The following is a 57,671-nucleotide window of genomic DNA, read 5'->3' on the forward strand; positions in this document are numbered from 1 at the left end:
GGGCGCCGCTGCAGATCGGCCAGTTCGAATCGGACAACCGGATGGACGAACACCTGGGCAACATCCTGCTCGAAGGCGGTGGCGGCGGACAGATGATGGAATCGTACGAACTGGCCATGTACTTCATGGCCCGGCGTACCACGATCGACTGCTACGACCGGCGCGGCAAGCGCGGCTACCTGTTCATCATCGGCGACGAGATGGCGTACCCGAAGGTCAAGGCCCGCGAGGTCCGCGACGTGATCGGCGACCGCCTCGGCGAGGACATCCCGCTACGCGGCATCGTCGACGAGGTACGCCGCCGGTGGGACACCTACTACCTGCTGCCGGCCGGCAGTCACTACGCCGGCAACCGCCGCATCCTGGACTTCTGGCGCGACCTGCTCGGACAGCAGGCGGTCGAGCTGGAAGACCTGGCCGCGGTCTGCGAGACCATCGCCACCACGGTGGCACTCGGCGAGCAGGCCTGCGACCTCGACACCGTACTGGCCGACCTGCACGATGTCGGTGCCGGCGACGCCGCCGGCACCGTATCGCGGGCGCTCGCCCGCATCGGCGCCGACCGGACCCCGGCGGTACGCGGCACCCTGCCGGGCGGATCGGGCCACAGCGACCAGGTGACCCGGCTGTGAACCCGGTGGCCAGCAGCTTCGACGGCAGCCACGCGGACGCACCGACGGGCGGGTCGACCGGCGGACCGGTCGGCGACCCGCCCGGGCGGCACGTCGCCGTGGTCGACCTCGGCTACGGCGACGCCGGCAAGGGCACAGTGGTCGACTGGTTCTGCGCGACCCGACCGGTCGAGGCGGTGATCCGCTTCAACGGGGGCGGGCAGGCGGCGCACAACGTCGTACTGCCCGACGGCCGGGCGCACACCTTCGCCCAGTTCGGTGCCGGCACCTTCCACGGTGTCCGCACCCACCTGTCGCGGTTCGTGGTCGTGGACCCGCTGGCCCTGGCCGGTGAGGCGACGCACCTGGCCACGCTCGGCGTACCCGACGCCCTCGACCTGGTCACCGTCGACCGCGAAGCGCTGCTGGCCACCCCGTACCACCGGGCCGCGAACCAGGCCCGGGAGATCGCCCGCGGTGCCGACCGGCACGGCTCCTGCGGGATGGGGGTGGGCGAGAGCATGTCGTACGCTCTCGCCCACCCCGACACGGCACCCCTGGTCGGTGACTGTCTAGACCCGGGGCTGCTGCGGCACCGGTTGACGCTGCTGCGCGACCGGCTCGCCGCCGAGCTCGGGCCGCTGGACGCCCCGCCGGTGGCCGACACCGTCACCGCGTTCACCGCCTTCGCGCAGCGGGTGTCGATCGTCGACGGGTCGTGGACGACGCGACTGCTGCACACCGGTCCGGTCGTCTTCGAAGGCGCCCAGGGGGTGCTGCTCGACGAGTGGCACGGCTTCCACCCGTACACCACCTGGAGCAACACCACGTTCGGCAACGTCGACACCCTGCTCACCGAGGCCGGCATTCCGGGCACGGCGACCCGGCTCGGGGTGCTGCGGACGCTCACCCCCCGACACGGGCCCGGCCCGCTGGTCACCGAGGACCCGGCGCTGCGCCCGCCGGAGCGGCACAACGGCACCAACACCTGGCAGGGCCGGTTCCGGTTCGGCCACTTCGACGCCGTCGCCCACCGGTACGCGCTCGACGTCACCGGCGGCGTCGACGCCCTGGCCCTGACCCACCTGGACCTGGTCGGCGGGCACCGGCTACGGCTGTGCGGAGGCTACGACTGGACCGACCGGCTGCCGGTCGGACCGCCCGGCGACCTCGACCGGCAGGCGGCGCTGACCGTCCGGCTGCTGGCCAGCCGACCCCGGTACGCCGCCGACCCGGAACCGGAGCCGGCAGCCTGGGTCGACGCGGTACGCGACGCGCTCGGCGTACCGGTGTGGCTGACCTCGCACGGCCCGACCGCCGCCGACAAGGTCGCTCGGCTCACTGCGGCGGCAGGAAGGTGACCTCGGTAGGCCCGACGCCACTGATCACCACCGGCGTCGCGCTGTCGAAGTCGGTGCCGCCATGCCAGCTGGTGGTGCCGCCGCACAGGCACTGGATCTTGACCTGCTGCCCCAGAACGACCCGGATCCGCACCTTGGAGCCGGAGCCGAGCGATCCGACCCCGACGGATTCGCCGGTGGCCACGTTGCGCAGCACCACCCGGTTGTCCGAGCCCGCCGGCGGATCAGTAAAATTGATGATGGCGGATACACCACGCTTGACAGTGAAGTCGATCGGCGAGCTGCTCGGTACGGTGGCCTGGATCAGATCAGCCCGCAGTCGGTTACCGCCACCCCCGCTCCACTGGTCTGCATGGCCGGGGATCCGGAACAGCAGCGGCCACTCGTACGGGCCGAGCCAGTTGATCTTGAAGCTGCCGTCGTAGTAGATCGGGCTAGACATGGGCGGCAGCCGATACTCGGGCTCCAGGGCGGCGATCCCGACAGTGCCACCCTGTCCCGGAGGCGGGACCGGATCCGGAGCCGGGAGCTTCCCCCGAATCGATCCGCTTCGGTCGATGAAGATCGTCGGCGCCGTCTTGGTCTCACCCGGCACCGACACGGTAATCTGCCGAGCCGACTGTTGCGTCCCGGTGCCGCCGGACGGCCCCACCCACTGCGACCCGTACCCGGTGTAGCCAGGCGCACGCGCGAAGAGGTTGTACGAGCCCGGTACCGGCGCCGTCACAGTGACCCGTCCCAGCCCGGTCGACGACCTGCAGAGCTCCTGCAAGTTGAAGGTGCCGCGCGCGGGGACGGCGAAGAGGCAAACGCCCTTCATCGGCAGTCCGGTGTCGCGGGCGTACACCCAGGTCTTGATGTATGCCTCGGCGGACTGTGCGGCGGCTGCGCCCGCCGGCAGCCCACCAATCATCGCGACGACCAGGGCCGCGATCACGACCACCGCACCTGCCAGCCGGAACCTGGCTATCACCTGATCGTGCCGGCCGTACGCCTGCCCCTGCGCTCCTCTGCCGCTGTCGGCCATGTCGTCGCTCCCTGGTTTACAGATGCCAACGGCTTACCACGCGTTGGTCAGATCACCGTGGACGCTGGCATCCGACAGCCGCCGCGTCGCCGCATGTTCATCGCCCGATCCGCTACGGCAGAGACAATCGGATCCAGTCCCAGTACTTGACGACGACCGGGGTCGCCGTATCGAAGTCGGTACCGCCGTACCAGCGGGTCTCCCCGTCGCACTGATACTCGACCTTGATCTGCTGCCCACCAGTCAACAGAAACGTCGAGCCGGAGCCGCCCATCACGTCGCGAGTTGCCACATTGCGGAAGAACACCCGAAGTTGCGAGCAGGGTGGTGCGCCTTGCGCCGGGTGAACAAAGGTCCGCGCCTCTTGGCCTGCGGACGGGTAGAACTCGAACCGCTCGGCGGATCCCGCCGGGACCGTCTCGGCGAGCAGCCGGTTGCCGATCCACCCGCTCCACTGCATCGATCCGCGCTCGAGACGGAACAGCAGCGGCCACTCGTAAGGGCCGACCCAGTCGATCTCAAAGGTGCCATCCGGACGGACCTGCGTCTCACGAGGATCGTTTTGAATATCCGGATTGGATGCAGCGATGGAGACCCAGGTTGAACCGCGGTAGGAGAACACCCACCCACTGATCGTGGCACGAGGATCTAGCAGCACCCGGCTCACCCGTTTCGTCTCGCCTTCGGCGAGGGTGACCCGGCGGGCCTCCTGCTGCCGGCCGGTGCCGCCGGCCGGACCGACCCACTGGGCTCCGTACGGGCTGTCCAACTTCGGCAGGGCGAACAGGTTGTACTGCCCCGGCTCCGGCACCTCGACGGTCACTCGACCATCGCCACCGCTGCGGGCCGGGCAAACCTTCGGCAGGCTGAACGTGGGGACCGGCATGGCCAGCACACAGACGCCCTTGACCGGCTCCCCGGTGGCCCGGTCGAACACCCGGGTGGTGATGCCGCTGCCGGTGTCGGTGACCGGCGCGGCCGCCGCACCACTGGTCGTCCCCACCGCCAGCGCCACCCCGACCACGGCCGCGTACGTCCACCGGCGGTGAAAGGACAGCGGGCCTGTCCGAGTGTTCGACCTTCGTCGCCGACCGTCAGGCATGTCTGACCACCGACCCCTCGCCACAACAACATGTCATGACGTGACTACCATGCGCATTCATGATCGTCGGGGACGCGGGCATCCGATCAGCGACCGTGTCGGCGCAGTCGCACGACGATCCACAGGTGGACGCCGGCCCAGGCCGTCACCGTCAACATGCCGGTCCAGCGGATCACCGGGTACGGGTACCGCTGAGCCCCGTCGACCAGGTTTGTGATCCGCCGCTGCGTCGGCACGGCATCCGCCACGATGAGCTCGTGGGGTCCGCCGGTCGGCAGGAACGCCTGCATGGCCAGCCAGCCGAGGTAGCCCAACAAGAGCACGCCGACCGCCATCCAGCCCAGAAGCCGGGGATCGGCGAGCACTTCGCCGGGCCCGATCAGCAGCAACACCCCCACCAACGCGGCGACCACGCCTACAACCGCCAGCAGCAGCGCCCACCATGCGGTCCGATGATGTACGGCGGCCAGGTCGAGCAGCTCCATGTTGGTCGGTGCCGTCGGTGCCGTGTCACGCAGTGACCGGTACGCTGCGACCCTGGCCAGCGCCGCAGCCGGCGTCAGCAGCGCACCACTGACGGCCAACCAGACCGACACCCTGGTCCGGCTCCTCATCCTCCACACTGGTCGACCCTAGCGGACCAGTTTCCAGTCAGTTGTGGATCGGAGTCGTAGGACATCGCGGAGCGCCGTACGATCATCGAGCCATCTGGCCGACCTGCACGGGGGTTCGCATGACCAGTCCATTGCCCGCAGCCTGGTCCCACCAGTCACGGCGGCGACGCGGCACCGGGTTGTTCACAGCCGGGCTCGCTACCGCCATCGCTCTGGTCGCCGTCGGCGTGCCCGGTGACGCCGCACAGGCCGGACCGAAGGCGCCGACGCCGATCACGATCACCTTCCCGGGCGGACCGACCGCCGACAACGGGTCCACGGTCAGCGTGGTCTTCGACGCTAACGGCAATCCGAACGTCACCGGTTTCCGCTACAGCGTCACCGGTGCCGCGAAGCTCACCATGTCCGCCTCCGCTGACGCCCCCGGCGGGACCGCGACGGTCGCCCTGTTCGCCGACCATCTCGGGGCCCTTCGCGTCCACGTCGGCGACCAGGACAATCTCGGTTCGGCGTACAGCAGTTCCCCGATCTATCACGCCGAGGTACAGGTCGTCGGCGACCCGTCGCTGTCCGGCACGCTCAGCCTCGTCGACCACGGCCCACGGGCCGGCGTCACCGTCACCCTGGAGCCGGGCGGCCTGACCGCGCTCACCGACGCCGACGGCTACTACCGTTTCGACCACCTGACGCCGGGGGCGTACACGCTGCATACGAGGTACGAGCAGGGCTGCGATTTGGCGCTCGACGGCCTTCCTGTCACGATCCCGGTCCAGTTCGACCAGGATCTCTGGCTGCCGCCAGTGCAGGACGGGGCAGGGTACCGGTGCTTCACCAGCTACTACCACGACTATGAGCCGGGCACGACCGTGCGGGAGCTGTTCGGAGACGACGCCGTCCAGGAGATCGGGTTCCCGTTCGACTTCCCCTTCTACGGCCAGACCTACAGCAGCGTCTGGGTCGACAGCAACGGCTACCTGAGCTTCACCGACCAGGGAGGCTCGCACCAAGCTGCGCCGGCCGACTTCCCGTCCGCCAACGGCCCGCACCTGGTGGTCGCACCGTACTGGGACGATCTGATCATCGACCCGGCAGCCAGCGTCCGGACGACCGTGATCAGTGCCCCCGGGTACGCCGGTGCGCTCGTCGTCGACTGGCACAACGTCGCCCAGGCCGCCGACCCGACCACCCGGTTCAGCTTCAGCGTCACCTTGTACGCCAGCGACGGATACATCAACGTCGCCTACGCTGGTCTGACCCCGGCGCTCGGATCCAGCGACACCGTCACCGTCGGGATCGCCGGCCCCGGCGGCGGTCTCGGGATCCGGTACGACATCGCCACAGAGCCGCTGCTCGACGCCCGATCCATCACCTTCCACAACTACGGCCTGTAGACGCAGGCGGCGGCCCACAGTCGTCCGGCGACACGGATCCGAGAGCTCCTCCGGGCGCTGCGAACCGACGCAGCTGCCTGTTCACTGGTACGGGTCGGTCCCGTTGACGGTACGCGGCCTCCCCCACCCCGGGCCGGGTCAGCGACTGCTTGTAGATCGCGATCGCCGCCATCCGGCCATCACGTCCACCGCCGACGATCGTGGCGAGGATGCCGACCACCGGCGACTCGTCACTGTCGTGGCCGTAGCGGATGTCGGAGACCCGCACCCGCATCGAACGGTCGCCGAATACCCAGTCGGCCTTGCCCGGATCCCAACGGTCCAGGACGACCAGCGACCGCAGGAACGGCCGGCACAGCGCTGCGCTGCAACGTGCAGTTTCGGGGTACGCCGACGCTTTCGGCCCCGAGCCCAGCCGGCGAGCCAGGCGACTTTCGTACCCGGCGCGGCCAGGGCACCGCAGCCTGCTCGAACAACACCTTCATCGGCTCGGGCCCGAGTCGCTGCCGGGCACGGCTGGTCGCGGACTTGGTCGGGACCTGCCAGTCGTCCCAGGAACCGAGTTTTCGGGGAGCCGGAGCGTGAACAGCAGGCGTGTCGATGCATCGGCTCTGCCGCCGAGGTGTCGCATCCGGGTTCCTGGGTAGGTCCGAACGGGTCCGGTGATCAGCTCGACGACGCCCAAAGGGAATCCCGCCGTGCCAACCGCGTTCCGTCTCCGTACACAACCCAGACCCGCCCCGGCCGGCCGGGGCCAACTCCGCTGGTACGGACCCGGCCTGCTGTGGATGGTGTCCTCGGTGGGCTCCGGATCGGTCCTGTTCACGCCCCGCGTCGGTGCCCGGTACGGCTACGAACTGCTGTGGCTGGCGCTGATCGTGACCCTCCTGATGTGGATCATGATCCGGGAGGCCGGCCGGTTCAGCGTCGCCACCGGCCGCACCCTGCTCGACGGCTTCCGCGACGTACCGGGGCCAGCCAACTGGGCGATCTGGGTGATCTTCGTACCGCAGGTCGTCGCCGGAGTGGTCACCATCGCCGGCATCGCCGCCTTGGTCGGCAGCGCGCTGATGGTCGGACTCCCCGGCAGCCAGGCCATGTACGCGACCGTGGTGATCCTGGGCTCCGGCGCGCTGGTGCTGGCCGGCCGCTACCAGGGCGTTGAGCGGATCACGTCGGTGATGGCCCTGGTACTGGTCGGCGCCGCCATCACCGCGGCGGCCAGCACCGTCAGCGGCGACATCACGACCGGCCTGGTCCCTGGCGTACCGGACGACCTCGACCTGTACTTCGTCCTGCCCTGGGTCGGGTTCATCCTGGCCGGTGCGGTCGGCATCATGTGGTTCTCCTACTGGGTCGCCGCGCGCGGCTTCGGCGGCGCGGTCGACCAGTCCCCGTCCGCCAGCGACGAGGCCGCAGAGGAGAAGCTTGCCGACCGCGAGGAGCAGGTCGACCGGGTACGCGTCTGGACCCGGATGATGAGTCGCACCGCCGCGCTCGGCGTGGTCGGCGGCGGACTGGTGATCGTGTCGTTTCTGGTGCTCGGCGCCGAACTGCTCGCCCCGCAGGGGCGGGTACCCGACGGCGTCGACGTCGCCCGGGACCTGACCACCCTGCTCAGCGAGCTGTGGGGGACCTTCGGCGAGGTGCTGCTGCTGACCTGCGTGGTGGTCGCGCTGTGGGGCACGATCTTCGCCAACCAGGACGGCTGGGCGCGGACCTACGCCGACGCCACCCGGCTCATCACCGGCCGGGTGCGCCGCCACCCACGCCGGGTCTATCTGGCCTACGTCGCGGTGAGCATGACTCTCGCTCCGCTGGTGCTGTTCCTCCTGGTCCGCGACCCGGTGCAGATCCTCTCGGTCGGCGGGATCATCGCCGCCGCGCACACCCCGGTGGTGGTCGGCCTCACCCTGTACGTCAACCGTCGACTACCGACGGAGGTACGGCCATCGCTGGCCAGCCAGGTGGCCCTCGGCTGTGCCGGAGGATTCTTCGGTGTCTTCGCCATCGTCTACCTGCTGAGCCTGGTCGGCGTGCGGATCGGATAACGTCCAGCCGGCTGACGCATGATCGGATGCGCCACACCTGATCGATCTCCGGCGGGTCGGGTCGATGAAGCGCAGTGGATCAACCGCCTACCGGTGCCAGTGGACGAAACGCACCGGCTCCGCCAGCACCGCCCGCGCCGACGGCACGTCGGCCAGCCGGGCCGCCAGGGTTGCTTCGGCCAGCCGGCGCGGCAGCGCGACACTGAACTTCAACCCGTGCAGGGCCTTCTCGTCGATCTCTGGCAGACAGATGCGATCCGCGGCGTCGCTCGTCGCCGTCAGCCAGCCGGGCCGGTCGACACCGGCGCGCAACCGGATGCTGGTGTCGTCCGGCCGCTGCGTCGGGTCCGCCAAGTCCCCGATGGTCGCGGTCAAGGTGGCGTTGGCCCGGAATCCGGCCCAGGTCCACCAGCGAAGCTCATCGTGTCCGTCGATGGCGACGACGGTGCCACCCGGGTGCACCAGCCCGGCCGTACCCTCGCGAGCCTCGGCGAGCCGTGAGGTCGCCCGCCGGCTCAGCTGGACCGGCGGCTGCGCGCCGAGCAGCACGTCCCGCATCGCCCGCACCAGCCGGTACGACAGCCCCTGCGGGGTGCCACCGGCCAGCCACAGCGCCCGGCCGCCTCGCTCGGCCGGCTCGCTCGGCCGGCTCCACGAAGCAGCGACACCGACGCCAGTCGATGTGGGTCACCCGCCAGCTACTCCCCCCGAGCAGCAGCAGCCGTGGCCCGATCACCTTCTCGGTCAGCAGGTACGGATCGGTACGCCCGATCTCGGTACGCCCCAGCAGCACGGTGAACTGCGGCGGTGCGGTGAACACCGCCATCATGTCCATGAAATGCCGCCGGCCGAACCGCAGATCGGCCTGCGGTCCGATGTGCAGCATGCCGTCGTCGTCCAGGTAGCCCTCGTCGACGAGATGCCGCAGGATCACCTCCGCGCTGCCGTCGAAGGGTGCCAGCCCGTTCCACTCCTGCGCCCACTGCCGGTCCCCGATACGGTGACGCTGCAGGCAGAGCGCCATGATCTGCTGGGCGACGATGTGCCGGGGTTCCGGCGGCGGCACGATCGCCTCGACCCAGCCCTGACCCCACAGGTGCAGCAGCCCGGCGGCGTGCACCAGGCTCGGCGTGTCCAGCGCGAGGAACAGGCAGTTGCGGATGCCACCCGCCCGTCGTCCGGTACGGCCGATGCGCTGTAGGAACGCGGCGACGGTCCGGGGCGCGTTGATCTGGATCACCCGGTCGAGGTCGCCGACGTCGATGCCGAGTTCGAGGGTGCTGGTGGAGACGATGACGCAGTCGCGCCCTTCGGCGAAGGCATGCTCAGCGCGGCGCCGGTCGTCCAGGGCGAGTGAGGCATGCGACAGGTACGTCGTGACGCCGGGGCGTACCACCTCACCGCCCAGGTGCTGATCAAGCTCCACGAGGACGGCATGTCCTGGTCGATCATGGACCGGGCCGGCCGAGCCGTGCAGACCTGCGGTGATCCACTGCTGGAAGCCGAGCATGCCCGGATCACCGCGATCGTGCTACGCCGTACCCGGCACCGCGACCACGCACAGAAGGTCATACTCACCGGCGCCGCGACGCTCGACGCCGCGACCGGGCTGCGACAGCCCGCTGACGTCACCGCGTACGGGCGGCTCCTCGCCACCGCCGCCTACACGGCCGCCCTGGCCGACCAGCGGGACACCGCGCTGGCCATGCTCACCGAGGCGGACGAGGCCGCCCGGCGGGCCGGCCTGGGGTCGACCTTCGGCAGCGTCGACGTCGCCTTGTACCGGATCGGGATCGCCCGCGCGCTGGGTGACTTCGGCACCGCAGTCGAGCATGCCCGCGTCGTCGCGCCTGAGCAGTTGAGCAGTGTGGAACGCCGGGCCCGCTACTGGCAGGACACCGCGTTGGCGTTGCATGGCCGGGGAGCGCAGGCCGCCGCGTACCGGGCGTTGCTCGCCGCCGAACAGACCGCACCGCAGGAAGTCCGCTACCGCCCGTGGGCCCAGAAGTTGACCGCCGACCTGCTGTCCAACGACTGCCGGCAGTCCCTTGCGGACCTGCGCGCCTTCGCCGCCCGCATCGGCATCGTCGACTGACTGACCCGATGCCGCGAGTTGGCCGGTCCGCCGATTGCACGCAGGCGACGCGACGGCACGATAGACGGATGCGTGTTGGTGACCCGGATTTCGACCGAGCTGTCGACCTCAGCATCGAGATACTTCGGGATCTTGCCCGGCAGGCGAGGCGCTTCGAGGATGCGCTGATCACCTACCGTCAACTCAGCGAGCGGCTCGCCGCTGACGGTCTTGTGGTGCCCTACCACCAGGGGCCTCTGCCACACATCCTTGAGCACGCGTCGCGCCGCGAGCACGCCGAGGGCCGTGGGCTGATCTCCGCGCTGGTCGTGCAGCAGGGCTTCGACGGCCGGCCGTCAATGCCGTCCGGCGGCTTCTTCAACATGGCGCGGCGCGCGCCCTTCAAACGCTCCGGCAGCAATGAGGCGATCTGGATGTCCGAGGTCCAGAGCGTGATCGACGAGTGCGCCGGCGGCAGCTGAGGCAGCCAGCCCGACGCATGATCCGATACGCCCTAGCAAACTGTTCTCCGGCGTTTCGCGTCGATGAAGCGCCTTGGATCAACAAGCGTGAGGCGGTGGATCACCGTCGACGAGCAGGGTCACGCCGTTCTCCTGGCAGATGTCTCGCCACACCCCGTCCACCGGTGCCGAGGTCAGCAGGATAGGCGTGACCACCAGGCCGAGCAGGGCCAGCCGGTGGCGGTAGTCGAGCACCTGGCCGAGACCGAGTCGCAGTTGATCCTCCGGGCTGGCGCCAACGAGGCTCTTGGCCTCCGCGATGTACTGCCGACCGTCAGCGTCGCGCCAGGCCAGGTCCACCGGCACCCCCGCCAGCCCGGTGCCCACCGGGGTGCCGCTGGCGGCCAGGATGTCGATCAGCCAGCGGCTGAGCAAGTCGTGCTCGTCGCACCCGGCCACGTACGCCGCCTTGTCGAAGGCCCGGGTGTCGGTCAGCGCCGCCGGGTCCACGGCCGGAGACCGGTACGGCCGGTCGAACCCCGCCCCCGCCCCCGGCACCAGCTGCGGCGTCAGGGAGTCGAAGTGCACCTGCGCGGCGGACCAGGCACGCGCCAGCCGCTCTGGCCGGTGATGCCGCTGGAAGGAGAAGCCGCCAGCGGCGAGACACCGGACGTTGACGAGCCGCGCCGCGGCGAGCACCGGCGGCTGCCGCAACGCCCACAACGCGTCGTCGACGCTGTCACAGACGCACCCGACCTTCTGGCCACGGAGAGTGGCATACGAGTCGTCCTCTCGGACGAACACCCGATTCTCCCAGGACTCCTGGTCGATGACTCCCAGCTCGACAGCAGATTCGACCGCGCTACTCGCCAAGTGGAAGAAGACGTTGTCGCCGTCCTCATCCAGCCGCAGCATCTCCAGCATTCCGAGGGTTACCCGCAGCAGCGACCGCCCCCGTACCCGCCGTTGGTTCAGGAACCACAGCCTGCCGTCGGTCTCGATTGGCTTCGGCACGGTCATCCGGATGTACCAGCCGGCGAGTGCCCATGAGGCACGAGCCGGCCCGTCAAGATCGGCACCGAGTGGATCCACGCTCGGTGCCGCCAACTCCCCAGCCGCTGACAGCGCCGGGTCGGCGAAGACCCAGTGCGCCATCTCCTCGGGACTGGTGTAGCTCCACAGTCCGGCTTTGGCATGCCGGGCCAGGTCCTTCTCCACGTTGGCGACATCCTCAGCTGTCCACCATGACCCAGCGGCCACGAACACCACCCCACAATCGACTCCGATTGTCACCAAGCAAGCACACTAGGTGACTTCAGGGGTGCGATTGGTCGACACGCACGGCAACACGCCTGTTCAGAGCAGCGCGACTCCGATGAGGGTCAGGTCGTCGAGACCGTCCAACGGTTCACCGACCAGTGGCTCGACCCCGGCGCCGACGATGTCGCCGTTCTCGCCGTCGCGGCGCAGCCAGAGGCGGCCGACCGACGCCGCGCCGGCCCGCCGGGCGAACACGATCCGCCCCTCGTAGAGGTCCAGCTGGCCGGGTGCCACCGGTTCGAACACCTCACCGGGTACGTCGTCGATCAGGAACCTGCGGTCGGCGTCGACCGCGGCCGAATGCTCGGCGAGGGTGACCCGCAGCGCCCCGACCGGGGTCTGGTCGGCGCGGCCGAGCAGCCGACCCAGCACGTCGGCGGCGACACCGCGACGCAGGTGCTCGTGGTAGCGGTCGTTGCGGAACACCCGCAGGCACCGGTAGCAGCTGGTTTCCACCCCGCACTCGCAGTCCCGGACCCGCCGCAGCGCCGCGTCGAGCACGTCACGTACCCGCAGGGCGATGCGCTGGACGTGCCCGGCACCGCCCGGCACTGTGTCGTACAGCATGATCACGCTGCGGTTGGCTTCGGTCCGGTAGACCGTGGCGTCGATGTCGTCGCGGGAGATCTCCAAGGCCAGCACCGCCCCTTCGACGACCGCGTACGCCAGCGACCGCCAACCGTTGTCGTCGATACCGCCCAGCGCGGCGCCCTCGACACCCAGGTCGAGCACGTCGGTCTGGTACTTGTGGGCCAGCGACAGCAGTTCCAACCGCCCCCGGCAGTCCCGGCCGGTGAGCGGGCTGGAATGCGAGCTCTGCCGCTGCTTCTTGCTCGTGTTGGACTGGCCGAACCCGCACCTGGCGCAGATGAGGTAGCCGGCGCCGCCGGCCCCGTCGCTGATGGCGATCAGTTCGCCGCGTGAGCCGGCCCGTACTGTCAGGGAACCGCCGGGCAGGTCGACCTTGTCCTCGAAGATCTCGGCGCCGGTGGACACGACGTGGGTGGCACCGTGCCAGGTACGCCGGGGCGCGGTGCTCGGCCGCCGACCCCCGGACCGGTCGGCGACGAACCCGAACACCGGCACCGTGTACTGCCGGGGGACGCCAGTGGCCGGTGCCCCGCAGGCCGGGCACTGCGCGTCGAGCTGCTCGATCGAGTCGCGGTAGTGGCCGCAGCCGGCGCAGACGGCGTAGTGGCGCCGTTCCAGGTCCCGGCCGGGCAGCCGGTACACCCCGGCCGACTGCCAGGTCTGTCCACCGGCGACCACCTCGGCGCCGGGGGCGTATTCGTAGATCGCCGACGAAAGGTCCCGGGACAGCTCCAGTTGGCGGGACATCTGGTCGTCGGCGAAGGTGAGCCGCAGTTCGACGGTGTCGACAGGGAAGCCGTACTTGGGCAGGACGTTGCGGTTGGCGAGCAGGCCGAGCAGTTCCCGGCCGGTGATGGTCTTCATGACCCGGCCGAACCGGGCCGCGCTGTCGTCCTTGCGGGCGGCGAACGCCTCGGCCCGTTTCTGCTCGTAGATGTCGACGTCGTTCTTCAGCTCGGCGCGGACCGATTCCAGCAGGCCGACCAGGTGGGTCACCCAGTCGCCGGAGTCGACGCCGATCTCGTCGCGGATATCGGCCGGCAGCACCCGGTGCAGCGATTCGACGATCTCCGCCGGCACCGGGTCGAGGAAGCCAGCGACCAGCGTCACCGGCGCGACGCCGTCGTCGCCGGCGAGCAGGAACTCCCCCGCTTTCCGCCAGATGGTGCCGTAGGTGCGGAAGTGGTGCCGGAAGAACGCGGCCAGGGCCACCGAGTGGGCGTGCCGGCGGTCGATCCGTACGTTGGTCAGCGGCACGTACGGCGCCCGGACCTCGCCGGCGATCATCCGGTCCGGTTCGGCGAACCGGGACAGGTCATGTGACCGCCGCTGCGCGTAGGTCAGGACCAGGGCCGCCGAGTCGGTGCGCCGACCGGCCCGCCCGGCCCGCTGCACGTAGTTGGCGGTGGTGGGCGGCATGTTGCGCAACATGACGGCTTGCAGCTCACCGACGTCGACGCCGAGCTCGAACGTGGTCGAGCAGGACAACGCGTTGACCTCGCCCCGGACGAACTGCTGCTGGATCAGCGCGGCCTGTTCGCTGGTCCACTGGGCGGTGTGTTCGAGCACCCGCATCGGCACTGGGTTCATCTCCCGGTACACCGACCGGTAGTGGTCGTGGTCGACGTCGGCCGGCGGCGGCACCCAGCGGGCCAGTTCGCCGACGCACTTCATGGTGGGGCAGACCCCTTGGACGGCGTACGGGGTGATCCGCCGGCAGGTGCCGCACTGCCAGACCGGGTGGTCGTCGCCTGGGACCGTGCAGGTGACGAGTTCGGGGTCGAGCTGGTAGACCTGCCCGATGCCGGGTTCGAGGCTGTCGCGCAGCAGTTCCCTCATCGGCCCGGCGGTCAGCAGCCGCCAGATGCCGTCGAGAAGCTGGTGGGGGTCGGCGGTGACACCGAGGCGGGCGAGGACCCGCCGCAGGTAGTCGACCCGCCGGTTGGTGCCGCTGGTCGGCAGCCAGCTCAGCACCTTGCGACGGGCGTCGGAGCCGGTGCCGCGCAGGTAGATCGGCCCGACGCGGGGTGCGAACGCCTCGTCGCGCGGGTCGACCCCGTCGGGGGCGGCGACGGCTCCCTGCAGCCGTACGGAGCGCAGCAGCTCGTCGAGCAGCGCCCACACTTCCGTCTTGGTGAGACCGAGGCTGATCAGCGGTTGAGGTGCCTGCCAGGCGGGGTCGCGGGACATGCCCCAGGCGAGCAGGCCGCGCCCTTCGAGTGAGTTGCGTTCGTCGACGCCGACGATCTCGGTCTGCGCCCAGAGGGCGACCTGCCGGCGGCGCGCCTGGGCGGAGTCGCGGCGTTGGAAAATGCCGTAGCGGTCGGCGGCGCGGGCCGTGTCGTGCACGACGTCGTCGAGCCGGATCTCGGCGTCGCCCCGGCCGGCGGCGGCGAGTGCACCTTCGCGCAGCAGGCGGCGGCGCTGCACCCGCTGGTAGGAGTCTTCCAGGTACGGGGCGAAGTAGGCCGCCGACTGGCGGCTGTCGCTGAACAGCAGCACTTTGCGGCCGCCGCCGGGCCGGGCCTGCTGCGTCGGGTCAGTGGCCTGCGGCAGTCGCTGGTACAGGGCGGTGGCGAGCACTGAGGCGGAGGCCTCGTTGCCGCTGGCGAACAACCGGATGAGCCCGTCGCCGCGTCCGCCGCAGCCAACGCAGGCGGTGAGCGCTTCGGCGTTCTGCCGCACGAACCGCACCGCCCGCATCAGGCTATCAGGGCACTGTGGACAGCTGCCGGCCGGTCCGACCTGGAACACTCCGCAGCGGGCGCAGAGCGCACCGGTTTCGCTGCTTCTGGCGACGCTGTTGGCCTGCAGGGTTTCCTCGTCCTCGTCGGTGGTTACGTCGTCGACGAGGGCCAGCCAGGTCTGTTGTTCGTCGCGGGAGCGGCGGGACCGGAAGACGGCGGTGGTGCCGACCCGTTCGACGGTGCCGGCGAGGTGTTCGGTGCCGCACCGGCGGCAGGTGCCGATCTCGAAGGCGGCGTCGCCGCAGTGGGTGCAGCGTTCGCGCCGGGTCAGGCTCACGTGCGGGCCGTTCGTGCCGAGGCAGGCGAAGGCACCTTCGGTGGCGCGGGCGAACAGGTGGTAGCGGGCGGACAGCACCGGGGTGCCGGTGCTGTCGTGTACGGCGTTGGCGAGTGCAACGAGGTCGGTGACGGCTGCCTGGCCGGAGTCGTCGGGGAACAGCGCCTTGGCGACCTCACGCAGCGGCATCGGCCCGTGGGAGAGGAGCCGCTTGAGGCGCCGTACCCGCTGCTCCTGCTCCAGCACCGCGGCGGCCGCATCATCGGCCGACCCGGCCGCCACCGCCGGAACGCCGTCGCGGCGGGCGTGCTCCAGCAGGGCCGCGGCCGGCGACGGGGCGTCGCGTAGTTGCCGGTACGCGGCGGCGGGCAGCGGACCCCATTCCGGCCCGGCCGGCACCTCCACCCGTTCGGCGGTGATGACGTCCTGCGACGCGGCGTCGGCCGGGTCGTGCTGGAACGGCACCGGGAACAGGGAGCTGGCGAAGTCGGCGACCGCCGCCAGGTCGCCGCCGACGGTGGCGCTGGTGGCGATGCACTGCAGCAACCGGCCTCGGCCGACCCGGTCGACGAGCCGACGCAGCAGCATCGCCAGCTCGGCACCGCGCGCCCCGTCGTAGACGTGGGCTTCGTCGACGACGATGAACTGCCAGTTGCCGGCGTGGTCGCCTTCGAACAGGTCCATATCCAGTGGCCGCAGCAGCAGGTATTCCAGCATGGCGTAGTTGGTCAGCAGCAGATGCGGCGGCGTGGCCTGCATCTGTTCGCGGCTGAGCAGTTCGTTGGGCAGCCGCTGCTCACCGGGGTGCTGGTGGGCGAAGACCTCGGCGGCTTCGCGCAGACTGTGCCTGGTCTCGCCGGTGTAACGGCCGAAGGTGATGTCGGGGGCTCCGGCGAGCAGGGTGCGCAGCCGCTTCATCTGGTCGTTGGCGAGGGCGTTCATCGGGTAGAGCAGCAACGCCCGGACACCGGGGCCGAGGGTGCCGGCGGCCCGCTGCGTCATCAGCCGGTCCAGGATCGGCAGCAGGAAACTCTCGGTCTTGCCCGACCCGGTGCCGGTGGCGACGACGACGTTGCGGCCGGCCCGTACCTTACCGATCGCCCGTTCCTGGTGCACATACAGCGGCCGGTCCAGGGCCAGGCCGGCACCGAGCGCGGCGATCCCCGGGTGCAGCGCCCCGGCGTCGATGAGCCGACGCGGGGTGCTCCCGGTGCGGTACGGCGGGGTGGCTTCCAGCAGCGGCCCTTTGGTGATCTCCTGGCTGATCGCGTCGGCGATCGCGGTGTCCAGTGCGGCGGCGAGCCGGGGATCTCTCGGCTCGACCAGGCTGCGCAGGTACCGCTGATAGATGGCGACGATGTCGTCGCTGGTGGCCAGGGGATCCAGGATCATTCGGCGTCTCCGGTGAGGGTGAGTTCGGCGAGGAAGATGTCGATGGTGGTCAGGTCGGGGGCGTGCCGGGCGAGGGTCGCGTGGTGCGGGGTGGTCCGGGTCAGCAGGGCCGCCGGCAGCCGGTCGCGGGCGATCAGTCGGGCGGTGAAGGCGAACGCCAGCGACAGCGCCGGCAGGTCCGGCCAGCCGGGGCCGCACTGCCGGGCTCCGACCGCCGCGTCGACGGCCGGGCCGCCGACGGCGGCCAGTGCGGGCCGCAGGGTGCGCAGCAGGTCGGCGCCGGCGGCGGCGACCCGGGCCATGCCGGGCCGGTCCCGTACGTCGAACAGCCGGCGGGCGGCGGCGACCCGTTCGTCGGCGTCGAGGAGTCCACCGGGGACGATCCGCATCGCCTGCCAGAGCTCGTCGAGCTGCTCGGCCGGCAGCCGGGCCAACTGCTGGGCGGCCGGGTCGAACCGGCCGACCGCCCGGTGCGGGTCGGGCTGACCGGCCAGGAGCGCATCGAGGGAGTCGCCGCAGGCCGTCGCTGCCCGTTCGTGCAGGTCGTCGCCGGCTGCGGTGACCCCGATCCGGTACGCGGTGGCCAGCAGCGCCGCCAGCGGGCTGGTCTGCCACAGCCGCGCCTCGTCGGCGGTGCCGAGGTAGGCCAGCGGTGGCAGCGCCACCAGCCCGGAGTGCACCAGCGGGGCCACCAGTTCGGACGCGGGTGACCGGGTACGGGTCAACGCGGTCAGCGCGGCGACCGGGTATCGGCGCAACACGGCGACGGCCTCACGCACGGCTACGGTGACGCCGTGGCGGCGCAGGCCCTCGGCACGCCGGTACAGCGGGATGATCAGCGGCGCGACGTCGGGGCGGTCCGGCACGTCGGCCAACCCGGCCAGGTGGCGCGACAGCGCCGTGTCCGGGGTGTCCGGCAGCGGCGGATCCCAGTCGCCGTTGACGGTGAAGACATTGTCCAGGCCGGGCCAGACCGGCCAGGGTTCGGGCAGCCACGGGTCGTCGACGCGCAGCAGCACCGCCAGCGGCCCGGCCCGGGTCAGGTCGGCGGGCAGCGGCTCGCTGGCCAGGTCGGCTCCGATCGCGGTGACGTGCGGTGGCCGCCACGGGGCCAGCACCTGGTAGACGCCGGCGGCCAGCCCGTTGACCGGGCTGGCGTCACCGAGGACCAGCTGGTCGTCTTTGAGGTGGACGGTGCCGGCGAGTTGTCGGGGCAGGCACCGGGCGACGGGGAACTGTTGGCCGCCCAGGCGGACCGCGAGCTGGGCGGAGCCGCAGACCCGGACGGTGTCGGCGATCGCGGCGAGCGGGAACCGGGCCAGCGGCTGGCCGTAGGTGGCCCGGGAGGCGAGCGTCTGCCGGTGCTGGCCGGCGCTGGACACGACGAGGTCGGCGTCGACCGCCGCCGGCAACCGGACCAGCAGTTCGCCGTCGCCGACGGTTTCGGTGTCCAGGCGCAGCGGCTGCAGCGACCACGGCGTGGTGCGGCCGGCACTGACCCACTGGGCGGACATGTGCGCCGGGGTCACCCGTACCGTCGTGGTGTGTCCGACGGCGGTGAGCTGCACGTCGGCGCTGGTCTGGGTCGGGTCGAGCCGGGTCAGCTGCGGGTCGACCCGCAGCGCCGGGCTGGCCGCGCCGATCCGTACGGACGCCGGTGCCAGCCCGTCGGGCTGCAGCTCGCGCCACACCGGGTGGACGGCGACGGCCAGCCCTTCGGCGAGGTCGAGGGTGCGCGACAGGCCCCGGCCGAGCGGGCCCCGGACGGTGATCTCGTAGGCACCGACGAGTGGCCGGGGCAGCTGCCGCCACGGGTCGGTGACGGTGTCGTCGGTGATCCGCACACTGGTGACGGCGAGCAGTTCGGCGGTGCCGGGCCGGCGAACGCGGATCGACCATTCGGTGGCCACGCCCGCCTCGGTTGGCAGGAACAGCGCCGGGGCGGTGCCGTACACGAGGGTGCTGGCGACACTGACCACGTCGGACAGCGGCGGGGTGAGGCGCAGCTGGGCCCGCCGGGCGCTGCCGACCCGCCGGGCCGGTCCGTCGGCGAGCCGCAGTTCGGCGACCTGTCCGAGGTCGACCCGACGCAGGGTCCAGCCGAGCCAGCCGTACGGCACCGGCAGGTCCTGGTCGTCGTCGGCCGCCGGGCCGACGGGGCCGGCGTTGGGCGCGGCGGCGGCCCGGTCAATGTGCAGGGTGACGGGCTGGCCGGTGCCGTCGCGGGCCGCGTGCAGGATCCAGACCGGCTCCGGCGGCAGGCTGGAGGTCAGTGGCACCCGTCGACCTTCGTCGGTGAAGATCAGCATCGGTTCGCCGGGGTCGATCAGGTCGAGTTCGAACTCCCGCTCGATCGCGGCGAGCTCGACGGTGACCTGCCGCACCGGTCGGGAGATCGACGCGACGGCCGGTGGCGCGGTGTCGACGTCACCGGCGAGCCGGGAGCGGCTGACGATCGTCTGAACGTCCCCGCCGACCCGGACCCGCCACTCGACCCGGCCGCCGGGTGCGTCGGGCACCGCCGGCAGCCGCACCAGCAGGCCCCGGCCGTACGGCTCCAGCTCCACGTACGGTCGAGGTGCCGCCGCGCTGCCACTGCCCCCGACGGCGGTGGCGGTGCGGGTCGCGGTGCCGGCCCAGTCGAGCTGCCCGCCGTCGACGTAGCCGCGGGCCTGGTCGATCAGGTGCGGCGGCAGGCCGAGCCCGTCGGCATTGGACGCCGCAGCGCGGAACCGGTCCAGCAGGTCGAAGCAGCGGTCGACGAGGTCTTCGGCGTATTCGCCGCCGTGGCGCAACAGCCGCCGTACCGGCATGTCGAGGGTGTTGAGTCGTGATTCCCGGCCCGGGGTCAGCGCCCAGGCGAAGAAGTCCGTGACGGTGGTGCCGGGTTCCCGGGACTGCCGTTGCAGCAGCAGGTTCAGCAGATCGCCCAGACAGTAGGCGGGAATCCCGGCGTGCATGAGGATTTCACCGACGTTGATCTGTGGCAGGCCGGGGAATCGGGCCAGGTCGAACCGGTCCAGGTTGACCCGGAACGCCGCGCCCCAGGCGGTCTGGTCGACCTGGCCGTGGGTCTCCTCACGCACGGCACGCCAGTAGTTGCCCTGCTCGTAGCGGGCCGCACCGATGCCACTGAGGCCGACCAACAGGCAGGCCGGGTAGCGGTAGTACAGGTATTGACGCTGCTCGTACTCGCTGCCGGCGCCGTACAGGTTTCCCAGCCTATTGACCGCTCGGCGGGCTTCCAGCTCGGGCACCGCGATCTCGGCGACCAGCGACACCGCGCGCAGCGCGGGCCCCCACTCACGCTCCCGATCATGGAGATAGTCGGATGCCCGCACGACGGTCCCCCTGACGAATAGACGATCTGGGCCGTATCGCGACTATGCAGATGTATCAGCAGCAACTCAAGGAAACAGGTCCATCCGGTACCTGACCGTGTCCGTTCGGTCAGCGCCGCCGCGCTGACAATCCCATCACATCCGGCGACGTGGCCGGCGCGGCCGGCACCGATTACGGAGTCAGCGCAGCACCGGCCGCTGCCGGCTTTCATCACTGGTACGGATCGGTCCCGTTGATGGCACGCGGTGCTTCCCGCACGCCAGGCTGGGTCAGCGACCGCTAGTAGACGGCGATCGCCACCATCCGGCCGTCGCGTCCACCGCCGACGATCGTGGCAAGGATGCCGATCACCGGCGACTCGTCACTGTCGTGGCCGTAGCGGATGTCGGACACCCGGACCCGCATCGAGCAGTCGTCGTACACCCAGTCGGCTTTGCCCAGGTGCAGCGTCTCGCCGACCCGCAGCGGCTCGTCAGACATGTCGTCGTCCTCTCCGTGCGGGTAGCCGTCCAGCATCAGCCCGGACAGCTGCAACACCGCCCGGACCCGACGCGCCTTCACCGGATCCCACCGGTCGAGGATGACCAGTGCCCGCAGGAACGGCCGGCACGGTGCGGCGACGTCACACTCGCGGCAGTCGCCAATCCGCGACGGCAGATGCGTGGCGATGTCGAGCCGCGCCTGCTGGACGGCGTGCGCCAACACCGTGTCGGCCGGGTCGGCAGCGTCCGACTCCCCCGGGGTCCGTTGCGGCAGCGGCGGCCGGTTCGGCGTCGGATCGACCCGCGGCGGCGTCCCGATCGACGTGTAGCGGGTCAGCCGGGGAGTCCCGCCGATCCCGTCGTTCCTGTGCACCACCAAGATCCTCCTTGGATAGACGAATCGCCGAGACATCCACCCTGGGCTCTGGTCCACTGGTGACGGAATATGACTGGTGACCCCGTGCACGGCGGGAGGTCAGTGTGCCAACGCATTGGCCACCACGAGGGAAACTGAGGGATGTGAAAGCTTGTGAGCGGCAGCGAGTATCTGATATCGGAGCTACGGCGAGTGCGCGAGACGATGGAGCTCACCCAGGATTCATGGGGCGAGCGCATCCACTTCTCCGCGAAGCACGTCGGCTCGATCGAACGCGGCGAACGCCCTGCCCTGCCCAACTACCTGGGCATGGTCGACAAGGTGTTCGGCACCACGTTCATGAAGTTCTACCGCGAGTTCGTCATCGGTGAACACGCACCCGTCTGGTTCAAGCCGTTCATCGAGCACGAGCAGCGGGCCAGCCTACTCCGAGCCTTTCAACCGTTGGTCGTGCCCGGACTGTTGCAAACCGAGGCATACGCGCGAGCGGTACTCACGACATACGGCATTCATGGCGAGAAGTTGGAAACAGCGATCTCGACTCGAATCGAACGACAAGAGATCTTGAGCCGCGAGTCGAACCCCTGCCATCTGGTCGCGGTGATCGACGAGGCGTTGCTGCACCGTGGCGTCGGCGGACCGGAGGTCATGCACCACCAACTCACCGCGCTCGCTGAGGCAGCCGAACGCCCCAACATCCAGATTCACCTGATCCCGCTGTCAACCGGTGCCTACCCCGGCGGCGACGGCGGATTCGTCCTCGCCACCGTGGAAGGCCGGACGGTCGGCTACGTGGAAGGCCACCGACGCGGCAAGGTGGTCGAAGCGCCAGACGACACCGCAGAACTTGAATGGACATGACCGGCGCCCGCTGGCACAAGAGCAGGCACAGCGACACTCAGGACTGCGTCGAGGTGGCGGAGAACCTTCCGGGTCGGGTGTACGTCCGGGACACCAAGGACCGTGACGGCGGCACCCTGACCTTCGCTCCCGCCGCCTGGCAATCCTTCATTGAGGTGACCGCCAAACACTGAGCCACCGGCCAGCATGCAGTTGACCGGCCGCTGACCCACCGCAGCCCCCCTGTCCGGCCCTCGTCACGGGCCGGACAAGGGGCTGATGCGTGCCGCCAGCGGGTCTCAGGTGTTCATCAACAGCAGCATCGTCGCCATGCCTGCGCTCATCACCGAGTAGCTCAGTAGATGCAGCCGGTGGCCGGACGTCGGCCTCGCGGCACGGTACAGCCACCACAGCGCCCCGGTCCCGCTCAGGACCACGAAGACGACGTTCACCGTGTCCGCCCACGCCGGGGTCGGCGTGGGTACCGCGCCGGCGGCGGCTACGCCGTGCGAATGCCCGGAGCCGCCGCCGATCGCCATCTCCGACATGAGGATCGGCATCGCCGCGAGCATCCAGATCATCGCCACGTTCTGCGTGACGTGACCCAGCACGTCGACCCGCTCCGACGTGCTCCGCACCCGCAGGTACGCGGGCAGCAACGCGAACGCGAGGATGCCGAAGATGGCGACCTGCGCCCAGGCGAACACGCCATCGACCATCAGCCAGACCATCAAGATCATCGCAGCGCTCATCACGCAGTGATTGATGTCGATCAGCTCCGCGTCGGAGAACGCCTGCTCACGCGGCACGCCACGACGACGGATGACCAGGTCACCGACGCAGACGAGCCCGGTCAGCAAGAAAACGATCGTCAGAACGGGAACCCAGGGCGTCTCCAGCACGACTCTAGCTAGTACCACAGGTCGCCACCGGCGAACAATATGACGATCAGGGAAGGGCCAGCCGCGATGACCGCCGCAGAAACCGAGACCCCGACTTCCGAGGAGGCGCCGACGCCCCTCGCCAAACCCCGGAAGACCAACTGGTTCGCCGCGTTCTGGCGCTGGCACTTCTACGGGTCCGTGCTCGTCATACCCGTACTCTTCTGCCTTGCCGTCACCGGCATGACCTACATGTTCCGGGCGGAGGTGGACTCCCTGACCCATCCCGGGGTGCTGCAGGTGCCGGTGGCCGACGGTGCGCAACGATCGGCGCTGTCGGCCCAGGAGGCCGCCGTCCGCGCGGAGTTCCCGGACCGCCCGATCCTGTCCGTGCAGGACGGCACCGGCGACCGGGCGACCCTGTTCGTCGTCGGGCTCGACGATGGCAGCAGCACCAACGTCTACGTCGACCCCTACACCGCCACGGTCACCGGCGAGCTCAGCCAGGACCAGCTCATCTCCACCTGGGCCGAACGCATCCACGGCGACCTGCTCATCGGCGACGGTGGCTTCGGTGACCGCATCGTCGAGCTCGGGGCCTCCTGGGCCATCGTGCTCACGATCACCGGGTTCATCATCTTCTTCCTCGGCCGCCGCTCCCGCAGCGGCGCACAGGCCAAGGGCAAGCGCGGCGCCCGGCTCCGCAGCTACCACGCCCTCGTCGGGCTCCCCGTCGGGCTCGGCATCCTGCTACTGGTCGTCTCCGGGCTGCCCTGGACCGGTGTGTGGGGCGCCCAGGCCCAGCAGATCGCGGTCAGCGGGGGCTCCGGACTCTGGGGCGCGGACCCCGGTGCCGAGTCCACCATCCGGCAGCAGATCGAGGACGCCGACGGCCAGTCCGCTCCGGCCGGGTGGGCCTCCGGCAACGCCCCGCAGGGCAGCAGCACCGGCAGCGGCACCCCGATCTCGATCGACCGGGCGGTCACCGCGGCACAGTCACTGGGCGCCCCCGGTCCGTATCTCGTCATGTACCCGGAGGGCGAGACCGGAGTGTTCAGCGTGATGAGCAGCCAGTGGTACGACGTCGGCAACCCCGCCGAATCCGACGTCAGCCAGGAAACGACCATCCACGTCGACCAGTACAGCGGCGACGTGGTCGGCCAGTACGGCTACGACGACTACAGCGCGATGGCGAAGGTGGTCTCGCAGGGCATCGCCCTGCATGAAGGCCGCCGCCTCGGGACCTTCAACACGATCATGTCCACGCTCTTCTGCCTCGCGGTGATCTTCATGTGCGTCACCGGTCCGATGATGTGGTGGACGCGGCGGGGCACCGCCGCCGGCCTCGCCGCACCGCGTGCGAAGCTCCCGGTCTGGGGCAACTGGACGCTGCTCGCCGCGATGGTCGTACTCGGCCTCTTTCTGCCCTTGTTCGGCCTTTCCCTGCTGGTCATCCTGGCGCTGGACCAGTTCCTCATCCGCCGGGTGCCCGCGCTGAAGTCATTCTTCGGCACGGTCTGACCACTGGATCACATCGTCAGGTGCAGCACGCCGCGGGTGGCTGACATTGACGGTCCGGGCCTGCTCGACGGAGGCACCGCCGCCGTACCACCGGACGGTGCCGTCGCCGGCTACCGGCGCACCGGTGGCACGGTCGAGAACCTGAGTGATGCGACCGGTGCAGAAGAAGCTGTGCCAGGTGCGGCAACCAGGGGACACCAGGTTGCCGCACCGGGGCGGGCGGGGAGTATCGCTAGTCGGTGGTGGTCAACCGGTACGCGTGGATCACCGTCTGGGTGAACGTGTTGCCGTGGCGGTCCTCGCCACCGATGCGCAGCGAAGCGAAGCCGTCGCTCTCTGGGTGCCCGACCGTCGCCACCCAGTTGCGGCCGTCGGCGCGTACCTGTGCCGGCTGCCACGTGTCGCCGTCGTCGTAGGAGACCTCCACCGACAGCGCGTTCAGGTTGGCGGTGACGCCGGTCTGCCGGCGTACCGTCACCGGGATCTCGAACTCACCGCCGGCCGGTGCCGCGCCTGCGTCGTCGAGCTGCGGGGTCGGCCGTGCCACCATCACCGGCAGGTTGCGCCACTCGTCGCCGTTGACCCGCCCTGAGGTGAAGGTCCAGGCCAGGCTGACCTCGGCGGCCAGATCGCTGACGTCGCGGGTCGCCGAGGTTTCCAGCCGGTAGTCGGCCTGTCCCGGCGGCACGACGAAGTAGCCGAAGCCACCGAAGGGCAACTCTTCGACCAGCTCACCGTCGCGGTAGAGGGCGGTGCGTTCGGTCACCGCACGCGACATACCGGCATGTCCAGCGGCGTCGCCGAACAGCGGGACCTCGACGAGGATCTCGTCACCGATGCGGCTGGCCCAGTCGTACGGCGACGTGGTCGCCGGCATTGCCGGGCCGAACGGCGGCAGGTTCCAGATATCGGTGTGCCGGCCACCAGCCGCGTACGCGCGCGGCGGCGCGAAAAGGAGCGACACCGTATCCAGCCAGCCGTCCTCCGACACGTTGGAGAAGTACAGGTCGGAGAACCAGGCGACCTGCTCGGTGCTGTACCACTCGATCCGCTCGCCTGGAACGGCGACCTCGGCGAGCGAGCCGAAGGCCGTCAGGGCCGGGTTGTCGAAACTGGGAGCGATCAGTCGGTCGGAGATCTCGCCGGTCGCGACTCCCTGGAAGTCGTGACGCACCCGGGCCAACTCGGCAGCCTGGTAGTCCTTTTGGTAGCCGGTCGGCAGTTCGCCGGGGATCATCTCACCGAGAGCGTACGTGTACGGGCTGTTGACGAACCCGCCCTCGCCGTCCGGCTTGTACCAGTGGTGGGAGATGGCCGAGTTCAGCCACGACACCGGCTCCGTACCGAGGTACTTGGTCGACACTCCGTCGAAGCTGGGATAGGATGCCCCGACACCGAGTGGTCCGAACGCCGTCTCGAAGGCGACCGTGATGTCGACCGTGTCGGTGCGGGCGTTGGCCTGCGGCACGGTGGCGTTGACCGGCTCGCCCTGCCGCGCGTCCAGCGTGACCGTGGCGTCCTGGCTCACGTTCACCTCGGGTGCCACGACGACCGCACTGGTGAAGTCGTTCTCGTCGAACTCGTCGATGCTGCTGAACACGCCGTACCGGCCCTTGGGCAGTCGCACGGTGGCGGTGCCGTCCGGGTCGTAGACGAGATCGGCGTAGGAGGCGTCCAGTCCGATGACGGCGGTGAAGTGCTCGGCGGCCGGCTCGCCGGCGGAGTCGACGTGGGCCACGGTGAGGTCGTAGCTTTCCACCTCCCGGTGTACGCCGACCGGGTGACCACCCGGGTCTGTCCGGCGGTGGCGACCAGATATCCGCTGTGGAAGCCGTCGGCTGCGTCGACGCTGGTGTCGGCGGTGACGACGACGTTCGCCGTACCGCCGGCCGCAACGGTGACCTGTCCGGTGCCGGCGGTGAACATGCCGGCCGGGGTGGCGGTGCCGTCCGGCCCGGTCACGTCCCAGGTCAGGTCGAGGGTGACGGCGTCCGTGCCGTCGTTGCGGTAGGTGACGGTCTTGGTAATCGGCTCGTCGTCGTGGTGCGGCCACAGGGTGCGACCGTAGGAGAGGCTGGCCGGCTCGGCGGTCACCGTCTGGGTGATGGCGCGGGCGACGTCGACCAGGCCGGCGCCCTGCTGGTACGCGGTGGCCCCGGCGTGCGGCTCGGCCGACGCCATCAGCGTCGACTTGAACTGCAGCGCGGTCCAGCCCTGCTGCTGCTGGGCGAGTAGCGCGACGGCGCCGGTGATGTGCGGTGCGGACATCGACGTGCCGGGCGCGGAGACGTAGTGCTCGTCGATCGGGATGTCGAGGGTGGTGCCTGCGGCCCGGGCGGCGACGATGTCGACACCGGGGGCGGTGATGTCAGGTTTTACGGCGTCGTCGCCGACTCGTGGGCCCCGGCTGGAGAAGTCGGCGAGGGTGTCGTCGCGGTCGACCGCACCGACGGTCAGCGCGGCGTCGGCGCTGCCCGGCGACCCGACCGTACGGTCGGCTCCGGCGTTGCCGGCGGAGATGACGAACAGCGTGCCGGTCTGCGTGGTGAGAGTGTTGACCGCCTCCTCGAGGGGGTCGATCTCCGGCCTGTCGCCGCCGCCGATGCTGATGTTGACCACGGTTGCCTGCTTCTCCACCGCCAGCCAGTGCATCGCATCGATCATCGCGGAGTCGTCGCAGAGCGATTCGGAGCAGACCTTCGCGGAGATGATCTTCGCGTCCGGGGCGACGCCACGGTACTTGCCGTCGGAGGCCGCGCCGCTGCCGGCGATGATCGACGCCACGTGGGTGCCGTGGCCGACGGTGTCGCCCTCCTCCGGGGCTTCGGTGAAGTTGCGGGTCTCGATGACGACGTCGGCCAGGTCGGGGTGCTCGACGTCGACGCCGCTGTCCATGACGCCGACGGTGACGCCGGCTCCGGTGAACCCGGCGTCGTACGCCGCTGGCGCACCGATCTGCGCGACGCTGCGGTCGAGCAGCAGTCGACGCTTGCCGTCCAGCCAGATCTGGCCGACGCCGGTGTTCGCGCTGCGGGCCGCCGTCGCACCGGCGACTGAGGACCACAGGTCGGCCAGCGTGGACTTGTCGGCGGTGACCGCCGTGCCGTCGATCGCGGGCAGGTAGCGCTGCACCTCGACGCCGTCGGGCTGGGTCTCGGCCCCGCCACGGGCCGACGCGCCGTCCGGACGGGTGATGATCAGCGGCAGGGTGTCGCGGACGGTGTCGTGGTAGCCCCACTCGATCAGTTTGGTGACGTTGAACAGTCGGCGGTCCAGGGTGCCGTCCTGGATCAACCCGACCGCGTCACGCGGGATGACGTGCAGCTCGCCGTCGATCCGCTGGGTGCGGAACTGCATGTCGTCCCGATCCGCGCCGGGGCGGATCGCCACCCCGGTGCCGACGACGGCGACCTGGTCACCGCTGAGCAGGGTGACGGTGTTGCGCTGTCCGGAGGCCGCCCGTGTGTCGGGTGCCGCCGGGTCCGGTGGTGCCGCCCGGCCGGGGCCACCGGACCCCAGGACGAGCGCGGCGGCCAGACCGGCGGCCGCGAATCTTCTCGATCGTGTCACCAATACCTCCCCTATGGACGTCTCTCAATACGTCGATGGGCGTGAAACACCAGGGTTGCATACCTGGTATTCATCTGTTAACCCCCAAAGCTCTTTTAGTACGCAAAAGCCTCGTTCCGCCCAGCGGGTGTCACCTCAGGACCGCCCGCCCACTCGACCGGCCAGAGGGAGACACAACGAGGCGGGCCGGCACCCGGGCGGGATCACCACCGCCACGAAGATGGCTTTCGTTGCTCCGCATATGCTGCTTTGTCCCAACGGTGGCAGGATCTTCACAGGCGGGCGGAGCCATCCCCGCAGCGGCAGGAGTGGGCATGCGGCAGCGATCGGCGATCCGCCGGAGAGTGTTGGCCTCGGCGGGCCGGACGATCGCCATCGCGGTCTGGGCGACGGTGCTCAGCGTCCCGGCGGCAAGTGGCTGGGTCGCCTCGGCCGCTGCCGCACCGGCGCCATCGGCCAGCGCGCCTCAGGACGATTCGGGCCGCGAGAGCGTGCGGTACTACATCGTCGACGAGCTACCCGGCGGTGAGCGGGAGTTCCTGTTCGCCATCGCGGCCCGTACCCTCGGCGACGGCCGTCGGTACCGGGAGATATTCGAGCTGAACGTGGGCCGGGCGCAGCCGGATGGCGGCCAGTTGACCGACGCAGCCCAGCTCGAGCCCGGCTGGATACTCGTTCTCCCCGACGATGCCCGGGGTGCGGGAGTTCGCTACGGGCCATTGCCTGACGTGGGCGGCTCGGCCGCGGCCCCGCCGGTCCTGTCCCCCACCGCCCCCACCCGGCAGGCAGACCGCAGCACCGAGCTCCTGTTGCGCGGCGGGGCGGCGATGGTAGCGGTCGGGCTGTTCGCTCTGGCGATCCTGGTCCTGCGCCGTGGCGGTGGCCGCAGCCGCCCGGCTGAACCACCGCCGGTTCTGCCCGCAGTTGCCGTGATCAGGACGGCCGCCGCACCACCGTCGGGCAAGGTGGCACCGCGTAGGACGCCACCACCACCGGAGAAGGCGACACCACGTAGGACGCCACCGCCGGCCGCACCACCGACACCGCGTAGGACGCCACCACCACCGGACAAGGCGACACCGGACAAGGCGGCAGGTCAGCGGCGCGCCATCGACACGGACGATCCCGCCACCGGGGACCCTCGTCGACTCGCCCACCTCGAGGTCGAGCTGCGGGTCGGCGAGGATCCGGCGGTGCTGCGGCTCACCGGTCAGCGTCAGCCACGAGGTGCCGCACCGTACGGTTGGCACCCGCCGGACGGACTCAGCAAGCCGGCCGGGTCGCACACGCTGATCCCGGTCGGAACCGGACCCGATGGACAGTTCTGGGTCGAACTGCGTCAGGCCCCGGACGTCCTCACCGTCACCGGTCCGGCCGAAGCCCGCCAACGCGCCGCCCGCCTGCTCACCGAGCGGCTGTTGGCCGCCGGAGTCACCGTGACCGTCGTCGGCGACGGCATCACCTCCTTGCCGTCGGGCTGCCGCCGGTACGCCGGCGACACGGCCGCCCTGGTCACCGACGTCACCGCCCAGTCCACGGTGATCCTCTTCGCCGAGCCCCAACCGAACCAGCTGGCGGCGGTGCGGGCGCTACTCGAACGGCCGGAACGGACGACCGTCCCGATCGTCGTCGCCGAGGGCCCGTCCGCCCGCTGGACGCTACAGGTGGCCGGGCACGGTGCCCCATGAACGTGAAGTCTTCGCCATCCGCACTGCCGGTCGACCCCGGCCCGTACCGGATCACGTTGGTGACGACCACCAGCGGCGGACTGGCTCACCCCGACCAGCCGGAGGTCGCGCTCGATGCCGGTGAACTCGCCCGGACGGTCCGGCGGTCCGGCGGCCAGGGCCGCGACGTTCAGGTGCTGGTCCCGGACGGTGCCCAGCACGCGGCGCTGCTGCGGGCGCTCGCCGACCGGATCGGCCGCGATGTCCTGACGGTTCCGGCCGGTGCGGTCACCGCCGGCGCGGAGTTCGACGGTCCGACTCCGGTGGAGCGCACGACCGGACAGGTCATCGACTGGCTTCTCCTGCAACCGCCCGGCCTGGCCACCAGCCTGCCCGGCTGGTACGACCTCGACGGTGGCCGGATCAGCCACCGGCAGGGATGGGCGATCCTGCCACTGCCACGTGGCCTGGCATTCACCACCCGGGCGGTGTTCCCCACCGCCCGCGCCGCGGCCGCGAGCCTCGGCGTCGGGCACCCCGGACTGGCGACTGTCGCGTTCGGCGTCGACGACGGCGTACCGGTGATCGGCGGATACGACGGCACCACCGTGGCCGTTTCCGGGACCGACCTGGCGGCTGCGCTGTCCGCCGTCCCACTCTACGGCGGCGATCTACGAGTCTGGCCGCAGGTCGTCGACCCCGATCTGGTCCGCGACAGCCACCTCGACGGTACGGAGTCGACGGGACACCGAATCGATCCGGCCGACCGGCTCCGGCGCCCCGGCCTCGGCACCGAGATCACCGCCGAGCTCGCGGAGCACCTCACCGAGTTGGCCGACCGCACCGGCGCGACGGTGTGGGCACCGCCGGCGGGTAGTCGGGTGGTGCTGTTGGACGGCGTCGGCGACCTCGCCGTACGTGACCGCGATGGTCAACTGCGCGGCTGGCAGGCATACCGACCGACGGGGCCGGACCGTCCTGACCGGTACTGGTCTGATCGCGACGGTCGACTGACACCGGTCGGCGGGACAATGGACGCAGCCGTCGCGGCTACCGGCGACGGCGACGGCGACGGCGACCAGCCCACGCCGGCGGCCAGCGGTGTCGAGCTGATCAGTGTCGCCACCGAGGCCCGGCCGGCGGCGCTGCGGCGGTGGGCGAACATCACCCGGCGCGACGGGCTGTTCCGGGTGGAACTGGCGGTGCTGGACGACGGGCGGTTGGCGGCCCGGCACGGCGATGGTGGACTCCTCGCCCTCGGGCCACGGGAGTTGGCGGCTTTGCTACGGCGGGCCGGCTGGGCCGGCGAGGACCTGGCCCTGCTGACGGTGGTGGCACCGGAACGGTTCGCCCGCCTACGAGCCCATCTGGCGGCGCTCGCCGACCAGGTCCCGGCCGAGATCTGGGCACCGGAGCCGGGAGCCCGGCTGGCGGTGGTGCAGGGTCAGCCACGGTCGCAGCGCGCCGCTGACGTACCGGCCCGGTGGTGCCGGCTGGCACCGGCAGCACCCGGGGCCAGCGATCTGATCACCGTGTCCGGACGCTGGCGCAGCCACGACGGTTGGCTGGTGCCGGCTTCCGCCGGACGCGCCGTCGGTGACCGGCGACCCGAGGACGAGGCTGGCGACGGTGTGCCCGACGCCACCGATGTCGGCGGGTCCCGTACGGTCGAGGGGGTCGGGCCACTTGCCGACACCCCGCCGGCCGGTCGGCGTTCGTCGGTGGTCCCGGCGGCGCGGGGCAGCCGGGGGCACGGTGTCGGCTGGTTGCCGGAGCGACCCGAGGTGAACGCGGAACGGTTCGATCTGTACCTTCCGGTCGACCTGCCTGCCGCGCGGATCGCCGTCGATGGACTACCGACCCCGGAGCTGTTCGTGGTCGGCCAACTCGACGCGGACCGGTTGCGGGCGGCCCGCCCCAGCGCGATGGTGCTGCGGGTGTCGGTCGGCCCTGGTGGCGCGGTGGCGACGACCGGGATCGGCGACGCCGCCCCTGCCGAGGTGCGTCACCTGCTCCGGGGCGTCGACAGCTACCTGCTTTCGGCCGGCTGGTTGGACCGGGTCCAGGTGATTCAGGGCTGGACACCTGCCGGTCCCGGCGAGTGGCGGGCCCAGAGCGACCAGCCGCCGGTCCCGTTGCTGCTGCGCTGCGCCGGTGCACGGCACGGAGTCGAGGGCCTGCCCAACGACGTGGTCCGGTGGCCCGGCGGCCGGCGCGGGGCCAAGGCGTACACCGTGCTGCCGGCCGATGGCGGGCCGGACAGCGACTTCGTTCCGCTGCGCGCGACCCGGCCGGCTGCCCCGACCGGCCCCGCCCGACTGGTACAGCTGCGGGTCGATCCGGCGCAGGCTGTCGATGTCGCGGCCAGCGCGGCCCGGATCGCCGTGCTGCCCGCGGTGCGGTCCCTGCTGGTGCGCCTCAACGCCGACGGGATCGAGGTGCTGTTGCCACCCCGGATGTACGACCGGGTGACGGTGACCCGCGTGTACGGCGCGGCCGAGGGCCGGTGGACGCCGCGCAGCGGACGGGTCGAGCTGCCGCTGTCCACTCTGCTCGGCGAGGCTGGTTGACCGGCGACGGACCGGTCGGTGCTGGTCCCGATCAGCCTTGCGCGGGTCACCGAGAGCGACGATGATCGGCGGGACAGAATCGGGCCGCCGGGTGACGGGTGGGTTCGACAGCTCACGTAATGATTTGAGATCATCGATCCTCGTGGAGACCGTTCAAGAGCACCCGCCCGCCGCTCGCCCGCCGCTGTGGCGGTTCCTACGGCACGAATGGACCCTGGCCGTACTCGGCGCGCTGTTCGTCGCTGTGGTGCTGACCTGGCCCACCCTGCGACATCCGGCGAGCACCATCCCGGGCGACATCGCCGACCCCACTCTGCAGGCATGGCAGATCGCCTGGGGCGGGCACGTGCTGCTGACCGACCCGGTCCAACTCTGGCATTCCAACACGTTCTTCCCTGAACGGTACACCTACGCCTACAGTGACACGTTGCTCGGCTACGCCCCGGCCGGGATGATCGGCTCCGGTTTCGAAGCGGCTCTGATCCGCTACAACCTCCTGTACGTGCTGCTCCACGCGTTGGCCTTCATCGGCGCGTACGCCCTGGTCCGTCAGCTCGGCGCCGGCCGCGTCGGCGGCGCGGTCGCCGGCGTCGCGTGGGCCTTCGCCCCGTGGCGGCTGGCCCACTCCGGGCACCTGAACATCCTCTCCGCCGGGGGGATCGCGCTGTGCCTGGCGATGCTGGCCCGCGGTCACGGCTGGTCCTTGCGGCACGGCTACCGGCCGGAGCGCCGTCGGCCCGGCTGGGCATTCGCCGGCTGGCTGGTCGCCGCCTGGCAGGTCAGCCTCGGCTTCGGTATCGGCCTTCCGCTGGTGTACTTCCTGCTCGCCGCGGGTGTCGTCGCCGCCGCCGGCTACGGCTGGTCCTGGTGGCGGCGCAAGCAGCGTCCGGCGTTCGGCCGGCGGCTGTTCCTCGCCGACCTGGCCGGCGGCGCGCTGTTCGGTGCCGTCACCCTCGGCATCGCCGTGGCCTACTTCCGGGTCGTCGAGCTCAATCCGCACGCGGAACGCTCCCTGGCCTGGACCGAACTGTTCTCCCCGCCGCTGGTCGGTCTGGTCACCGCACCGGGCGAGTCCTGGCTGTGGGGCGACCGGCACGCCGCCACCCGGGATCAGCTCGTCTGGCCGCCGGAGATGGCCCTGCTGCCCGGCGTCACGCTGATCGCGCTGGCCGCCGCCGGGCTCCTCGTCTCCTCGTTCCGGGTCCGGCACCGGGTGGCGTTGGCGGCCGGCGTGATCGGCACCGGGCTGCTGGCCCTGGGCTCCAATCTCGGTGCCGACGGTGATCCCGGCTATCTGACCCTGTCCAAGCATCTGCCCGGCTGGGACGCGCTGCGTACCCCGGGCCGGATGATGCTCTGGACGAGTCTGCTGCTCGCGGTCCTGGCCGCCGGCACGATCACCGCCACGGCGACCGCGATCCGCCGGGTCACCGACGGTTGGTCGCCGCCGCGCCAACGGGCGGTGCAGGCCGTGTTGCTGATCCCGTTGGCGTTGGTGCTGGTCGAGGGCGTCAACCGCACCGCGCATCCGGTCGTGCCGACACCCCCGGCGGCCTGGGACCAGCTCACCGAGCCGGTGCTGGTGCTGCCGAGCGACGCCGGTGCCTTCGAGCTGAACGTGATGCTCTGGACCACCGAGGGCGGCTTCCCTCGGGTCGCCAACGGACTGGCCGGGTTCGTGCCGGCCAGCCAGGAGCAGACCCGGGCGATCACCGCGTTCTTCCCCGACCCGGCGAGCGTCGCGTACCTGCGTGACCTCGGCGTACGCACCGTGCTGGTGATGCCGGAGCGGCTGATCGGCACGCCGTGGGAGGGCGTCGCCGAACGACCGGTGGACGGGCTGGGGGTCACCCGGGAGGAGGTCGACGGTGTCCTCGTCTACCGGCTCGGCTGACCGGCCCGACGTCGAGGCTGACGGCGGACCGGACGCCGCCGGCCCCGCCCACGCCCCGGGGTCGCCGCTGCGGCTGTCCGTCGTCGTCCCCTGCTTCAACGAGGAGACGTCGATCGCCCAACTGCACTCGGCGGTCGCTGCCGCGCTCGCCTCGTCCCCCGAGGTCGAGGTCGAGTACGTCTACGTCGACGACGGCAGCTCCGACGGCACCCTGGCTACGCTTCGGCGGCTGGCCGCGACCGACAGTGCCGTCCGGTACGTCGCCCTCAGCCGCAACTTCGGCAAGGAGTCGGCGATGCTCGCCGGCCTGGACCAGACCACCGGCGACGCGGTCATCGTGATGGACGCCGACCTGCAGCACCCACCCCGGCTGCTGCCCGACATGATCGCCCTGTTCCGGCAGGGGTACGACCAGGTGATCGCGTGCCGGGACAGACGCGGTGACCGGTTCGTCCGCACCGTCGCCTCCCGGACGTTCTACCGGTTGATGAACCGGTGGGTGGACGTGCGGCTGCTCGACGGAGCCGGCGACTTCCGGTTGCTCTCCCGCCGGGCGGTGGACGCGCTGCGGGCCATGCCGGAGTACAACCGGTTCTCCAAGGGCCTGTACTCGTGGATCGGATTCCACACCGTGGTCTTCGCCTACCCCAACGAGGCCAGGGCAGGCGGCGGTAGCCGCTGGAGCCTGCGGGCCCTGCTGAACTACGCCTTCGACGGTCTGCTGTCGTTCAACAACCGACCGTTGCGGTCGGCCATCTACGCCGGCATGGGGCTCACCTTCATCGCCGTCGCCTACGCGGCGTGGGTGGTGGCGGCGGCGTTGATCCGGGGCATCGACGCGCCCGGCTACACCACGATCATCGTCAGTGTCATCGGGCTGGGCGGCATCCAGATGATGATCCTGGGGGTGATCGGCGAGTACATCGGCCGGATCTACTACGAGACGAAACGCCGACCGCACTATCTCGTCATGGACGCCAGCCCGCCCGGCGACGCCGCTCGTCCGGCCCCCGCTGCGGCGGCCGACGACGCCGAGCCGGAGCCGACCCGGCCGGGTGGCCTGCCCAGCCAACGCAGGCCACCCCCCACCTCCTGACGATCTTGCGCTTATCGAGAGCATTTGTCTGAATTGTCGATCGATAAGTGCAAGATCGTCGCGATCATGGGCCTAGGTGTGGTATCGGCGGGCGAGATCGGCGGCCCCGGTCGCGGTGAGCCGGCCGTAGCACCGCAGCCGGGCCAACCCTCCGTCTGGGAAGATGTCCAGCCGCACGTGGGTCGCCGGCCGGGGCCGATCCAGTCGGAACCGGTGGCGGGTGTCCGGCTGCAGGGCCGTCGTCGGCAACAGGTCGGACCAGCCGGCCGAGTCGGCCGGGTCGGCCGAGTCGGCGACCGACGCGTCCACGCCCCGCAGCCGGGCCGCCGCCGGAGCGTTGCCCTTGAAGTGACTGGTGTCCACCTCGACGAACTCGATCACGCCGGACGCGCACAGCCGCACCTGCACCCAGTCGTTGCCGTCGTCACGCCGCCGCGCCGTCTCCCAACCCTCGCCCATCGTGCGCGCCGGACCGGGCAACAGCATCTGCTGCGGGGATCCGTAGAACCGGTCGCTGCACGCCTCGACCCGGGCACCGTGTTCGACGGCGGCGAGATCCAGCACCTCCGTCAGCATCGTCGGATCCGGCACCGGCTCGCCGTACACCCGCAGCCGGGCCACCCCGCCGTCGGGGAAGATCGTCAGCCGGACGTGGGTCTGCCGCGCCGGTGCGTCGACCGCGACGACGACCTGGGCGTCGCCGGCCAACGCCGTACGCGGCACCAGAGGTGTCCACTGCGCGGCGGCGAGCTCCGCCGGCCCCGGGTAGCCGGCGAGATCACACCCGTCGACCGCCGCGTACGGCGGGTAGTTCCCGGTGAAGAACGCGGTATCGATCAGGACCGCGCGGACCACGCCGGGTGCGCCGAGACGGACGATGACATGGTCCGATCCGGGTTGGCGCCGCCGCCGGGTCTCCCAGCCGTCGTAGACCTGGCCCTTCGCACCGAAGGTGCTGGGGGCGTAGCCCGGCGGGTACGGGTTGAGCAGGTTGTCGGCGGCGGCGAAGAACTCGTCGTTGGCGCCGACCACTCCCCCGCCGAGCGCCCGGGAGGCGAGATCGGGCAGCCAGGTTGGGTCGAGGTCGTCCGGCAGGTCGGGCAGCGGCGTGGCGGCACGGCTACTTGTCATCAGGTCCTCTCACCAGCAGGCGGCCGCGCGGCTCGTCGATGGTGACCGGCGCGCCGCGCAGCCAGGTTGCCCGGACGATGCCGGTCAGGCGTCGTCCGGCGTACGGGGTGACCGGGTGCCGTTGGCGCAGCCGGCCCGGGTCGACGTGGTAGCTCGCCGTCGGGTCGAACGCGACCAGGTCGGCGTCGGCGCCGACGGCGAGCCGACCCTTGGCGGTGAGTCCGACCAGGTCCGCCGGGGCCTGCGCCATCCAGCGCACCACGTCGCTGAGGGTGAAGCCACGGCGGTCGGCCTCGGTCCAGACCGCCGGCAGCCCCAGTTGCACGGAGGCGATGCCGCCCCAGGCGGTGGCGAAGTCCCCGGTGTCGGGGGTCTTCAGCGCCGGCAGGCAGGGCGAGTGGTCGGAGACGACGCAGGTGAGGGTGCCGTCGGCGAGCGCCGACCAGAGGGCGTCCTGGTTGTCACGGCCCCGGATCGGCGGACAGCACTTGAACTCGGTCGCACCGTCGGGGATCTCCTCGGCGGTCAGGGTCAGGTAGTGCGGGCAGGTCTCCGCGCTGACCGGTAGGCCGTGGTCACGGGCGGCGGCCAGCAGCGGCACCGCCGCGGCGGCGGACAGGTGCAGGATGTGCATCCGGGCGCCGGTCGCGCGGGCGGCGGCGATCGCCGCCGCGACGGCCTCGACCTCGGCGGCCGGCGGTCGGCTGGCCAGGAAGTCTGCGTAACGGGTCGACGAGGTGGCGGAGCAGAGCTGGTCGGGTTGTTCGGCGTGCACGACGAACAACGCGGGTACGGCGGCGAACGCGGCGGCGAGCTCGGCGGGGTCCAACGGCGGGAACTCCGGCACCCCGGAGTCGGCCAGGAAGGCCTTGAAGCCGAAGACGCCGGCGTCGTACAGGCCGGGAAGTTCGTGCCGGTTGCCGGGGATCGCGCCGCCCCAGAAACCGACGTCGACGTGACAGCGTCCGTCGGCGGCGGCGCGCTTGACGGCCAGCGCCGGCGGGTCGACGGTCGGCGGCAGGCTGTTCAGCGGCATGTCGACGATGGTGGTGACCCCGCCGGCGGCCGCGGCGAGGGTCGCGGTGGCGAAGCCTTCCCATTCGGTACGGCCGGGTTCGTTGACGTGCACGTGGGTGTCGACGAGGCCGGGCAGCAGCGCGACGTCACCGAGGTCGTTGTCGACGACCGCCGGCACCTGGTCGCGGTAGTCGACGATCGCGACGATCCGCCCGTCGCCGACCACGACGGCCGCCGGCCGTTCGCCGTCGGGCAGCACCGTCCGGCGCGACCGCAGCACCAGGTCAACGGACATCGGCCCGCTCCTCACCGGAGACGGTGCGCGGGTCGGCCCCGAGCCCGGACGCCGGATGGGCCAGCGCGACCAGTTCCCGGCGGGCGAACCCGGCCTCGGCCGGGTCGAGGGCGCCACAGTCGAGTCCTCGCAGCAGGAACCGGGCCAGGGCCCGGGCGGTCGCCGGTTCGTCGAGGATGCCGCCGGCGCGTCGCGCCAGGTAGGTGCCCAGGCGCGCCGTGGTCGCCGCCCGCCCGTCACGGTAGAAGGCGTAGGTGGCGGCGAACCGGGTCGGTAGGTGTCCCGGGTGCAGGTCCCAGCCCTGGTAGAAGCCGCGTTCCAGGGAACGGCGGACCAGGTGGGTGTGCCGGTGCCAGGCAGCCTGTACGGCGGCGGTGTCACCGACCGGCAGGATGTTGGTCGAGCCGTCGCTGAGCCGTACGCCGGTGCCGGCTGCGGCCACCTGCATGATCGCCTTGGCGTGGTCGGAACTTGGATGGTCCATACTCAGATAATCGGCGGCGACCCCGCATCCGGTTCCGTAGTCGTAGGTGCCGAAGTGCAGCCCGGTGCAGCGCCCGGCGGATTCCCCGATCAGCCGGGCGACGGTCGCGGTGCCGTCGGCCGCCAGCACCGCCGCCGGCGTCTCGATCTGGATCTCGAAGGTGAGCGCCCGGTCGGCCAGCCCGTACGCCTGCTCCAGCCGGACACAGATGTCGACCATCGCGACGACCTGCGCCGGGTGGCTGACCTTCGGCAGGGTGATCACGAAGCCGTCGGGTGGTCCGCCACAGGCGTCCAGGAACAGGTCGAGGCTGCGCAGGGCGCGTCGGCGGGTGGCCGCCTCCAGGGATTTGATCCGCACCCCCACCCAGGGCGAGGCGGTACCGGCGGCGCGGGCGGCGGTCAACGCGTGCGCCGCCGCCCGCAGGTCGGCGTCCTCGGTGGCGTCGTCACGGACCCCGTAGCCGTCCTCGACGTCGATGCGTAGGTCCTCGATCGGCCCGCTGGCCAGCTTGGCCCGGACCCGATGATCGAGTTCGGCCGGAAACGGGGCCGGCGGATGCTCGTCCAGTGCGGTCAACGCGGCCGCTCCCCAGGCCGGCACCAGGTCGACGGTGATCCGGTCGGCGGGCACGTAGACGGTGTGCACCGGTTGACGCCCGGCCGGCTCTCCCGGGTAGCGGGCGGCCAGGGCCGCGTCGACGGCGGCGAGCCGGTCGTCGATCGCGGTGTAGTCCGCCGGGGCCAGCCTGGCCATCAGTCGATCAGCCGGTACGCCGGCAGGGTGAGGAAGTCGACGAAGTCGTCACCGAGCGCCACGTCGTCGAACAACGCCCGGGCGGCCGGGAAACGGCTGGCCGCCCAGTCCGGTTCGGTCAGGTCGGCCCGGATCGCGGCGAGTTCGGCGTCGCCGATGCCCCGGACCAGGCCGGCGGTGACCGGGGTGCCGTCGGGCAGGCGTACCCCGTTGTGGATCCATTGCCAGATCTGCGACCGGGAGATCTCGGCGGTGGCCGCGTCCTCCATCAGGTTGTTGATCGCGACCGCCCCGTTGCCGCGCAACCAGGCCTCCAGGTAGCGCAGCGCGACGGCGACGTTGCCACGCAGCCCGGCTTCGGTGACGGTCCCGCCGGTGGCGGCGACGTCGAGCAGTTGGTCGGCGGTGACCGCCACGTCGGGCCGCTGCCGGTCCAACTGGTTGGACCGTTCGCCGAGGAACTCGTCGAAGACTTCCCGGCAGACCGGCACCAGGTCGGGGTGGGCCACCCAGGAACCGTCGAAGCCGTCGCCGGCCTCGCGCTGTTTGTCCGCCCGGACCTGGTCGACGGCGCGGGCGGTGGCCTCGGCGTCGCGCCGGTTGGGGATGAACGCCGACATGCCGCCGATCGCCATCGCGCCACGTCGGTGGCAGGTGGCGACCAGCAGTTCGGTGTACGCCCGCATGAACGGCGCGGTCATGGTGACCGCCGACCGGTCCGGCAGGACGAACTGCCCACCGGCGTCACGGAAGTTCTTGATGATGCTGAACAGGTAGTCCCAGCGGCCGGCGTTGAGCCCGGCGGCGTACGGGCCGAGCGCCCAGAGGATCTCGTCCATCTCGAAGGCCGCGGTGATCGTCTCGATCAGCACGGTCACCCGGATGCTGCCGGTCGGCAGGTCGAGAGCGGACTCGGTGTGGGCGAACACGTCGTGCCACAGCGCTGCTTCCTCGTGGCTTTCCAGTTTCGGCAGGTAGAGGTAGGGCCCGCTGCCCCGGCGCAGCAGTTCGGCGGCGTTGTGGAACAGGTGGAGCCCGGCGTCGACCAGTGCGCCGACCGCCGGGCCCCCGTCGAAGGCGAGATGTCGTTCGTCGAGGTGCCAGCCACGCGGGCGGACCACGATCGTCGGACGGGGCCCGGGTCCGAGCCGGTAGGTCCTGGCCCCGGTCCGCAGCTCGATGGTGCCCCGCACGGCGTCGGCGAGGTTGCGCTGCCCGCCGATGACGTTGGCCCAGTGCGGGGTGTTGGCGTCCTCCAGGTCGGCCAGCCAGACCCGGGCGCCGGAGTTCAGCGCGTTGATGGTCATCTTGCGTTCGGTGGGCCCGGTGATCTCGACCCGCCGATCAGCCAGGTCGGCCGGGGGCGGCGGGACGGTCCAGTCGCCGGCGCGCACCTGCGCGGTGTCGGGGCGAAGGTCCAGCCGGCCGGTGCGGGCGATCTCGGTGCGCCGCCGCCGGCGGGCGGCGAGCAGGTCGGCGCGGCGGCCGGCGAACCGTTTGTGCAGGTCGGCGAGGAAGGCGACCGCGTCCACGGTGAGGACGTCCGCTGTCTCGTCGGCCGGCGCGGCCGCCGAGGCCGGACCCGACTCAGCCTTGGTACGGGACATGGGCGGTCACTCCTGTTCGGTACGGGTCGGGGCCGGCACGGCGGCGCGACGCGGCTCCGGCAGGGCGCGGGTCGCGGCCGGCTGAATGTCGGGCGGGGCCAGCAGGGCGTCGTGGGTACGGGCGGCTTCGCGGGCCAGGTCGCCGGAGTCGGCGGTACGCAGCTCGGCCCGTTGCACCACCGGGCGGCCACCGACCAGCAGCAGCTCCACCGGGGCGGGCGGGCCGAGTACCAGGGCGGCGACCGGGTCGGTGATGCCTGCGTGGCCGAGGCCGTCGAGTCGCCACAGGGCGACGTCGGCCAGTTTGCCGACCTGCAGGGAGCCGATCTCGGCGTCGCGGCCGAGACAGCGGGCACCGCCGATGGTGCCCATGGCGAGCGCGTCGCGGGCCGACAACGCGCCCGGCCCGCCGCGCAGCCGGGCCGCGTACAGCGCCTGGCGTAGTTCTTCGCCGAGGTGGCCGGCTTCCTGGCTGGCGGCGCCGTCGACGCCGAGTCCGACCGGGACGCCGGCGGCGAGCAGATCGGTGACCCGGGCCGTGCCGGCACCGAGGCGGGCGTTCGAGCTGGGACAGTGCGCGACGCCGGTGCCGGTGGCACCGAGGCGGGCCACCGCCGCGTCGTCGAGGTGTACGCCGTGTGCCAGCCACACGTCGGTGCCGAGCCAGCCGAGCTGTTCGGCGTACTGCACCGGGGTGCAGCCGTGGTTGGCCTGGCAGTACTGCTCCTCGTCGGTGGTCTCGGCGAGGTGGGTGTGCAGCCGTACGCCCCGACGGCGGGCCAGCTCGGCGGCTTCGCGCATCAGCCGGGGGGTGACCGAGAACGGCGAGCAGGGCGCGACGGCGACCCGCAGCATCGACTCCGGCGACGGGTCGTGCCAGCGGTCGATGGCGGCCTCGGTGGCGGCCAGCGCGGCGTCGGTGTCCTCGACCGTCGAGTCCGGTGGCAGCCCGCCGGCCGACCGACCCAGGTCCATCGAGCCACGGCAGGGTTGGAACCGTAGTCCGATCCGCTGCGCGGCGGCGATCTCGGCGGCGAACAGGTCGCCCCCGTCGCGGGGGAAGACGTAGTGGTGGTCGGTGCTGGTGGTACAGCCGGACAGGGCCAGCCAGCCGAGGTTGGCCGCCGCGGCGGCGTGGACCGTGTCGGCGTCGATCCGCGACCAGATCGGATACAGGGTGGTCAGCCAGCCGAACAGGGTGTCCTGCTGGGCGAGCCCCCGGGTGGCCCACTGGTAGAGGTGGTGGTGGGTGTTGACCAGGCCCGGGGTGGCCAGGCAGCCGGTGCCGTCGACCCGCTGGACCTCGCCGGGGTCGCCGCCGGCCAGCTGCTCCAGCTGGCCGGCGGGGACGTCGCCGGGGCCGACGGCGGCGATCCGGCCGTCGTCGCCGACGACGAGGTGGCCGGTGCGGTGTTCGGTGCCGGCGGGGTCGACCGTGGCGATGGCCGCGCCGGTGACGACGAGCATCACCAGTCGCCCAACGCCGGCGCCGCGTCGTCGCGGCGCACGGTGCCTTCGATCAGGCCGTACGGGCGGTCGGCGACGACGAACACGGTGTTGGGGTTGTCCAGCCCGACCGGGCCCAGGTCGACCAGCAGATGGTGCTTGTTGGGCAGGACGAGGCGCACCTCGACCACCTGCGGATGGTCGGTGAGCACCCGCTCGCCCATCGCGTAGAGGGTCTGCTGCAGCGACCGGCTGTAGGTGCCGACGAACGCGGCGACCAGCGTGTCGCGGACCGCCGCGTGGGCGGTGTCCCAGTCGGCGGCGCCCGGGACGACGCCGGCGTAGCGCCACCGCGCGTCGACGGCGGTGGCCAGGATCCGGTCGTCGGCGGGTGGCAGGGTCGTGTACGGGTCGACGACGAAGCCGCAGAACTCCGAGTCGGTGGTGTTGAGCAGCACCAGCCCGGTCAGTCCGGCGACGATCTCGGCGCGGTCGCCGTCGTAGCGCACGGTGGCGGTCCGGGTCTGCGTACCGTCGCGCTGGAACGAGTGCGGGCCGAGCCGCTGCCAGCCGTACTGCTCGATGTCGATCCGGGCGCGGTCGATGCTGGGCTGGCTGTCGACGAAGTGCCGGGCCAGCAGCAGGCCGAACTCCTCGGCGCTGCTGATGCCGTGCCGGCGGGCGAACGCGTACACGGTGTTCTTCTGCGTGTCGGTGGGCAGCACCTGGCTGTTGTCACCGGTGAGGTGGGTGGCGGCGAGGTCACCGGCGAGCGCGACGGAGACGTTGAGGTCGGTCAGGGTGTGCCGGTCGCCGTCGCGGTCGACCCGGACCACCCGGGTTTCCGCCTTGCCGTACCGGTTCGGACCCAGGACGATCCCCATCCATCAGCTCCCTCGATAGGTGGTGTAGCCGTACGGGCTGAGCAGCAGCGGCACGTGGTGGTGCCGGGCGGCGTCGCGCACGGTGAAGACGACCGGGATCTCGGTGTAGAAACCGTCGGCGCCGAGCCGGCCGGTCACGTCGAACACCAACCGGTACGTTCCGGCGTCCCACCGGTCCGCCGGCGCCCAGTCGCGCAGCCGTCCGTCGGCGTCGGTGCGCCCGGCGGCGACGGTGCGCCAGCCCCCGTCGCCGCCGGGCGCGTCCAGGCGCACCGGCAGGTCGGGCGCGGGGGTCCCGATGGCGGTGTCCAACACGTGGGTGGACAGCGGAGCGTACCGGGCCGGCGACGAGCCCACCGATGTCTGCTCGGACGGCAGCTGGTCGGATGGCGCTCCGGCGAGGTCGTCGAGCAGCCGGCCGACCCGCAGCGCGGCGATGTCGCCGAGTTCGATGCGCACCACCGCCCGTTCGGTGTCGTCGTCGTGGCGCAGCCGCTGCCGGGCGGCGGCTGCCAACTCGGCGGCCCCCCGGCCGTTGGCGAAGATCAGGAACCGGTAGCCGAAGCGCTGCTCGTACGCCTCGTTCAAGGTGATCAACTCGGCGCGGGCCAGGTCGTCGACGGCGGCCCCGCCACCGTCGGCCGCCACCGACTGCTCCCGCCGTGACCAGCCGGCCTCCCGGCTGTCACCGGCCGGCGGCTGCCCGATCCGGGGATGGGCGGCGATTGCCTGCGCCACCTGCGGCCAGGGCAGCGCCGTCACCTGCTCGCGCGCCTGCGCAGCCAGGGTGTCCCGGTCGCGATAGGGCCGCCCGGCGGTCACCGCCGTGGCCCACCCCGGCGCCGCGCAACAGCTGAGCAACTGTTCGCGCGCCTCGTCGGCGGGCAGCGTGTCGAACACGTCGAGTCCGCGATCCACTCCCGGCACCCCTTTCGCTGCGCTGCAGTCAAGCAGCCGCGACCAGCCCACCGATAGCGGTGCGGCGACCAAAGACGAAACATCGTCGCCGTACGGTTTTGGAGGTTCATCCAATCACCGTCCCCGGAGGCGATCCCGTGCTGCTGGCCGACGTGCTCGACAAGTCCCACCTCAAGTTGGTCCCGCTGACCGGCGACGACGGCCGGGACCGCACGGTGGCCCGGGTCAACGTCATCGACCTGCCCGACCCCGGCCGGTACGTGGCCACCGCCGACCTGGTGCTCACCGGTCTGATGTGGCATCGCGGCCCGGCCGAGTCCGAGGTGTTCGTGTCGGCGTTGGCGGCCGCCGGGGTGACGGCGCTCGGCGCGGGTGAGGCGCTGCACGGCAGCGTGCCGCGTGACCTGATCGCCGCCTGCCGGCGGCACCGGCTGCCGCTGTTCGAGGTGCCGGCCGACGTGTCGTTCCGCGACATCATCGACGACGTACACCCGGCGTTGTGGGCCCAGCGGGCCAGCGCGTTGGCCGCGGTGCTGGGCCGCCAGCGCGGCCTGGTCGCGGCGATGGCCGCCGGCGCGCGGCTGACCGATCTGCTGCCCACCGTCGCCGGGGCGATCGGCACCGACTGCTGGACCCTGACCACCAGCGGGCGGGTCGTCGCCGGTACGGCGGAGCTGGCCGACCCGACCGCCGAAGCGCTCAGTCGCGCCTTCCTGACGGTACAGCGGCTGCCGGCCACCGTCACGGTCGACGGCGAACGGTTCTCGGTGTTCGGGGTGCCCGGCCGCGCCGAGCACCGGCTCGCCGCCTGGTTGGTGGCCTGCCGGGGCGATCTCGACTCGCTACCCGGCACGGTCGACGAACTGACCAGCGTGGTCGCGCTGGAGCGGGCACATCTGGACGAGGTCACCCGGGTCGAGGCACGACTGGCCGGGCAACTGCGCGCGGCGCTGCGCGTACCCGGGGATCTCGCCGGCCTGCGGGCCGCGCTGGTGGCCGCCCGACTCGAACCGGACGCCGCCTTCGTGGCGGTGGTGGCCACCCTCGACGGTCTGCGCGCCCCCGGGACGCTGACCATGGCGGTGGTGGACGAGTTCCTCAGCCGGTTGGCACCGGACCGCGCGGTCGCCCTGCTGGAGCCGGAGCTGCCCGCCGGGGCACTCGCCATCCTGGCGGTGTCACCGAGGACGGCCGGCTCGATCGGGTCGACCCTGCTCGCCGCGGCCGACCGGATGTCCCCCGGGCTGCGCGGTGGTCGACTCGCCCTGGGCGTCAGCGCCGCGAGCGCCGGTGCGCCCGGGCTGAGTGGGGCCGTCGAGGAGGCGCTACACGCCCACCGTTCCGCGACCGGCACCGGGTCGGGGCCGGTGCGGGTGGTCGCCGCCGGGGAGCTGGCGTCGCACTCGCTGCTGCTGGCGGGGGTGCCGGTCGGCACCCGGCAGGGATTCCGCGACCGGCTGCTCGGCCCGGTCGAGGAGTACGACCGGGCGCACCGCGCCGACCTGCTGCGTACCCTCGCCAAGTTCCTCGACTGTGGTGGTTCGTGGAGCCGGTGCGCCGAGCGGCTACACGTGCACGTCAACACCCTGCGGTACCGGATCAACCGGGTCGAGCAGTTGACCGGCCGGGACCTGGGCCGATTCGAGGACCGGGTGGACTTCTTCCTCGCGTTGCGCCTCACCGCCGGCTGACCGGCCCAGGGTCGCGGCGGCGGGGTGGCTGGCGGGGTGGATCGAGCCGGTGCCGGCGGTCAGCCGGCCACCGGGGCGGCCGGCGCCGGCCGCGATGATCTCCGCGGCGACGCTCACGGCGGTCTCCTCCGGGGTACGCGCACCGATGTCCAGTCCGATCGGGGCGGACAACCGCGCGAGTGCGGTCGCCGGCACCCCGGCGGCCCGTAGCCGGGCCACCCGGTCGTCGGTACTGCGCCGCGAACCCATCGCGCCCAGGTAGGCGACCGGCAGATTCAGGGCGAGACGCAGCAGTGGCACGTCGAACTTCGGATCATGGGTGAGCACGCAGAGCACCGTGCGGCGGTCCACCCTGCCGGCGTCGACCTCGGTTCCCAGGTAGCGGTGCGGCCAGTCGACGACGACCTCGGCGGCGTCGGGAAACCGCTGCGCCGTGGTGAACACCGGCCGAGCGTCGCACACCGTCACCCGGTAACCAAGGAACCGCCCCTGCCGGGACAGCGCCGCGGTGAAGTCCGACGCGCCGAAGATGATCATCCGCGGCGGTGGGACGAAGCTGCGGACCAGCAGGCTGACCCCGGGCACCGGGCGGACCAGCCCGGTGCGACCCGCCGCGAGCAGCTCGCGGCCGGCCCGCGCGGCGACGGCGTCGATCCCGGCGTCACCCAGCGTCCCCTGTGCCCCGGGACCGTCGTCCACCAGCAACCACCGGCCTTCACTGGCCGCCGGCCCGGCCACACAGGTCACCGCCGCGACCGGGCTGCCCCCGCGGACCCGCGCACCGAGCTGGTCGAACTCCGCCACGGCTGCCCGGTCGACCCGTTCCACGTACACCTCGACCTCACCGCCGCAGGTCAGGCCGGGACCGAAGACCTCACCGCCGACACCGATGTCGCCGAACCGGGACAGGGTCGCCTCGCCGGTGTCCAGCACGTTGCGGCACAGCTGGTACACGGCGGCTTCGACGCAACCGGCGGAGACGCTGCCGGTCGCCGTGCCGTCCGGGGCGACCAGCATGACGCTGCCCGGGGGTCGGGGTGCGCTGCCGGCGGTCGCGGTCACCGTCGCCAGCGCGACCGACTCGCCGGCGTACCACCACCGCAGCGCCTCGGAGAGCACCGGCCCGATCATCGGGTCACCGCCGGCAGGTCGCCGGCCTGCGCCTGCGGCGGCCAACACCCGATCGCGTCCGCCGGCCGGTCCAGGTCGGTCGGGTCGGCGACGTCGCCGCACGGCACGATCCGCACCTGATCGGCGTGTGCCCGAAGGTAGTCGCGGGCGCCGGCGTCCCCGGTCGCCGTAGCCGCGACCGCCGCCCAGTGGTCACGGCCGAGCACCACCGGATGACCGGTGCGCCCCGACCCGAACCCACCGACGGCGAGCGTGCGTCGGTGGGCACCACCGGCGACCCGGCGCACCGCGGCCGGACCGATGCCCGGCATGTCGACGAGAAGAACGACCACCGCGTCGGGCGGTCCGGCCGGTTGCACCTCGGCCGCAGCAGCCGGTGCCGCCGGCGTCGTCGGTCCGGCCGCCACCGTCGCCAGCCCGCTGCGCAACGACGAGGCCATCCCGCTGGCCCAGTCCGGATTGTCGACCAGCGTCGCGTCGGCCAGGTCGGCGGCCGCCCGTACCTGGCCGGCCCCGGCACCCACGACGACCACCACCGGCCGGCAACCCGCAGCGGCCAGGGTGGCGGCGGCGCGTTCGACCAGCAGCGTCCCGCCCAGGCGGACCAGGGCCTTGGGCCGGCCGTAGCGGCGACCGGCGCCGGCGGCGAGCACGATTCCGGCAAGCACCGGCCAACGATGCGGAGCCGCTGACCGTCCGGTCAAGCACACGACGGTCGCCTTGTAGGTTCGTCCAACCACCTGGCCGATCCGTGGAGCTGGATTGTGCTCCACCGTCATTGTCCGCAACGCCCGCGCGGTTGGACGATGCGGAGCGTGGATCTGCATACCGTCTCCGACGTGATCACCGCCGACGACGGCGACTGGCGTACGGGTGACCGCTGGCTCGCCGGCGGCAGCTACCTCTACTCGCAGCCGCAGCCGGACGTCCGCCGGCTGCGGGATCTCACCCGGATGCACTGGCCGCCGCTACGGATCGGCGACGACGGCCTGGAGATCGCCGCCACCTGCACAATCGCCGAGCTTTCCCGGTTACGGCCGGCGCAGGGGTGGGCCGGATTCGCCGCACTCGTCCGTCGCTGCTGCGACGCGCTGCTCGCCTCGCACAAGATCTGGAACGTGGCGACCGTCGGCGGCAACATCTGCGCCGCGCTACCCGCCGGGCCGATGACATCGCTGGCCGTCGCCACCGAGGCCCAGTGCCTGCTCACCGACCTCACCGGTGGGCAGCGGCAGGTGGCCTCGGCCGAGTTCGTCCGCGACGTCGAGTCGACCGCGCTAGCTCAGGGCGAGTACCTGCGCGGCGTACGGGTGCCCACCTGGGCCGTACGGTCCCGGTACGCGATGCGTCGGGCGTCGCTGTTCACCCATGGACGTTCGGCGGCGCTGGTGATCGGCCGCAGCAGCCCGGACACCAGCGGATTGACGCTGTCGGTGACCGCAGCCACCCGCCGCCCGGTGGTGCTGCGCCTGCCCGACCGGCCGACCGAGGAGCAGACGCTGGACCAGGTGGACGCCGCCTGCGCGGCCGCCGGCTGGATGGACGACGTACACGGTCTGCCTGCCTGGCGACGGCACCAGACCCTGCGGATGGCGGCGCAGGTCAGGGCCGAGTTGGTCGACGCCCGGTCGGGCGCGTCCACGGTCGGAGCCGACGGAGCCGGCGAGGTCCGCCGGTGAGCATCGTCGTCAACGGCACGGCCGCCGCCGGGGAACCAGCCGCCGGCCAGTGCCTGCGGACCTTCCTGCGTGAGCAGGGCTGGTACGGGGTGAAGAAGGGCTGCGACTCGGGCGACTGCGGAGCCTGCACGGTCCACGTCGACGGGTTGCCGGTGCACAGCTGCGTGTATCCGGCGGTCCGGGCTCAGGGTCGCGCGGTGACCACTGTCGAGGGTCTGGCCGAGGGTGCCGACCTGCATCCGGTGCAGCAACGGTTCCTCGACGCACAGGGCTTCCAGTGTGGCTTCTGCACCGCCGGACTGCTGATGACGGTCGCCGCGCTCGACGACGCCCAACAGGCGGACCTGCCGCGTGCGTTGAAAGGCAACCTGTGTCGGTGCACCGGCTACCGGGCGATCCGGGACGCGATCGCCGGCGTCCGGCATGTCACGTCCACGTCGGCGGAGACACCGCAGGGGGCACCGGTCGACGCGACGCCGGGCGCGCCGGTGGCCGCGGTCCGCAGCGCGGCCGTCGGCGCCAACGTGCCGGCCCCGGCCGGCCGGCAGATCGTCACCGGGACCGCCCGGTTCACCTTCGACGTGGCGGTGCCCGGCCTGACCCACCTGAAACTGGTGCGTTCCACCGTGCCGCACGCCCGGATCACCGGCTTCGACGTCGACGCGGCGATGCGGGTCCCGGGCGTACTGGCGGTGTTGACCCACCGCGACTGCCCGGACCGGCTGTACTCCAGCGCTCAGCACGAGCACGCCCACGAGGACCCGGCAGACACCCGGCTGCTCGACGCCACGGTCCGCTTCGTCGGACAACGGGTCGCGGCGGTGGTCGCCGAGACGGAGGCGGCGGCGGAGACCGCGGCCCGGCTGGTCCGGGTGCACTACGCGGCCCTGCCCGCGGTGTTCGACCCACAGACGGCGATGGCACCGGGCGCCCCGGTGCTCCACGACAAGGATCCAGTGGCCTGCGGCATCGCCCGGCCGGCCGACAACGTGGCCGGCGAGGTGCACGGGGAGGTCGGCGACGTGGACCTCGCGCTGGCCGAGGCCGACGAGGTCTACACCGCGACCCTACGCACCCAGCGGGTGCAGCACGCCCATCTGGAGACACACGGCGCGGTGGCCTGGCCGGAACCCGACGGCGGGGTGACCGTGCGGTCCAGTACGCAGACTCCGTACCTGACCCGGCGGGCGTTGGCCCGGCTGTTCGATCTGCCGCCACAGCGGGTCCGGGTCGTCGCCGGGCGGGTCGGCGGCGGGTTCGGCGGCAAACAGGAGATGCTCGTCGAGGACATCGTGGTGCTGGCGGCGTTGCGCACCGGCCGACCGGTGAAACTGGAGTTCACCCGGTCGGAGCAGTTCACCTCGGCGACCACCCGGCACCCGTTCCAGGTGACGGTGACGGTGGCCGGCCGACGCGACGGAACGCTGACCGCGGTGCGGCTGCGGGTGGTGGCCGACACCGGCGCGTACGGCAACCACGGTCCGGCGGTGCTGGCGCACGGCTGCAGCGAGTCGGTCGCCGTCTACCGCTGCCCGAACAAGCAGGTCGACGGCTGGTCGGTGTACACCAACACGGTCCCGTCCGGGGCGTTCCGCGGCTACGGTCTGGGCCAGGTGTCGTTCGCCGTCGAATCGGCGGTCGACGAGTTGGCCCGCCGGCTCGGCTTCGACCCGATCGCCTTCCGCGCCCGCAACGTGATCGGGCCGGACGATCCGCTGGTCACCCCGGTCGGGCACGACGACACCGTCCAGGTACGCAGTTACGGCCTGGACCAGTGCCTGGATCTGATCACGCGGGCCCGCTCGCAGCCGCCAGCCGACCGCCAGGTGCGGCCAGCTCAGCAGCAGGTGCCGCCGGCGGGTTGGCTGGTCGGCGACGGCATGGCGGTGGCGATGATCGCCACCGGCCCACCGGGCGGGCACCACGGCCGGGCCAGGGCGAGCCTCGCCGACGACGGCTGCTACCAACTGGACGTCGGGATGGCCGAGTTCGGCAACGGGTCGACGACCGTCCACCGGCAGCTGGTCGCCGACGCGTTGGCCACCAGTGTCGACCAGGTACGCATCCGCCAGTCGGACACCGCGCTGGTCGGGCACGACACCGGTGCCTTCGCCTCCACCGGCACCGTCGTCGCCGGTACGGCGGCTCAGCGGGCCGCCGTCGGGCTGCGGGGCCAGCTTCTCGACGCCGCGTCGCGGTACACCGGGGTGGACCGGGGGCAGTGCCGGTTGGCCGGCGACGCGGTGTGGTGCGCCGACCGACGCGTCGCGCTGGTGGAGTTGGTACAGGCCGCTGGCGGCACGTTGTCCGCCGACGGACACGCCGACGGCGGACAGCGGTCGGTGGCGTTCAACGTGCACTGGTTCCGGATCGCCGTCGATCCGGACAGCGGCGAGATCAGAATTCTGCGCAGCGTACACAGTGCCGACGCCGGAACGGTGCTCAATCCGATGCAGTGCCGGGGGCAGGTGGAGGGTGGGGTGGCTCAGGCGCTCGGCGCCACCCTCGCCGAGCATGTCGACATCGACGACGATGGCCGGGTCCGCACGACCGACTTCCGCAGCTACCACCTGCCGACGTTCGCCGACGTGCCGGAGACCGAGGTGCATTTCGCCGACAGCAGCGACCCGCTCGGGCCGTCGGGTGCCAAGTCGATGAGTGAGAGTCCGTTCAATCCGGTGGCTGCGGCGTTGGCGAACGCCCTGCGCGACGCGACCGGCATCCGATTCACCGATCTGCCGTTCACCCGCGACCGGGTATGGGACCGGTTGCGGCGCGGCCAGATCGATGCCGATAAAGAGTAGGACAAGTCAGGCGACATGGTGGCTGTTCCGTTGGGGGAGATCGTTCGGGCGCAGGAGATCGCGGAGTTGGCGGTGCGGTCTCGGGATGCGGGGGTGGTGGGGTTTGTGATCGAACCGGCGTACGCGAAGCTGATCACCGACCTACCGGAGGCCGGCCATGTCTGTTGACGCCCAGCTCCGAACCTGCGCCGGCCCGGGTGCCCGCCGGTGGGGTGCAATCCCCCATCGGCGCCTGCTCGACGCGGTGGCTGCCGCCGTCGCCGCCGACCGGATGCCCCGGGTGGAGGCGGCCACCGTCACCCACCTGCTGCGCCCGGTGCCGTGGCAGCGGCGAACCGGGCTGGTCAGCCTGGTCAGCACCGCCTACCCGGCGCTGGCCCGACGGGTCGCGACCGTCATCGACGACGAGTTCCCCGGGGTGTACGTAGCCACCACGCCACCGGCGCGCGGACGTGACGAGCGGGACCAGTTCGACGTGCTGGTGCCGGCCGCCAACGCCGACGAGGTGTCCGACTGGCTCGACCGGCTCTGGCAGGCGGCGGCCGGTCAGGTCGGTCCACACGCCCGGCCGGGCAACCGGGCCGCGTCGGCCCGGACGATGTGGCGGGCCGCCCTGCTGGTGGCGAACGGTTCCCGTCGACGCAGCCAGATCCGGGTCCGGGTGCCCGCCCCGCGCGCGTTGACCGTGCTCACCGAGGCGGGCGAGGCGCTCGGCGTGACCGTCGCGCAACACCTGCGCCGGGGAAACTCCTACTTCGTCACCGTCGACGACCCGGCCCAGTCGGTCCAGCTGCTGCGGATCGTCGGTGCCGGACCGCATGCCGAGGCGTGGGTGCGCGACGCGGCCTGACGCCGCCCGCCGGGGCACGGCCGCTCGGCGGCCACGTCCGGGTGCCGGCCCGCCGTCGCGTCGGCCTGTGACGCGGTCCACGAGATTCCTCTGTGGCGAGCATGGTCGACACTGGGATCAACCGTGCGCGACGACGACGCATCCGGAGGGTGATCATGGCAGGTGACTCCAGCGCGGACCGGGCGCGGGACAGGTTCGCCTCCCGTGGGATGGCAGAGCTGCTCGCCGTCGTCGGCAGGCTGATCCGCCGCCCGAGCCGGGGCGAGACCGAGCTGCCGATCGTGGTGGCCATCGGGGTGTCCGGCACGGACATCCACCACGGACTGCTGCGGCGACTGCGGCGGCCGAGTCGACGCCGTGTTCCACACGTCGAGATCGACGCGGCGCTGTTCGCCCACGACCACGGCATCCGCCCGCTGCTCGACGCGATGCACCACCAACTCGCCCTGGACGCGTTCGGCGCCGAGCCGTTCGCGTTCCGGCACTACCCGCTGGCCCGCTGGTTGATGGACCAGCGGCTGACCGACGTCGAGGTGACCGAACGCCGGACCCGGATCACCCAGATGCTGCGGAACTGGCGCCGCCGGCCGGCGGCGGACAACCTACGCGGCGCATCGGACGCGGAGACCGCGTTCGCCACCGCGTACCGGTTGGTGCTCTGGCTGGTGTTGCGGGCGGTGCCGGACGTGCTGTTCCGGGCGGCGTTGTCGGGTCGGTTGCCGGTGATCGGCGGGCGCTACCGATGGTTCATGCGCCAGCAGTACCTGGCACCCCGGCAGAGCGGCACCTTCATCGGCTTCGCCGAACGGCTGACCACCGACCATCGCACCGGCGAGCAACCCGAGCAGGTACGCAAGCTGCTGGTGCACGCGTTCCTGGAGGACCTGCGAGCCGGCTACGCCCGCCGGATCTGGTCACCGACCGGATGGCGACGCACCGCCTACCCGGTGCTGCTGCTGGACAACGTCACCCCAGGCAGCGCCGGGCATGCGCTGCTGCGGCTGGTCAACGACGTACGAAACGAGACTGGTCGGTGGGATCCGTTGCTGATCGTCGCCGACGCCGCCGACGGTTACCAGCCGGTGGACGGCGCGGGTTCCCCGCTGCGACTGGCCGAGGCGGGCATCGGCCTCGACGACTGGCGCGACGCGCTGCCCGAGCAGCGCCGGCTCCGCCGGGCGGACGCGTGGTTCCTGGCGTTGGGTTCGGACCCCGACCGCGACGACCGCCACGGTCACCCGGCCGTTCCCGATCTGGTGCCGCCGGCACCGCCCTGGTGGGCGCGGCGCAGCATCGCCGCCGCCCTGGTCCTGGTGTTGTTGGCCGGTTCGCTGGTCTGGACCAGCGGGCGATGGGGGCCGGGTTGCCTGCCTCATCCGACCCAGGGGGAGATCGCGCTGCGGCTGATCGACGGGGAGTGCATCGGCTACAGCGACAACGCGGGCTACGTGTTCAACAACGACCCGGGTCAGCAGGCGCTGCGGGGAGTGCAGGAGCGGATCTTCCGTCAGAACGAGGAGGTCATGCAGGTCTGGCAGCGCAGCCAAGGGCGGCGACCGCTGATGACCCTGGTGTACCTGGGCATCATGACCGGGCAGCGGACCGGCCCACGGGAGGTTTCCTACGTCTCCGAACGCGAGGAGCTCGAAGGCATGGCCGTCGCCCAGTACGAGCGGATGAAGATGTCGGCGGGCACGGACGGCAAGGCGCTGGTACGGATCGTCATCGCCAATGGTGGCAAGCAGATGCGCCATGCGGTGCGGACGGTCGATCTGCTCGCCGGCCTGGCGCGACGGGACCCGACGGTGATGGGGGTCATTGGGCTGGTGGAGAGCCGCACCACCACCGCCGAGGCGCTCAATCGGCTGCACCGGATCGGTCTGCCGGCGATAGCCCCGACGCTGTCAGCGGACGGGTTCCACCTCAACTCCGGACTGTATCTGCAGATGGTCGCGCCAAACGCCGACCAGGCCAGGCTCGTCGCGACGTACGCCACCGAGGTGCTGGCGGTCGACGAGGCCCACATCTACTACACCACCGGCGACGACAGCCCGTTGGAGGACGACCTGTACGTCAGCACCCTGGTGTCGGGGCTGGCCGACATCCTCGGCGGCCGGTCGAGTGTCCGTCCGTTCCGGTTCGGCGACTCACTGGCCGACGAGTGTGGCTACCAGGGCATGTTGTTCTTCGCCGGGCGGTACTCCGAGTTCGACGAGTTCCTGGAGGCGCTTCGGCAGTGCCGCAACGATCCGCCGTTGCACCTGGTCGCCGACGACTCGGTCAACCGGTATCTGGCCAACCACCAGTTGCGGGCGAGCGCACCGGGGAACCTGCCGGTGACCTACGTGTCCAAGGCAGCCCTGGCGACGTGCAGCCGGCTGATCGCCGACGCGGAGCGTGACGAGTCGCGCCGGCAGTTCCTGGATCTGATTCAACGCGACGATCTGCTGGGTGAGCGGCGGTGTGTCGACGGCACCAGCCCTCCGGTGGGCGAACGGGTGGCGCTGGCGTACGACGCGTCGAGGATGCTGATCGGGGCGCTGGAGGAGCTGGCCAACCGGATGGGCATCAAGAAGCGGACGTTGGACCCACGGTCGGTCAGCCCGGTCACGGTCTTCACCCAGGTGCTGCTGCAGAACGCGCAGCAGGCGCACAACGGGGTGACCGGCCCGATCAGGTTCGATCCGCAGACGGGCGAGCCGAGAGAGAAGCGGCTTTCGCTGATGTACGTCCCCAGCGTGCCGCAGGTCGACCAGGAGCCACAGGAGATCTTCTTCTGCGGTCGGGCGCAGCCGGACGACCCGCCCGGCTGCCACCGTGCGCCACCGGTGCCGGCATCGGCGCCGCCGACCTGACCCCGGATTCCCCGCCGGACACCGAGGCGTGCTGCCTGCGCGACGCCGACGGGTCGGTCGTGTCCCGGACCCAGGCCCACGTGCTGACCCCGGACGTGTGTCTGGTCGGGGTCGGCACGACCGATCACGTGTCCACCGACGCCGGCCGAACCTACACATTGACCAACGACCGGCCCTGAGCTGGGCATATTCATGATCACGTGATGATCACGACACACCGCCGACACGAGCCGACCGGAGATTGTGGCCATCGCTTCGAAGCCTGGAGGTTTCATGGCCCCGACCCCTCCGACCGACGATCAGCTCAACACCCTGATCGTCGCTCAGCTCGCCTCGCTCGGCATCGACCTCGACCAGCTGCCGGCCGGCACCGTCGCCGACCCGGTCACCGGCTCCCCCGGCCGCGACTCCGTGCTCGCCTCACTGCGGTCTTTCATGCGCAGCACCGTGCCGACCCTGGCCGGCTACCAGCTGCCCACCCCCGATGCCGGCGACCCGGCCACCGCGATGGCGCTGTCCCAGCAACCCGCGCCGATGCTCTACCCGTCCATCAGCACCGAATGGCGCAAGCTCTGATGACGAAGGACGCCATGACAGACGTACAGCAGCCGCTGGACCGCCTCCTCGACCGGCGAGCGTTCCTGGCCCGCACCGCGGCCCTGGCCGCCACAGCCACCGTCGGCACCGTCGCGCTGCCCGGCCTGGCCGGCATCGCCTCCGCCGCGCCGAGCCCGGCCAGCGGCCCAGCCGTCAAGTTCAACCCGGAGTTGGACAAGGGCGCCGCGTACAACAAGCCACGCGAGGCGGTCATGTCCGACCCGACCGAGTGGACGCTGTCCGAGGCCGCCTGGATGATCCGGCACAACAAGATCGTCCCGGTGGAGCTGGTGCAGGCCTACCTGGACCGGATCGCCGCGTACGACTCCACGTACCAGGCGTTCAACCTGGTCACCGCCGAATCGGCGCTCAAGGCCGCCCGTCAGTGGGCGAACCGCCCGTACCGGGGTCCGCTGCACGGCATCCCGCTGGCCATCAAGGACAACTACTTCACCGAAGGCGTGCTGACCACGGCGAGTTCCTACCTGTTCCAGGACTTCGTGCCACCGTACGACGCGACGTCGGTCGCCAAACTGACCGTGCAGGGCGGCATCGTGCTCGGCAAGACGCAGATGGGACCGCTGGCCACCAGCCGGGCCACCCTGCCCAACGGGCAGGTCACCACGATCAACGCCTGGACGCCGACCAACCCGTCGACGAACCCGGGCGGATCCTCGACCGGCACCGCGACCGCCGTCGCCGGCCGGATGGCCACCTCCGGCATCGGCACTCAGACCGGTGGTTCGATCACCGCGCCGTCCAACGCGCAGAACCTCACCGGCATCAAGCCCACGATGGGCCGCGTGTCGCTGGCCGGGATCATCCCGCTCACCTACAGCCGCGACCATCCCGGGCCGCTGGCCCGCGACGCCAAGGACGCCGCCATCATGCTGATGGCGATGGCCGGAGCGGACCCGGCCGACCCCCGCAGCCAGGGCCTGCCCCCGGTGCCGAACCTGATCAACGCGGCGACTCCGCGTTACGAAGGCGGCAACCTGCGGATGCGGTGGAAGACCCGGATCGGCGTCCTGCCCGGCTACGCCGACGGTACGTCCGAGACCGCGCTCGCCCGCCGGGCGTTCCTCACCAAGATGGCGGCGATCCCCGAGTGCGAGTTGGTCGAGGTGCCGTTGCCCGACGAATGGGACCTGCTCACCGGCAGCGCGTTCAACAACGTCCGGCTGCCCGAGCGCAGCGAGCCGTTCATGCCGTACCTGCGTGAGGACCTGCGCGGCTTCGGCGTGTCGGTGACCAGCTGGCTGCAGGGCTGCCTGCTCGACGCCAACGGCTACGTCACCGGCCAACGTGCCAAGTTGCTGCTGCTGGAGCGGATCCTCGACCAGATCTTCGGCAGCTGCGACGTGGTGGTGCAGACCAGTCCGGTGCCGTTCGACATCGTCGGGCTGCCCGAGATCGCCTTCCCGATCGGCTTCACCGGCGGCGGCGTGCCGATCGGCACCATCCTCGGTGGACTACCGTACGCCGAGGGCCGGCTGCTATCGGTGGTCGCCGCGCACCAGGCGGTCAGCGACTGGCACTGGCAGCGGCCGCCGAACCCGCCGGTGGCAGCTCCCGCCGCCGCCCGGTCCGCCGCCGTGGTGCCCGACCGGGGTCGGCTGACCGCCGAGGAGGTCGCCGAACTCACCCAGTGACCCGCCGAGGTCCCGAACCGTGCTGGCCGTCCACCTTTCGTGGGCGGCCAGCACGGCCATGTCGGGGTGATACGGCGCCGCGCCGCCGTCCGTGGCGAGATCCACCGCCGGCAGCCGCCATACGGTGCGCGGCATCCGGCCAACCGTCGGTGGCCAGCGGCCGAGTCGTTGCGTGAGCGGATCACGTCGGACGACGCAACGCCGGGCTTCCAGCAGCCCCATGCACCTACTAAGGTAAGGCATACCTGAGTTGGGAGAACGATGAGTTTCAAGGATTCCAAGAAGCACACCACCCTGTGTGTCGTCGACGTCGTCGGCACCGAACGGATCAGCCCGAACATCATCCGGGTGACCCTCGGCGGCGACCAGCTGCAGCAGCTGCCGAACCACGGCTTCGACCACTGGTTCCGGCTGTTCCTGCCGCAGGAGCAGGGCGAGACCAGCTTCGACCTGCCCAACCGGATCGACACCATCGGCTACCTCAAATACCTGCGGATGCCCTCGGCGACCCGCCCGCACCTGCGTAACTACACCGTTCGCGAGTTCCGGCCGCAGGCCCGGGAACTCGACATCGACTTCGTCGTACACGGTGACGAGGGCATCGCCACCCGCTGGG

43 protein-coding genes and 1 pseudogene (2 of these 44 only partly in view) are annotated in these 57,671 nt (G+C 71.5%); 23 read left to right on the plus strand and 21 right to left on the minus strand.

Annotated features, from left to right (window positions below; all coding sequences use genetic code 11):
- Both ACFHVL_RS06450 and ACFHVL_RS06455 read left to right on the plus strand, forming a co-directional pair.
- Positions 1-632: the 3' portion of a hypothetical protein gene (locus ACFHVL_RS06450; protein ID WP_416626153.1), read on the plus strand. It extends 337 nt beyond the left edge of the window; only the last 632 of its 969 coding nucleotides appear in the window; the start codon falls outside the window, past its left edge; its stop codon occupies positions 630-632.
- Positions 633-730: 98 nt separating this feature from the next.
- On the plus strand, positions 731-1,972 hold the full coding sequence (locus ACFHVL_RS06455; protein WP_416626250.1) for an adenylosuccinate synthetase: 1,242 nt from the start codon (positions 731-733) through the stop codon (positions 1,970-1,972).
- Here ACFHVL_RS06455 and ACFHVL_RS06460 read toward each other — a convergent pair.
- Entirely contained in the window at positions 1,950-2,999 is a 1,050-nt protein-coding gene (locus ACFHVL_RS06460; protein WP_416626154.1) for a hypothetical protein, read from the minus strand. The genes ACFHVL_RS06455 and ACFHVL_RS06460 overlap by 23 nt on opposite strands.
- A gap of 112 nt (positions 3,000-3,111) precedes the next feature.
- Positions 3,112-3,768, minus strand: coding sequence for a hypothetical protein (locus tag ACFHVL_RS06465; protein ID WP_416626156.1), 657 nt, complete (start codon positions 3,766-3,768; stop codon positions 3,112-3,114).
- A gap of 115 nt (positions 3,769-3,883) precedes the next feature.
- On the opposite strand from ACFHVL_RS06465, the gene ACFHVL_RS06470 reads away from it, so the two are divergent.
- Positions 3,884-4,048 carry a hypothetical protein gene (locus ACFHVL_RS06470; RefSeq protein WP_416626157.1) on the plus strand — a complete coding sequence of 55 codons (165 nt, stop codon included), beginning with the start codon at positions 3,884-3,886 and terminating at the stop codon, positions 4,046-4,048.
- 139 nt (positions 4,049-4,187) lie between these two features.
- Here the strand turns inward: ACFHVL_RS06470 and ACFHVL_RS06475 are convergent, their stop codons facing one another.
- A complete protein-coding gene (locus ACFHVL_RS06475) occupies positions 4,188-4,697 on the minus strand; it encodes a hypothetical protein (RefSeq protein ID WP_416626159.1) in 510 nt (169 codons plus the stop codon).
- 137 nt (positions 4,698-4,834) lie between these two features.
- On the opposite strand from ACFHVL_RS06475, the gene ACFHVL_RS06480 reads away from it, so the two are divergent.
- Positions 4,835-6,106, plus strand: a complete 1,272-nt coding sequence (locus tag ACFHVL_RS06480; RefSeq protein WP_416626160.1) for a carboxypeptidase-like regulatory domain-containing protein — start codon at positions 4,835-4,837, stop codon at positions 6,104-6,106.
- A gap of 230 nt (positions 6,107-6,336) precedes the next feature.
- Here the strand turns inward: ACFHVL_RS06480 and ACFHVL_RS06485 are convergent, their stop codons facing one another.
- Positions 6,337-6,864, minus strand: a complete 528-nt coding sequence (locus tag ACFHVL_RS06485) for a transposase domain-containing protein (RefSeq protein ID WP_416626162.1) — start codon at positions 6,862-6,864, stop codon at positions 6,337-6,339.
- Here ACFHVL_RS06485 and ACFHVL_RS06490 point away from each other — a divergent pair.
- Positions 6,805-8,157 (plus strand): Nramp family divalent metal transporter, encoded by a 1,353-nt coding sequence (locus ACFHVL_RS06490; RefSeq protein ID WP_416626164.1) that lies wholly within the window; start codon positions 6,805-6,807, stop codon positions 8,155-8,157. The genes ACFHVL_RS06485 and ACFHVL_RS06490 overlap by 60 nt on opposite strands.
- An 87-nt stretch (positions 8,158-8,244) precedes the next feature.
- Here ACFHVL_RS06490 and ACFHVL_RS06495 read toward each other — a convergent pair whose 3' ends face one another.
- Both ACFHVL_RS06495 and ACFHVL_RS06500 read right to left on the minus strand, forming a co-directional pair.
- A complete protein-coding gene (locus tag ACFHVL_RS06495; protein ID WP_416626166.1) occupies positions 8,245-8,619 on the minus strand; it encodes a hypothetical protein in 375 nt (124 codons plus the stop codon).
- Positions 8,576-9,583 (minus strand): helicase-related protein, encoded by a 1,008-nt coding sequence (locus tag ACFHVL_RS06500; RefSeq protein WP_416626168.1) that lies wholly within the window; start codon positions 9,581-9,583, stop codon positions 8,576-8,578. Before ACFHVL_RS06500 ends, ACFHVL_RS06495 begins: the two co-directional genes overlap by 44 nt.
- Here ACFHVL_RS06500 and ACFHVL_RS06505 point away from each other — a divergent pair.
- Together ACFHVL_RS06505 and ACFHVL_RS06510 are read left to right on the plus strand one after the other, a co-directional pair.
- The gene (locus ACFHVL_RS06505) at positions 9,566-10,252 is read left to right on the plus strand and encodes a hypothetical protein (RefSeq protein WP_416626170.1); all 687 of its coding nucleotides are present in this window, start codon (positions 9,566-9,568) and stop codon (positions 10,250-10,252) included. The genes ACFHVL_RS06500 and ACFHVL_RS06505 overlap by 18 nt on opposite strands.
- Before the next feature lie 68 nt (positions 10,253-10,320).
- Positions 10,321-10,713: a hypothetical protein gene (locus ACFHVL_RS06510; protein ID WP_416626171.1), complete on the plus strand. Its 393-nt coding sequence runs from the start codon at positions 10,321-10,323 to the stop codon at positions 10,711-10,713.
- A gap of 78 nt (positions 10,714-10,791) precedes the next feature.
- Here the strand turns inward: ACFHVL_RS06510 and ACFHVL_RS06515 are convergent, their stop codons facing one another.
- The 4 genes from ACFHVL_RS06515 to ACFHVL_RS06530 form a co-directional block, all read right to left on the minus strand.
- Positions 10,792-11,952: a hypothetical protein gene (locus ACFHVL_RS06515; RefSeq protein ID WP_416626172.1), complete on the minus strand. Its 1,161-nt coding sequence runs from the start codon at positions 11,950-11,952 to the stop codon at positions 10,792-10,794.
- A gap of 96 nt (positions 11,953-12,048) precedes the next feature.
- Positions 12,049-17,019, minus strand: a complete 4,971-nt coding sequence (locus ACFHVL_RS06520) for a DEAD/DEAH box helicase (protein WP_416626174.1) — start codon at positions 17,017-17,019, stop codon at positions 12,049-12,051.
- A complete protein-coding gene (locus ACFHVL_RS06525) occupies positions 17,016-20,360 on the minus strand; it encodes a hypothetical protein (RefSeq protein ID WP_416626175.1) in 3,345 nt (1,114 codons plus the stop codon). The genes ACFHVL_RS06520 and ACFHVL_RS06525 overlap by 4 nt, the downstream gene beginning before the upstream one ends.
- A 280-nt stretch (positions 20,361-20,640) precedes the next feature.
- Positions 20,641-21,219: a hypothetical protein gene (locus ACFHVL_RS06530; protein WP_416626177.1), complete on the minus strand. Its 579-nt coding sequence runs from the start codon at positions 21,217-21,219 to the stop codon at positions 20,641-20,643.
- Positions 21,220-21,411: 192 nt separating this feature from the next.
- On the opposite strand from ACFHVL_RS06530, the gene ACFHVL_RS06535 reads away from it, so the two are divergent.
- Positions 21,412-22,080, plus strand: coding sequence for a DUF5753 domain-containing protein (locus tag ACFHVL_RS06535; RefSeq protein WP_416626178.1), 669 nt, complete (start codon positions 21,412-21,414; stop codon positions 22,078-22,080).
- A complete protein-coding gene (locus tag ACFHVL_RS06540) occupies positions 22,077-22,253 on the plus strand; it encodes a DUF397 domain-containing protein (RefSeq protein WP_416626251.1) in 177 nt (58 codons plus the stop codon). The genes ACFHVL_RS06535 and ACFHVL_RS06540 overlap by 4 nt, the downstream gene beginning before the upstream one ends.
- A gap of 105 nt (positions 22,254-22,358) precedes the next feature.
- On the opposite strand, the gene ACFHVL_RS06545 is transcribed toward ACFHVL_RS06540, so the two are convergent.
- On the minus strand, positions 22,359-22,919 hold the full coding sequence (locus ACFHVL_RS06545; protein WP_416626180.1) for a DUF5134 domain-containing protein: 561 nt from the start codon (positions 22,917-22,919) through the stop codon (positions 22,359-22,361).
- Between the two features lie 108 nt (positions 22,920-23,027).
- On the opposite strand from ACFHVL_RS06545, the gene ACFHVL_RS06550 reads away from it, so the two are divergent.
- The gene (locus tag ACFHVL_RS06550; RefSeq protein ID WP_416626181.1) at positions 23,028-24,461 is read left to right on the plus strand and encodes a PepSY-associated TM helix domain-containing protein; all 1,434 of its coding nucleotides are present in this window, start codon (positions 23,028-23,030) and stop codon (positions 24,459-24,461) included.
- A gap of 1,530 nt (positions 24,462-25,991) precedes the next feature.
- Here ACFHVL_RS06550 and ACFHVL_RS06555 read toward each other — a convergent pair.
- Positions 25,992-28,031 (minus strand): S8 family serine peptidase, encoded by a 2,040-nt coding sequence (locus ACFHVL_RS06555; RefSeq protein ID WP_416626183.1) that lies wholly within the window; start codon positions 28,029-28,031, stop codon positions 25,992-25,994.
- Positions 28,032-28,345: 314 nt separating this feature from the next.
- Between ACFHVL_RS06555 and ACFHVL_RS06560 the strand changes: the two genes are divergently transcribed.
- The 4 genes from ACFHVL_RS06560 to ACFHVL_RS06575 all read left to right on the plus strand — a co-directional run bounded on the left by ACFHVL_RS06560 (position 28,346) and on the right by ACFHVL_RS06575 (position 35,258).
- A complete protein-coding gene (locus ACFHVL_RS06560) occupies positions 28,346-29,719 on the plus strand; it encodes a hypothetical protein (protein WP_416626184.1) in 1,374 nt (457 codons plus the stop codon).
- Positions 29,720-29,721: 2 nt separating this feature from the next.
- Complete coding sequence (locus tag ACFHVL_RS06565; RefSeq protein ID WP_416626186.1) at positions 29,722-32,268, plus strand: hypothetical protein; 2,547 nt, start codon at positions 29,722-29,724, stop codon at positions 32,266-32,268.
- A 142-nt stretch (positions 32,269-32,410) separates the two neighbouring features.
- Positions 32,411-34,162: a hypothetical protein gene (locus ACFHVL_RS06570; protein WP_416626187.1), complete on the plus strand. Its 1,752-nt coding sequence runs from the start codon at positions 32,411-32,413 to the stop codon at positions 34,160-34,162.
- A gap of 67 nt (positions 34,163-34,229) precedes the next feature.
- Entirely contained in the window at positions 34,230-35,258 is a 1,029-nt protein-coding gene (locus ACFHVL_RS06575) for a glycosyltransferase family 2 protein (RefSeq protein ID WP_416626253.1), read from the plus strand.
- Positions 35,259-35,330: 72 nt separating this feature from the next.
- Here ACFHVL_RS06575 and alc read toward each other — a convergent pair whose 3' ends face one another.
- From alc to uraD, 7 genes are read right to left on the minus strand one after another with little or no spacing between them, the layout of a single operon-like run.
- On the minus strand, positions 35,331-36,389 hold the full coding sequence (gene alc, locus ACFHVL_RS06580) for an allantoicase (protein WP_416626188.1): 1,059 nt from the start codon (positions 36,387-36,389) through the stop codon (positions 35,331-35,333).
- Positions 36,379-37,701, minus strand: coding sequence for an allantoinase AllB (gene allB, locus ACFHVL_RS06585; protein ID WP_416626190.1), 1,323 nt, complete (start codon positions 37,699-37,701; stop codon positions 36,379-36,381). Before allB ends, alc begins: the two co-directional genes overlap by 11 nt.
- Positions 37,691-38,941 carry a DUF6986 family protein gene (locus ACFHVL_RS06590; protein ID WP_416626192.1) on the minus strand — a complete coding sequence of 417 codons (1,251 nt, stop codon included), beginning with the start codon at positions 38,939-38,941 and terminating at the stop codon, positions 37,691-37,693. Before ACFHVL_RS06590 ends, allB begins: the two co-directional genes overlap by 11 nt.
- Positions 38,941-40,548, minus strand: a complete 1,608-nt coding sequence (gene aceB / locus ACFHVL_RS06595; protein WP_416626193.1) for a malate synthase A — start codon at positions 40,546-40,548, stop codon at positions 38,941-38,943. The genes ACFHVL_RS06590 and aceB overlap by 1 nt, the downstream gene beginning before the upstream one ends.
- 6 nt (positions 40,549-40,554) lie before the next feature.
- Entirely contained in the window at positions 40,555-42,015 is a 1,461-nt protein-coding gene (locus tag ACFHVL_RS06600) for an 8-oxoguanine deaminase (RefSeq protein WP_416626195.1), read from the minus strand.
- On the minus strand, positions 42,015-42,878 hold the full coding sequence (gene pucL, locus ACFHVL_RS06605) for a factor-independent urate hydroxylase (RefSeq protein ID WP_416626197.1): 864 nt from the start codon (positions 42,876-42,878) through the stop codon (positions 42,015-42,017). The genes ACFHVL_RS06600 and pucL overlap by 1 nt, the downstream gene beginning before the upstream one ends.
- Positions 42,879-42,881: 3 nt before the next feature.
- Positions 42,882-43,796, minus strand: coding sequence for a 2-oxo-4-hydroxy-4-carboxy-5-ureidoimidazoline decarboxylase (gene uraD, locus ACFHVL_RS06610; protein ID WP_416626198.1), 915 nt, complete (start codon positions 43,794-43,796; stop codon positions 42,882-42,884).
- Positions 43,797-43,948: 152 nt separating this feature from the next.
- Here uraD and ACFHVL_RS06615 point away from each other — a divergent pair.
- Positions 43,949-45,415, plus strand: a pseudogene (locus ACFHVL_RS06615) (PucR family transcriptional regulator); the annotation flags it as partial.
- On the opposite strand, the gene ACFHVL_RS06620 reads toward ACFHVL_RS06615, so the two are convergent.
- The gene (locus ACFHVL_RS06620; protein ID WP_416626200.1) at positions 45,362-46,618 is read right to left on the minus strand and encodes an XdhC family protein; all 1,257 of its coding nucleotides are present in this window, start codon (positions 46,616-46,618) and stop codon (positions 45,362-45,364) included. The pseudogene ACFHVL_RS06615 and the gene ACFHVL_RS06620 overlap by 54 nt on opposite strands.
- A complete protein-coding gene (locus tag ACFHVL_RS06625; protein WP_416626201.1) occupies positions 46,615-47,286 on the minus strand; it encodes a nucleotidyltransferase family protein in 672 nt (223 codons plus the stop codon). Before ACFHVL_RS06625 ends, ACFHVL_RS06620 begins: the two co-directional genes overlap by 4 nt.
- A 147-nt stretch (positions 47,287-47,433) precedes the next feature.
- Between ACFHVL_RS06625 and ACFHVL_RS06630 the strand changes: the two genes are divergently transcribed.
- The 8 genes from ACFHVL_RS06630 to ACFHVL_RS06665 all read left to right on the plus strand — a co-directional run.
- Positions 47,434-48,297: an FAD binding domain-containing protein gene (locus ACFHVL_RS06630; protein ID WP_416626202.1), complete on the plus strand. Its 864-nt coding sequence runs from the start codon at positions 47,434-47,436 to the stop codon at positions 48,295-48,297.
- A complete protein-coding gene (locus ACFHVL_RS06635) occupies positions 48,294-51,101 on the plus strand; it encodes a molybdopterin-dependent oxidoreductase (protein ID WP_416626203.1) in 2,808 nt (935 codons plus the stop codon). Before ACFHVL_RS06630 ends, ACFHVL_RS06635 begins: the two co-directional genes overlap by 4 nt.
- An 18-nt stretch (positions 51,102-51,119) precedes the next feature.
- On the plus strand, positions 51,120-51,269 hold the full coding sequence (locus tag ACFHVL_RS06640; protein ID WP_416626205.1) for a hypothetical protein: 150 nt from the start codon (positions 51,120-51,122) through the stop codon (positions 51,267-51,269).
- Complete coding sequence (locus ACFHVL_RS06645; RefSeq protein WP_416626206.1) at positions 51,259-51,951, plus strand: hypothetical protein; 693 nt, start codon at positions 51,259-51,261, stop codon at positions 51,949-51,951. Before ACFHVL_RS06640 ends, ACFHVL_RS06645 begins: the two co-directional genes overlap by 11 nt.
- Before the next feature lie 155 nt (positions 51,952-52,106).
- Positions 52,107-54,806, plus strand: coding sequence for a hypothetical protein (locus ACFHVL_RS06650; protein WP_416626208.1), 2,700 nt, complete (start codon positions 52,107-52,109; stop codon positions 54,804-54,806).
- Between the two features lie 273 nt (positions 54,807-55,079).
- The gene (locus tag ACFHVL_RS06655) at positions 55,080-55,382 is read left to right on the plus strand and encodes a hypothetical protein (protein WP_416626210.1); all 303 of its coding nucleotides are present in this window, start codon (positions 55,080-55,082) and stop codon (positions 55,380-55,382) included.
- A gap of 14 nt (positions 55,383-55,396) precedes the next feature.
- Positions 55,397-57,055: an amidase gene (locus ACFHVL_RS06660; RefSeq protein WP_416626211.1), complete on the plus strand. Its 1,659-nt coding sequence runs from the start codon at positions 55,397-55,399 to the stop codon at positions 57,053-57,055.
- A 261-nt stretch (positions 57,056-57,316) separates the two neighbouring features.
- A protein-coding gene (locus tag ACFHVL_RS06665) for a siderophore-interacting protein (RefSeq protein ID WP_416626213.1) crosses the window boundary here: on the plus strand, positions 57,317-57,671 show its 5' end (the start). 440 nt of this gene lie beyond the right edge of the window; only the first 355 of its 795 coding nucleotides appear in the window; the start codon lies at positions 57,317-57,319; the stop codon falls past the right edge of the window.

The organism is Micromonospora sp. LOL_023, from assembly GCF_048060115.1.
Taxonomy (GTDB): domain Bacteria; phylum Actinomycetota; class Actinomycetes; order Mycobacteriales; family Micromonosporaceae; genus Micromonospora_E.

Bases quoted from the DNA above. Each gene is read 5' to 3' on its own strand.
- ACFHVL_RS06460 (WP_416626154.1), bottom strand. From the start codon at position 2,999: ATGGCCGACAGCGGCAGAGGAGCGCAGGGGCAGGCGTACGGCCGGCAC.
- ACFHVL_RS06470 (WP_416626157.1), top strand. From the start codon at position 3,884: ATGGCCAGCACACAGACGCCCTTGACCGGCTCCCCGGTGGCCCGGTCG.
- ACFHVL_RS06480 (WP_416626160.1), top strand. From the start codon at position 4,835: ATGACCAGTCCATTGCCCGCAGCCTGGTCCCACCAGTCACGGCGGCGA.
- ACFHVL_RS06510 (WP_416626171.1), top strand. From the start codon at position 10,321: ATGCGTGTTGGTGACCCGGATTTCGACCGAGCTGTCGACCTCAGCATC.
- ACFHVL_RS06520 (WP_416626174.1), bottom strand. From the start codon at position 17,019: ATGATCCTGGATCCCCTGGCCACCAGCGACGACATCGTCGCCATCTAT.
- ACFHVL_RS06540 (WP_416626251.1), top strand. From the start codon at position 22,077: ATGACCGGCGCCCGCTGGCACAAGAGCAGGCACAGCGACACTCAGGAC.
- ACFHVL_RS06550 (WP_416626181.1), top strand. From the start codon at position 23,028: ATGACCGCCGCAGAAACCGAGACCCCGACTTCCGAGGAGGCGCCGACG.
- ACFHVL_RS06560 (WP_416626184.1), top strand. From the start codon at position 28,346: ATGCGGCAGCGATCGGCGATCCGCCGGAGAGTGTTGGCCTCGGCGGGC.
- alc (WP_416626188.1), bottom strand. From the start codon at position 36,389: ATGACAAGTAGCCGTGCCGCCACGCCGCTGCCCGACCTGCCGGACGAC.
- allB (WP_416626190.1), bottom strand. From the start codon at position 37,701: ATGTCCGTTGACCTGGTGCTGCGGTCGCGCCGGACGGTGCTGCCCGAC.
- ACFHVL_RS06590 (WP_416626192.1), bottom strand. From the start codon at position 38,941: ATGGCCAGGCTGGCCCCGGCGGACTACACCGCGATCGACGACCGGCTC.
- aceB (WP_416626193.1), bottom strand. From the start codon at position 40,548: ATGTCCCGTACCAAGGCTGAGTCGGGTCCGGCCTCGGCGGCCGCGCCG.
- ACFHVL_RS06600 (WP_416626195.1), bottom strand. From the start codon at position 42,015: ATGCTCGTCGTCACCGGCGCGGCCATCGCCACGGTCGACCCCGCCGGC.
- pucL (WP_416626197.1), bottom strand. From the start codon at position 42,878: ATGGGGATCGTCCTGGGTCCGAACCGGTACGGCAAGGCGGAAACCCGG.
- ACFHVL_RS06620 (WP_416626200.1), bottom strand. From the start codon at position 46,618: ATGATCGGGCCGGTGCTCTCCGAGGCGCTGCGGTGGTGGTACGCCGGC.
- ACFHVL_RS06645 (WP_416626206.1), top strand. From the start codon at position 51,259: ATGTCTGTTGACGCCCAGCTCCGAACCTGCGCCGGCCCGGGTGCCCGC.
- ACFHVL_RS06650 (WP_416626208.1), top strand. From the start codon at position 52,107: ATGGCAGGTGACTCCAGCGCGGACCGGGCGCGGGACAGGTTCGCCTCC.
- ACFHVL_RS06655 (WP_416626210.1), top strand. From the start codon at position 55,080: ATGGCCCCGACCCCTCCGACCGACGATCAGCTCAACACCCTGATCGTC.
- ACFHVL_RS06660 (WP_416626211.1), top strand. From the start codon at position 55,397: ATGACAGACGTACAGCAGCCGCTGGACCGCCTCCTCGACCGGCGAGCG.